We start from the raw sequence: 57,671 nt of genomic DNA, 5'->3' as shown, positions 1-57,671 counted from the left end.
TATTATATGGATAAAAATGATCATGTTACTGCCAATAAATATGCTGGTTTGATTATTAGTAAAATCCCTCGCAAAAACCTATTTGTATGAGGCTCATTTTGTAAAGGATGTTTAACAGCTAGAGAAAAGAATAAAGATGCCCCTTTAAAGGCGGGCATCTTTTCACTTTATCTTAGTCCGTAAGCTTTGATGATTTCTTGTGAGATTTTGTTTCCTTCATCATCCCATGCGCTTGCCTTAAGAGAAACCGATGTAGCGCTCTTCGGGTTTTGGATGTCAGCCTGATAGCTGTCTCCGTTTCTGGAAAGTTTGACTTCACTCCATGTCTTCCCTTCGTCGAACGATACTTCAAGGGTGGCACCTGCGATATCCCCATAGCCGATCGCATTCTTCACCTTGCCAACTGAGAGTTCTAATGCTGTTGGCCCGTCCGCCAATGCATTCCCATTTACATCGGTATCGACTTGATAGTCCAGGGTCAGGAACGGAAGCTGTGTTTGCCATTCCTCTTGTGCTTCTGTCCAGAAGGTCCATTCCGTTTGAGTGCGGACTGAAGTATTCCAGCGCTCTGGGTCTCGTTTCGCTTCCGTGACTGCTCGGTATTGTGTGCGTTCTGCAGGAATACCGTATACATTCAAAGCCTGTCCCTTGCTTTCCTTGATCAAGGTATCTCCCTGGTAAAGCTTCACCGTCTGGTTTTGGTAAGAATCATCCCAATCCGTCCCGCCAGTATTCCCTTTTCCAGCATCTGCCCAAGCTGGTAGATTGATCTGCAAACCTGTTCCCTGTCGCTTTGGAGCCCAATACCCCTCACCCAGACTTGGACGCACAACTGGAGAGAACCAGTTTTCAGTCAGTTTCTCACCGCCGGCATAGGTTTGCAATGGCTGGCGAATTTGCCAGGTTGCATCCAGCACAGTAGCCTGGTGATACCATTTCGTTCCCTCTACGGCAGAAACGTATTCCGTACGTGCTCTTGGAAAGTCCACCTTGTATAAAAAGCCGATTGCACGACTTGCATGAGGGCGAAGGTCATAACGGAATTCTCCACCGGCCGCCTCAACGTGGGAATTATAGCGAGTATCGATGACCGCCAGTTCATTCATACTTGGAGCATAGGACAAATCGTCAGGTATAGATCCTTTATGGACATCCATTAAATCATATACATATGGAGAGTTAGTTTCCCCTTCCGCCTTCAACATAACGTTACCTGATTGAACAGCTTTCACAAGCTTATCCCCTTCGCTTTTGCTGATCGCTGCTACGGCGAGAGGGTTGTCTGTGTACTCTGGAGTCCCTGCATAGACACTGAATTCTTTATCTTCATTGTTTGTGATGATCAATAGCTTTGCTCCAGCAGCAGCGGCTGCAGTAGCCTGTTCGGAAACGCTCACTTCATCGTTTCGATTGACGATGACAGCTTTGCCTTCCACCTTTAGACGATCATAGCCATCTGCATTTCCTTTTCCGGCATAGACGGTGGATAGATTGTATTTTCCGTCCAAAAGCGTACTTCCCGCTAGTGGAATATCATCCAGTTCCTGACCGTTATAGCTCATCGTCAGCATAGGCTTTGTCATACGCCAGCGAGTCAGTTGCTCAAAGTTGCCATTCTTCACTTCAGTTGTTGGGACAGCATACATCTTATCCACCCAGACAGGCAGCAAATAAAGGCTGGACATCGGCGAACCTCCAAATGTCTGGTAATACTCCATGCGCCTGTATGTTGCCTCTGTTTTCTTCGGTACTTTTGCAGTGATTTCTTTTGCTTTTCTCGCATCCAGTTCGACTGTTTTCGGACCATTCAGCTCCACTTCCGGCTCTCCAACTAGGGCTACACCGTAATTGTCAGTTTCCACATCGACATCCATCAAGGACATGGCTGAGTAAGTGCCTGGCGGCAGGCGAAGCTCCAATGTACCGTCAACAGCATATACCCATGGCTGCATTTCTTCGCTGAATAATACCATATAGGCTAATCCGGGTGAGCCGTCACGGTCAGTTGCATTCAATGTGAGAGGATATCTTTCGTCTTCCTTAACCATTGCCATAGTGGTATGGACAACAGGCGTTCCTTCTGCTTTTGCTGTCAGGAATCCTTGATAACGGGATCCTGTTTCTCCCAAGGTAGAATCGAGGGTCACGTTTACGTCTACTGTGCCACCAGCAGGAACATTAATTGTATTTTCGGAAAGAGTCAACATACCAGCTGGCGCTTCCGCACCTTCTGCATTTGTAAATGTCGTTTCCAATTCTAAAGTGATGTCTTCTTGGCTTTCATTTGTATAGGTGACGACTTTTTCGACAGGAGCTGCCTGGTCGTGTGGCCACTTGAAGAAACCAAAGGAGATTGATCCAGTTGCCCTCACCTGCGTTTCGAGTGCATTTACTACATTCACTCGTCCTGTTCCAACCTGGTAAGGCTGGTAAGCATCAAGTTTGGTTGTTGAATTCATCAAGGCGTCTTTTAATGCATTCCCGTCCCAATCGGGGTATTTCTCTGCCAGTATTGCTGCTGCACCGGCAACATGTGGTGTTGCCATGGATGTTCCATTTAAGCTTTTGTATGAACCGCTTCCTGGAGAATACTGGGAGCGAGCTGCCACTATGTCAACACCAGGGGCGGATAGATCAGGCTTCAACCCCATATCTCCATAACGCGGCCCTTTGGAAGAGAAGTAGGCAAGCCTGTCCGATTTGTCCACAGCTCCTACCGTCAAAGCCAAATCTGCCGCACCAGGTGAACCGATTGTTCCTTCACTGCCTCGATTGCCTGCTGCGATGACGAATAAAGTGCCATTTTCTTCTGAGAGTCGATTAACTGCTTGAGCCATTGGGTCTGTACCGTCACTTGGTTCACTGCTTCCAAGACTCATGTTCACGATTTTCGCCTTCTCGGATGCCCATTCCATGCCATCGATGATCCAGGAGTCTTGACCATAACCAGCATCGCTCAATACTTTTCCAACTAAAAGGTTCGCGTCTGGTGCTACACCCTTGTATTTACTATCAGCTGCACCTGTACCGAGTATAGTGGAGGCAACGTGAGTTCCGTGGCCATTCTTATCGGCTGTTCCTTCACCGGGCACAAAGCTGACCGCTTCATCCAGTTGAGGGGTGATGTCAGGATGCTCCGCGTCAATACCGGTATCCAGTACCGCAACCTTGACTCCTTCACCAGTATATCCAGCTTCCCATGCAGTCGGTGCTCCAATCTGAGAAACGCTCTTGTCAAGAGAAGCTTCTACACGGCCATCAAGCCAGATTTTTTCTACCCCATATTCAAACTGGGAGGCTTTTTCAGGCCTATTGCTTTCAGTTTTTACCGTGACATCTTCCCAGAAAACCTTTGCCTCTTTCTTTTCAGCTGCAATTGCTGCTCCATTTATACTCTCCAGGTTCCGCACTTTTTTCGATCCTTTAGGGGTAACCTGGGCAGAGAAGCTTCTTGCCTTCGTTTCTTCATATTCCACAATAACTGGCAATGATTTCATGTTGTTGTCATCATATCCGTATTCGATCAACTTAGAAATGTTGAATAAGTCCTGATCCAGTTTTCCTTGAGCTAAATAAGGCATCGTAGAATTCGGGAATACATAGGTATCTTCCCCGATATTCAATACCCTGACCCCCTCGCCATCCTGGGCTGGCTCTACATTGATAAGGTATTTTCCATTCTCCAGGGTGGAGACTTTCACTACGTCCCCCGTTATCAGGGTAATGGTCCGGTCACCTGTTAAATTTGTGCTCGAAGAAATCGTGGGCTCTTCCGTAGTGCTCCCATTAGCGGATGCACCAAAAACACTGGTTTGAAATATGGAACCTGATAGCATGGATACGGCGAGCGATCCAGCCAAAAACGTCTTAGCGGATAGTTTTTTCATTAACATTCTCCTGTTCCAAAAGGTTATCGTAGATATGCTAAGTTGAGTAAGAATCATGATGAGGAAAAAAGATGATATGTAGTCTTAAAAACTAATTGAAAACTAGACTACGAAATAAGACGTGTCTTCACCTCCTAAAAAAACTATCCCATGCAGTTTTCTCAAACGGTGTAAATCAGGTCATGAAAGGAATTTCTAGTTGAGGGGTAAGGGATTATTTGAATTGTATAGTCGCACCCATCGGATTGACAAATGGTGTTTTCTAAGGGACTGAAGAACTATCTCGGAGTTGTATTATCGCAATAATGAAAATAAAATTAATAGATTCCTATACCAAATCTACTAAATATATAAGAAATGAGTTGGGGTTTTGAAGATAAAGCGACGGATTATGGAGTTTTTTGGATTTAAAAAATTATTTAACGACCATTGAAAGCAAGATAAAAGGTATTTGTGGGAAAAAAAGTGAGGAAACAAAATTAATCTGACCCAATTGCCTAATTTTAGCTGGAATGGACAGTGCTTTTTCACCGCATGCTAAAGTTGTATCAACCAAAAAGGAGTGGTACAGAAATGGCGAAGGATGTATTATGCGAAGTGAATAACTGTCAGTATTGGAAAGACGGCAACCGATGCAGCGCTGAACAAATCTATGTAGTCAGCCATTCCGGCGAGACAGCTGACAACAGCCGGGAAACAGACTGCAAAACGTTTGAAGCATTGAGCTAACGATGTAAGAAGACCGGGATACTCGGTCTTCTTGCTATTTTCCAGTTGCATCACTCTGTAATAAATGAAAGACGTGTTTGAGCTCATAATATTTCCTAAAAAAGCACATCTTATTTATCAGGGGTGATTTTGTGAAGGATAAAACAATTTTACATATAATAACCTTATTCGGAACAGCTGCAAGCATATTTTTTCTATCCCGTAAAAGAAGTGAATATAAAGATTGGTTCCTTATATTTTTATTTAAAACATTAATATCTACCTTACTTGACGGCCCAGTTATCAAGAAAAAATTTGTGCAATATCCATACCGTTATTTCCCAAAATTATTCGACTCAAATATCGTGTTTCTTTATATACTATTTCCTTTATCTTGTGTCATTTATAATCAATTTACTTATAAAATGAGCCCTCTAAAGACATTCTTCAGTGTTTTTCTTTTTAGTGTTCCAATGACAATTTTGGAAAGCTGGCTCGAAAAATACACCAGATTGGTGAGATACCGTAAAGGATGGAATGGCTACTATACCTTTTCTGTTCTCTCATTTACTTTCTTGTTAGTCAAGGTCTTCATCGAATGGATTCGCTCTATTGACCAAAAAAGAAACGATACAAACAGCACCCTTCCATGAAGAGTGCTGTTGTTTTTTATCATGCCTCCAGACTTGCCATTGGTCCGAAGAATTCGAAGTGGATACGATCTTCTGTTACCCCTAAGTCTTTTAAGGATGAGTTAATTGCTTTCATGAATGGCACAGGTCCGCAGAAGTAGAAGTCTGCTTCTGCAAGGTTTACATTTTCCTTAAGCCATTCTTTTGTAATATAACCTTCAACGTCAAAGCTTTTTTTCTGGCGGTCTTCATCTGTTGGCTGATCATAGAATACAACTAAATTCACTTTAGCTTTTGCTGCCGATGCTGCTACTTCATCTCTTAATGCATGGACTTTTCCGTTCTGTGCTGCATGGATGAAGGTAACCTCTTTTTCAGGCTGAAGGTCTGCTACTGTGTTCAGCATGCTGACCATCGGAGTTAGGCCGACACCTCCGCTTAGCAATACAACCGGTGTGTTCTTTTCAGTGTCAAGGAAGAAATCGCCCGCCGGAGCGCTGATACTGAGGATTTCCCCTTCCTCTACGCTGCTGTGAAGGAAATTGGATACCTTGCCATCAGGAGTTTCCATGCCAGCTTCCTTTTTGACGCTGATTCGGTAGTAGTCTTTTCCTGGTGCATCAGACAGGCTATACTGGCGGATATGAGTGAAATCTTCCCCTTCAATCTCAAGCTTGATACTGATGTATTGTCCTGGCTTAAATGAAGCAATTTCTTTTCCATCCACTGGTTTCAGATAGAAAGATGTGATGACTTCACTTTCCTCGATTTTATTGGCAACAATAAATGGACGGAAACCATCCCAGCCGCCTTTTTGGTTCGCTGCTGCATCATACATTTCAGCTTCAACAGAAATGAATGCGTCTGCAATGACGCCATAAGCCTCTGCCCATGCATTGATGATTTCATCTGTAGCAGCATCGCCAAGAACATCTTTGATTGCAATCAGCAAGTGCTTTCCAACGATTGGATAATGTTCAGCTTTGATGCCAAGGCTCCGGTGCTTATGCGCAATCTGATTTACAACCGGCAGGATCGCTTCGAGATTATCGATATATTTCGCCGCAGCATAGACTGTTCCAGCCAAAGCTCTTTGCTGTCTGCCTTGCTTCTGGTTTGCATGATTAAAAATATTCAAAAGTTCAGGATGATTTTCGAACATTGTTTTATAGAAGACTGTCGTGATTTGTTCACCATGGACTTCAAGAACCGGTACTGTAGATTTGATAATATCAATTGTTTTTTGATCTAGCATTTTATACACTCCCCTATGTCTTTAAATACTCTGTCGAGGCGTTTGCCTCATTCCCATAGTGATTATATAAAATAAAACCAGTGGACAAAGTGATACAAATCACACTTTTATAAAATAGTTATTTAGGGCTAATATTTGGGATTTAAACCGCACAATAAAAAGCACTGCCTAAGCAGTGCCTTAGCCGTTAAAAATGAAAGATTTCTTCAAAGACTGCAACTTCCTTCAACCGCTTCCTGTTCAATTCAAAGCCGATGCCCGGTTTGTCTGGAACTTCAATCATTCCGTTTACCACTTTGACCTCGGGCTTAATGATGTCTTCTTCCCAGTATCGGTCTGAACCGGAAATATCACCTGGAATCGTAAATCCTGACAAAGATGCTAGAGCGATGTTATGGGCCCTTGAAACACCGAATTCAATCATTCCGCCAGCCCAGACGGGAATGCCTTTAGAGTTACAATAATCATGGATCCTTTTTGCTTCTCTTATGCCGCCAACCCGGCCAATTTTTATATTGATTACTTTTGAGCTGCCGAGCTCTACAGCTTTCCTGGCATCATCAAATGAGACAATGCTTTCATCCAGGCAAATGGGTGTCTTGATTTGCGACTGAAGTCTGGCATGGTCAACAATGTCATCAAAACCAAGAGGCTGTTCAATCATCAGAAGTCCGAATTCATCAAGTGCTTTTAACCTGTCCACATCTGCTAATGTGTAGGCAGAATTAGCATCTGCCATCAATGGCAAATCGGGGAAATGCCTTCTGATTCCCGAGATATATTGATAATCATCCTCCGGGCTTATTTTAACTTTCACTCGCTTGAAGCCCTGTTCCAAATATACCTCAATCTGTCTAATCGCTTCCTGCAGATTGGGATTGCCAACCACTACACCAGAAGAGATGAATTCCATTGTCCCGCCGATAAGTGTCGAGAGCGGCACTTCCTCCTTCTTCGCCTGAAGATCCCAGAGTGCTGTCTCGATTGAGGACTTTGCCATATGGTTCCTTCTTACCGAACTAAACAAATCGAAGGCTTCATTTGCATGTCCAATGCCCTTTTCCTTCAAAAGCGGGATCAAAAAGTCCTTTAGCACATGATAGGAGGTTTGGACTGTCTCCTCTGTATACCACGGCGAAGAAAAAGCTACGCCCTCACCAAATCCAATCATACCATTGCGGTCCTCTACTTCGAGAATGATTGCTTCTCTCTCAGTCACTGAACCTAAATGGGTTGTAAATGGATGCTTTAATGGCATTTTTATAATCGATAATTTTACAGATTTAATCTTCATTGCTGTCACGCTCCGCCTCAAGGAACTCGCGCAGTTTTCGCCTTAGAAGTTTTTTAGCCGCGTTCCTTGGCAGGCTGTCAACAAAGTAGACTTTTTTCGGCAGCTTGTATTTTGCAAGTTTTTTCTCACACAGCAAAAACATTTCTTTTTCAGTAACACTGTGTTCACTCTTCACAATAAAAGCCACGGGAACCTGCCCCCATTGTTCATCGGCTGCTCCAATAACGCCTGCATCCGAAACTCCTGGATGGGACAGCAGTACACCTTCGATTTCAGCAGGATAAATATTCTCACCGCCTGAAATGATCAAATCTGAACGGCGGTCGAGGACATAGAGGAATCCGTCACTGTCCATATATCCAATGTCACCTGTGTAAAGCCATTTCTCGCGGATTTTATCAGCTGTTTCATCTGGACGGTTCAGATAGCCATTCGTTACATTTGGGCCTTTGACAATGATCTCTCCCTCAGCACCGGTCATTACATCTTTTCCATCTGAATCCACAATCCGAATCTGGTTCGGGAATAATGCTTTACCGGCAGAACCCAGGCGCTTAAGGCTATACTCCGGTGACAATGTAGCAAATTGGGACGATGTTTCTGTCATCCCATAAGTCTGAAAAACAGGAAAATCTTTTTCGATGCAGGCTTCAAGCAATGGCAGAGGTGCTGGTCCCCCGCCAAGCAGCATGCAGCGGAATGCTAATGGCAATTTTCCATCCTTTAGTTCTGAGAGAATCCTCCTCAGCATCGTGCTGACAACAGACATAATCGTAATTTGATGTTTGCGTATATCCTCGATAGCCTTTTTTTCATCGAAGCCAGAATGGAGGATGACTGGCATTCCGTATATCTGGCTCCGCATTAAAATGGAGTAGCCGCTGATATGGAAGATTGGCACAGTACATAGCCATTTATCCTGTTCATGCAGGCCTAGATTAAGCGCTGATGCATTTGCGCTCCACCAATGGTTGCCGTACGTCTGCATGACGCCTTTTGGGTTACCCGTCGTTCCTGATGTATACATGATCGTCGTGACAGCCTGTAAATCATATTCTTCCAGGATTGCCGCTTCGCTATCTTCTAACTGACTAAGTTCATCTGTATTGATGATTCTTATTTCCGAGTTCATTAATGCCACTTTTTCAGTGAAGCGCGCTTCATAAACCAATACCTGAGCGTGGCAATCATTCAACTGCCATCTCAGCTCTTCAGAAGTAAGGCGGTTGTTCAAGATGACAGCCTGTATGCCAGACATCTGCAACGCATATAAAATGAAAACTGATTCAGCCTGGTTGGAAAACAGGACTGCTGCTGTAGAGCCTTGCTTAAGGCCAAGAGTTCCAAGCTTGCCGGCGAATTTTTCCGCCCTTTCAAAAACGTCCTTAAACGTATATGTATCATTATCAAACAGTAATGCTTCACGAACAGGAGACAGATCCGCTCGCTTTTTCAGCCAATTTGGCATGGTTTCAGTCATTGATGTCACCTCTCTTCGTTATACGAAAACAGCCTGATGGATATCCATCAAGCTGTTTTAAATTTCTTTTAAAAAGAGATTTTGATCAAGGGAACCTTGGGAACTGGCCGAAGTCTGGCTTGCGCTTTTCCTTAAAGGAATCGCGGCCTTCTTTGGCTTCATCCGTTGTGTAGTAAAGCAATGTTGCGTCACCTGCGAACTGCTGCAATCCAGCAAGTCCATCAGTGTCAGCATTCATTGCTGCTTTCAGGAAGCGCAGGGCTGTAGGGCTCTTCTCAAGGATCTCTTCACACCACTTGATTGTTTCCTCTTCAACCTGGTCAAGAGGCACAACAGTGTTGACAAGGCCCATATCCAAAGCTTCCTGGGCATTGTATTGGCGGCATAGGAACCAGATTTCGCGAGCCTTCTTGTGGCCAACGATTCTTGCTAAATAGCCTGAACCATAACCAGCGTCGAAGCTGCCTACTTTAGGTCCAGTCTGTCCGAAAATTGCATTGTCAGCTGCGATTGTCAGGTCACATACGACGTGAAGCACATGGCCGCCGCCGATTGCGTAGCCTTTTACCTGAGCGATTACCGGCTTAGGAATTACACGGATCAAGCGCTGAAGGTCAAGGACATTCAAGCGTGGGATCTGGTCATCGCCAACATAACCGCCATGGCCTCGGACTTTTTGGTCTCCACCTGAGCAGAATGCATCATCGCCAGCACCTGTAAGAACAATAACCCCAACACTGGAATCATCGCGTGCATAAGCAAAAGCGTCGATTAGTTCCATAACCGTTTTTGGACGGAATGCGTTGCGCACTTCCGGGCGGTTGATGGTAATTTTCGCGATGCCATTATATGTTTCATACAAAATATCTTCATACTTGCGTTCTGAAACCCATTCAACTGTCATCAAGACAACCTCCTATTATGTATTCGACAAAAACTCACTTACTATTGTACCAAACTTTTCAGGTTCTTCCACATGAATTGCATGTCCGCAATCATTTATCGACAAATGCCTGGCTTTTGGAAGCCTCGAAGACATTTCAGCCGCGATTTCACAAAACTTTTCATCCAGCGTGCCAGTAATCAAAAGAGTCTCGAAATCGAAGTTTCCTAGCTTACTCCACCATGAAGGCTGGGAACCTGTTCCCATCCCACGCAGACTGTTCGCCAGACCAACAGGGTTATTTTGAAGTCTTTGACTCCTTATTTGTGCCCTCACTTCTTCTGGAAGATTCAATTGGGATTGAAATAGTGGTATCGACTCCCAATGATCAATAAACTTTTCCAGTCCTTCTGCTTCTATCCTTGAAGCCAGCTTATGATCCTGCTCGATCCGCGCTTCCCTGTCCGCCTGGTTTTCAAGGCCAGGCGTGGTACTCTCCAGAATCATCTTTCGAATTCTTTCTGGATATAGGCTGGCGAATGTGATCGCTATGCGGCCGCCCATGGAATATCCAAGCAAATCCGTTTTTTCGATCTCGAGCTGATCTAATAATCCTATTAAATCATGAGCGGCTTTATTGATTTCATATCGTCCCATATCGCCTGGCGATTCAGTTTCTCCATGACCAATCAGGTCAATCATCAAGAGCTCTGAATGGTTTCCCCACATAGGACAAAACGGCTTCCATGTAGAAGCCGCCCCTGTAAAACCATGGAGCAACAAAAGGGGAAAACCGTCACCACACTGTTCGACATGATATCGGACGCCGTTGATCAACGGTTTCATTTCGTGTCACCTTTTAGCATAGTCGTTATTTCCCGGGAAACAGATTTCCACAAATCTCGATGTTCCTTCAGGTTTGAATCCCTCGTTGTCTGGATTTCCATCACTTTTAAGCCTCGGTTCGCCTTATTTTCTGCAAAAACATCAGAAAAATGATCCCAGTCTCGGATTAAGTCATATTTCCCATTATACATTTCGACAACATGACTGAAATCCAGGCCTAAAGGTGTCCCGAAAAGCATTTCAAAGTGCTTTGGTTCATTTGCTTGTGGCAGGAAGGAAAAGATCCCACCGCCATTGTTGTTGATCAGCAGGATATTGATATCGATATTGTACAATTTAGAAGCTAATAGTCCATTCATGTCATGGTAGAAGGTAAGGTCCCCAAGCACCAGATAGCAAGGCTGAGACACACTTGCTACTCCGAGGGCCGTCGAGACGATACCGTCAATTCCGTTCGCACCCCTGTTAGCCATTACCTTGATGTTCTTCTTATTGAACAGGAAGAATGAATCAAGGTCCCGGATTGGCATGCTGTTGCCCACAAACAGTGTTGCACCCTCTGGAAGCATTTCAGCCAGCTTATGGAACAGTTTTCCCTCGCTTAATTCGTCTACCTGAGAAATTGCTGATAGTTGCTCTTTTGTTGCTGTGTTTACTTCCAGCCATTTTTCAAAATAGGCTTGCTCACTAGATTCTTCAACTAATCTACTGATTTTTTCACAAAATACGGATTCGTCGCAATAAAGCATATTGGAAGCAGACATCGTAGGCTCACGCCAGCCAGCACCACTGTCGACCACGAATTGAGGTATATCGCGGTTTTCTTTAATAAAGATTGTCAGGGCTTTGGAAATTGGCATGGCTCCAAACCGGATGATTACATCAGGCTTTACTGCTTCTTTTGCATCGTCATTTCGTAAAAATGCATCATAGGCATCTATAATATAAAGTCCATCATGATTTCCACTCCGCAATTGGGAAAGCGGATCAGCAAGGATAGGGAATTTCAATTTTTCAGCAACAGCTATTACTCGATTGGTAAATTCACTGTTGTCGATTTGTCCGCAGACAATGACACCCTTTTTATATGCTGAAAGATCTTTGGCAATTCGTTCAAACATTCCATCCGATAAACTGAGATGACCATTCTCGATTTCCACATACCCGCCTGTACGTTCAGTCTGCTCGAACATGTTTTCATCCATAATCGGAATCAATGGCTCCCTGAACGGGAAATTCAAATGGACTGGGCCCTGTGGATAGCTTGAAGCGGTAGCTGCGGCCCTTCCGCAGACAGTCCGTGCATAACGGATCATATCTTCCGCCTTTTCTGGAGGAGCCATTTCGACAAACCATTTTACATTTTTCCCATATAGATGAATCTGGTCAATTGCCTGCGGTGCGCCGACATCACGTAATTCGTGCGGACGGTCTGCGGTGAGGACAATTAATGGGATCCTGGAAATGCCCGCTTCAATGACAGCAGGATAATAGTTCGCCGCAGCCGTTCCTGATGTGCATAGAAGCGCTACAGGCTTATGAGTCGCTTTCGCTATGCCAAGCGCAAAGAAAGAAGCAGAGCGCTCATCCACCTGGATATGAACGCGCAGTTCCGGATGTTCAGCCATCACCAATGCCATCGGCGTTGATCTCGATCCAGGACTGATTACTACATCCTTCACTCCAGTTTTGGACAATTCGGCAACGAAAGCTGCGATATATGCTGTTAAATCTTCCTGGTGGCTCATTTATTCTCTCCTCCAAGTGCTGCAAGCATCGGCCGGAACTTGATGCTAGTTTCTTTATACTCGCTTTCGGCATTTGAATCTGCCACGATTCCACATCCGGCAAATAGTGAGGCTTCATTGCCCTGAATAAGACCGGATCGGATTGCGACAGCGTATTCCCCGCTTCCTTTTCCATCCATCCAGCCTACAGGCGCGGCATAAAATCCTCTGTCAAGCTGTTCCACTTCCCTGATTTTCTCGACGGCAGCGTGTTTTGGCAGTCCGCCCAGAGCAGGGGTTGGATGCAGCCTTTTAACTAAATCGAGCAAGGAAGTTCCTTCCCGGTTTCTTCCGACTACAGGGGTATATAAATGCTGGATATATTTCATTTTCATTAATGCCGGTTTTTCAGGCAGGGTCACTTCATCACAGGTCTCCTGCATTGCTTCCTTGATCATATCGACCACATATTTATGTTCAATCAGGTTTTTCTGGTCAGTTAAAAGCTCATTGCCCAGCATTTCATCCTCTTCAGGAGTAGCTCCCCTTGCAATTGAACCTGCCAGGCAGGCTGAAAAGAGACTGTCTCCATCCTTCTTGACCAGTCTTTCTGGTGAAGCTCCGATGAAGCAATCCCCATTAGATTCAAAGGCAAATGTAAAGCTTTCCTTCTGGGTCCTGAGAAGGTTCTCAAGGGCACTTTCTGCTAGGACTTTATCCTTGAAATAAAGACGAAGCTCCCGGGCAAGTACAACTTTTTTCAGCTCGCTGCCTTTAAAGCCGTTGACAACATTTGTTACAGTCTGTTTCCATGCCTCTGGCTCAATTTCGACGATTTCCTTCAGTTCAAGCATGGAAGGCTCTGGTTTTTGAACAGCCTGGGCCAGGACATCTTCCCGCTCCTTCAGCACTTTATCAAAAAGTGATTCATCATCATGCTGGGTGCAGACTACATTAGTCGTAAAATACGCCTCACCTTTGTTGATTGTCAGCATATATTTCGGGATATGGAAAAGAGCTTCGGAAAACTTTGACCATAATGCTGTTCTCTTTTTTAATGGATCAAAAGAAAACCCGCCAAACATCGTTGGTCCCGTACCGTTCAGATTAAATTTATTAAAAACAAGGGCAGAATCCATGAAGCGCTTCCACTCTTCTTCAACATGAAAAAAGCGGTCAGCTCCCTGATCCGACTGGATTTGTCCGCATATACCCAAACCTGTTAGATAGAACTTCGATTCAGGATCCTTCCAAAAAAAGCGTTCCCCAAAAAACTTTTCACTTCCTGAGGCAAAAAAATAAAAAGGATCAACTTGATCTATTTTATGGACTTCACTGACCAATACAGACTGAGATCGTCCTTTGGCCCGCTCAATCGCATCAAGGATTCCCTGTCTTAGTTCTGTTTCTTGAATGGCAACCAAAAATATCCCCCCAATAACAGCCTCTCATCTGTTATCACACGTTTTAAAGCTTATTTTAAGATACACCTCATACACTGCGATGTCAATAATGGCGGGCTTTCCATGCCTATTATTATCCTTATTATATATTTCACGATTTCCCACAGGCTCAAGCTGGAAAATACAACCTTTTCATGTGTGAAAATACTAATTGACAGTGTCTATGTGAATATCTACACTAATAATTGTAAGGTAATTTTGCCTATAAGTGAAAGGTCTTTTTGACAATTTCAGCTCTTTTCGATAAAATATTAAGGTTTGATAGATTGATATTAAGGGAGAGAATTAGATATGCAACCACAGATACAGCCTAGTTCTTCACCAGCAGTCAATGGAGCAAACTGGAGGGTCTGGTGGCAGCTTACACGGCCGCACACCCTGACAGCTGCATTTGCACCTGTTCTTCTCGGGACTGCATTAGCTATAGATTTCAATGGAATCCATTGGGGATTATTTCTCGCGATGTTGATAGCGAGTCTGTTGATTCAGGCCGCAACGAATATGTTCAATGAATATTATGATTTCAAACGTGGACTTGATAACGAAAATTCCGTCGGCATCGGCGGTGCAATCGTCCGTCATGGCATCAAGCCAAAAACGGTCTTGAACCTGGCATTCGGCCTCTATGGAATTTCGGTTCTTCTTGGCGTCTATATTTGCATGAGCACCAGCTGGTGGGTCGCTGCAGTCGGAGTCGTTTCCCTGGCAGCAGGCTACCTTTACACAGGCGGTCCATTGCCAATAGCCTATACACCGTTTGGGGAGCTTGTCGCAGGCTTTTTCATGGGTGTTTTGATCATCCTGATTTCTTTTTACATCCAGACTGGCACAGTAACGACAACTAGCGTTCTTGTATCGATTCCAAGCTTTTTGCTTGTCGGTGCGATCCTCCTTGCGAATAATATTCGCGACCTTGATGGCGACAAAGAATTTGGCCGGAAGACATTGGCCATCCTTCTTGGCCGAAAAGGAGCGATCAGGCTGCTTGCCGGAATGTTCATCGTTTCTTATGCCTGGGTCATCGGTTTGATCCTTTCAGGAGTCGTGTCTCCTTGGCTCGCGATCGTTGCACTCAGTATTCCAAAGGCAGTCAAAGCTACAAAAGGTTTCATCGGGAAATCTAACCCGCTGCAAATGATGCCGGCAATGGCAGCAACTGCACAAACCAATACAATCTTTGGATTGCTTTTATCGATCGGTATTTTCATCGGTTTAATCTAATCAGATTTGTGAAGCTTCTGCCACCGGCGGAAGCTTTTTCTATGTTTCTTACCATCATGAGCGGGTATTTAGTACGTATGACACGAATCAAACTTAAGGATGTGTAAATATGCTGACAAATGACCAGCTTAACAGATTAAAACAAATGCTGAATGATGAAAAAGAAACACTCACTTCACAAATAGATAGCAATGAAGAAAATGGCTACCTGGAGGGCAGCCAGCGTGATGCAACCGGTGAATTGTCTTCTTACGACAATCACCCCGCTGACAGTGGGACCGAGCTGTTTGAGCGCACCAAGGATCTTGCAATAGACGAGCATCATCAGGAACAGATTGATAAAATTGACCTTGCACTAAACGCAATTGAAGAAGGCACCTATGGTAAATGTGCGGAGTGCGGAAAAGAAATTATGTTTGAACGCCTGGAAGCAGTACCATATACACTGTACTGCGTTGAACATTCACAAAATCAGGGGCTTTCAGACAGTCGTCCGGCAGAAGAGGATATCCTTGAGCAAACTCACCAGGCTGATTTTGACCGCCGCCAAAACGATGAAATGGCTGACAGCAGGAACAGCTTTAATGATGTTGCAGAATTTGGCACATCAGAAACTCCGTCAGATCTAATTGGCGATCACGCAGACTATAATAAGCTTTATATAGATAATGAGAAAGAAAAAGGCTTCACTGAAGACTACGAGTCCTTCAGCGCTACAGGCATAGAGGGTAATGACCGCCAAGTGTTCCAAAGTGAGAGCGAAGAAGAGTACGAGGACATGCTCGATGAAGCAGGCATGGAATCCCAGCTCGGAGACATCCCTTATAAAGAGGGCGATAGTTATATTGAAGATGAAGATAAAAAAGATACAAAATAACGACAACAGCCTCAGTTCGAAGAATCGGACTGAGGCTTCTTTTTAGATATTATCGCTCGCTAATGCTTATTACGCTTAACAATATTTCTTTCAATCAGTTGTCCACGACAATTCTTTTCTGAATCGGCTGTCCACTATGATACAATGCTCCATGATCGTTGGAGTTGAGTGTGACGATAATCTCATTTTTTCCCTTTTTCAAAGAACCCAGATTATAGAATTCTCCATAAAGCCGATTGAGCTTTTTGCCATTAACGAAGATATGGGCATGTCCTTCATTATAGCTCGGAGCCTTCATTCCTACCCTTTGCGGCGCAAATGAGAAGTGAGTGGTTTCTACTTTTAAAAGCCAGGTGCCCGACAAGTCAGGTGTAACTTTTATGTCCAGGGAAGGTACCTTGTATCCTGCTGGAATTTCAACCACCCCGTGCTGCATATGGCTGGCTGACGAAGTATTATGTTCATTATTGTTTATAAAATAAACAAAGAATAGGATAAACGGGATGAAAAAAGTCAAAAAACTCCTGAATCTTTTCATGCTTGTATTTCCCCCTTACGCATTCGCTTCAAGCCGCTTGATCATAAATCCGATGATCAAAAGCAAGAGTCCAATCGCTAAAAACATCAAATCATACATCATTGGATTTTCAGCCATTGGCTTGACCCGGTGAACCTGCAGAATATGATGGTCCACTATTCCTTCTACAAGATTGAATGAGCCGCCGCCGATGAAAATTCCTCCAAGGAAAATCTTCCAGCTGTCACCCAGCTCATTTTTCCTTGCATCCTGAAAGATCTTCACGGCCCCCCAGACGAGTTTTGCAGAAAATAGGGCAGTGAATAAACCGTCTGTAAAAATCTCTAGTCTGATATTTGGGCTGAGGATCATATGATGCCACTGAAGGAGCTGGTGAAAAACAATCCCATCAATCGCCCCTACTACTCCTAACCCCAAGATAATTCCGGCGATAAATAAGTTCTTATTTTCTTTTTTCAACTAAAACACCCTTTACTAAGTACTATCATGATTAGTGCCCAAACTAGGCGAAATTTATACAAAAACGATGAACTGATCGCCTGTTTCATGTACTTCCAAGCCAATGTCATCTCCCACAACGATGCTCATGACAGTAACATGCAAATTGCTACCTGCCCAGATTGTACGGAACGTTTCATTCAGACGCTTTTTCCAGTCCATCTTCACAGGTATAAAATGGAAATTTATCAATCTCGTTGTACGGCTGAGTTCCTGGATGTTGGTCAAGAATATTTTAATCACAGAATCCCAAACTAAAAGCGTGAACAACAGTACTAAAAAGAAATGGTGATAAACTATGAGTATTATCCTGGCTTTATTGGCCGCGCTTTTTGCTTCCTTCACAGCCATTCTCGCAAAAATAGGAATTGAAGATGTCGATTCGAATTTGGCTACTGCCGTCAGGACTGTCGTTGTTGTGATTATGGCGTATATAATGGTCGTCATTACCGGACAAACCGGAAACATCATGGCAGTATCAACGAAATCCTTCATTTTTCTGATTCTTTCAGGCCTGACTACAGGCTTATCCTGGCTTTGCTTTTTCAAAGCAATTCAAATTGGGGATGTATCAAAAGTTGTCCCGATTGATAAAGCAAGTGTCGTGTTAACGATTGTTTTATCTTTTATTATCCTTAAGGAACCTGCAACAGCACCAGTAGTAGCTGGCGGCATCATCATCTCAATTGGAACCTTTGTTTTAATCGGGAAAGATAAGAAGAAAAATGAGGAGAAAAGGTTTTTTAATACGAAATCGTATATTTTTCTTGCCATTCTGTCAGCAATCTTTGCCGCAGCAACAAATATTTTAGCTAAAATCGGAATTGAGGATGTCGATTCAAATGTTGCCACATTTATCAGGACGGTTGTAATCATCATTTTTGCCTGGGGAATCGTGTTTTTTCAAGGTACTGTGAAGGAAATGAAAAAAATCTCAAGGAGATCCTACATATTCCTGATTCTCTCCGGAGCAGCTACAGGATTCTCATGGCTATGCTACTTTGCAGCCCTTGCCCTTGGAAAAGTCAGTGTCGTCAACCCAATTGATAAATTCAGTGTTGTTCTCACGATGATCTTAAGCTTTATCATTTTAAAAGAAAAGCCAACGAAATCGACGGTTGCAGGGGCCATCCTGATTACGATTGGAACAGCGCTACTTATTCTATAGTGGTGTGGTTCAGCATCCTTGGGAATTGCTGGCAATGCATGTTTCTATGTTACTTATTTGTGTTCTCAAAACCGGTAGGGGCTTATAGAAGTGTTCTATGTTCCCTTTTTCTAATTCTCTATCCTGTTTCGGGCTTATAGAAGTGTTCTATGTTACCTCTTTTGATTTTCAACCTTGTTTCGGGCTTATAGAATCATTCTATGTTCCCTTTTTCTGACTCACAACCCTGTTTTGGGCTTATAGAAATGTTCTATGTTACCTCTTTTGATTTTCAACCTTGTTTCGGGCTTATAGAATCATTCTATGTTCCCTTTTTCTGACTCTCAACCCTGTTTTGGGCTTATAGAATGTTCTATGTTACCTCTTTTGATTTTCAACCCTGTTTTGGGCTAATAGAATCATTCTATGTACCCTTTTCTGATACTCAACCTTGTTTCGGGCTTATAGAATCATTCTATGTTCCCTTTTCTGATACTCAAGCCTGTTTCCGGCTCATAGATGTGTTCTATGTTCCCTTTTTTTGATTCTCTACCCTGTTTCGGGCTTATAGAAGTGTTCTATGTTACCCTTTTCTGACTCCCAAACCTATTTCGGGCTTATAGAAGGCTTCTATGTTCCCTTTATCTGATTCTCGACCCAGTTCGGGCTTAAAGAATCATTTTCTGTTCCTTTTCAAGGGTCTTCTCAACCTTTTTGGTACATAGACCGACACCATGTTCATTTGACCTTTCTATATAGCTAAAAGGCCAAATCACCATTGATTTGGCCTGCCCCCTATACTTTTAACGCGGACTTAACCTTCCAGATCTGATCTGCATATTCCATAATGGTCCTGTCGCTAGAAAAATAGCCGGACTTCGCGATATTGACAAGGCTCTTCCCAAGCCAGGCATTGCGGTCCAGATACTTGCGGCTGATCTCCTGATGGGCTTCGGCATAGGAAGCAAAGTCTTTCAGGACAAAATACTGGTCGTTATGGCCGAGAAGTGAATCATAGATTTCGTTAAAATGGTTCTCTGTATCCGGGAAGAAGCCGTTCACCAGCTGATCGGCCACTTCACGGATCCGCTCGTCATGGTGATAATATTCAAGCGAATGGTAACCACCATTATTCTGGTAGTCCAGCACTTCTTCTGCCGTCAAACCGAACAGGAAGATATTCTCCCTTCCGACCAGATCGTTGATTTCCACATTGGCGCCATCAAGTGTGCCAAGCGTTAAAGCCCCATTCATCATAAACTTCATATTCCCTGTGCCGGACGCTTCCTTGCTGGCCGTTGAGATTTGTTCACTGATATCCGCGGCCGGGAAGATTTCCTCCGCCAATGATACGCGGTAGTTTTCAAGGAAAACCACTTTTAATTTATCCTTCGTTGCCGGATCGTTATTTACTTTCTCAGCAACACTATTGATCAGTTTAATAACCTTTTTTGCAAAATAATAGCCAGGAGAAGCCTTCGCTCCAAAAATAAAAGTCCTCGGATAAAGCAGTGCCTCGGAATCCTCTTTCAGAGCGTTGTAAAGATGCATGATGTGAAGAACATTCAGCAGCTGGCGCTTATAGGCATGAAGCCTCTTCACCTGGACATCAAAAATCGATTCCGCATCGACCTTAATCCCTGTTTTATTAAAAATCCTTACTGCAAGCCGTTCCTTGTTGGCCTGCTTGATGTTATGCATTCTATCCAGAAAGGCGGCATCTTCCTTAAAGCGCATCAATTCTTCCAGCTTTTGCGGCGAAGAAACCCAGTCTGGGCCAATACTGTCCGTAATCAATCCGGACAACCCAGGATTCGCCTTTAGCAGCCAGCGCCGATGGGTGATTCCATTCGTCTTATTATTGAAACGCTCGGGATCATACTGATAAAATAAGTTCATTTCACGATTTTTTAAAATATCTGTATGGAGCTGTGCCACACCATTGATACTGTGGCTGCCGACAATTGCCAGAGGAGCCATTCTGACCTCACCGTGAGCGATGATTGCCATGCTTTCAACCCGGCTCCAGTCACCAGGATACTTCTCCCACACTTGCTTGCAGAATCGCTCGTTGATTTCTTCCACAATCATGAAAATGCGCGGAAGCAGCGGCTGGAAAATCCGGATTGGCCATCGTTCAAGAGCCTCTGCCAGGGTTGTATGATTCGTATAGGAAAGTGTCTGGACAGTAATATGCCAGGCGTCCTCCCATCCCAGTCCTTCCTCATCCATCAAAATCCGCATCAGCTCTGGGACGGCAATCGCTGGATGAGTATCATTGATATGGATGCTCACATAGTCCTGGAACTCTAGCAAACTCTTATTCTTCTTTTTAAATGACTTCACAATTGCTTTCAAGCTTGACGCGACAAGGAAATATTGCTGCTTAAGCCGCAGGATCTTCCCTTCATCATGAGTATCATCAGGATACAGGAACTCTGAAACCGACTCGGTATCCTTCTTATACTTAAAAATATCTGCATTTGCCGGGAACCTTGACGGCTCAGCATTCCACAGCCTCAATGTATTGACGGTCTGCGTCTCGAAGCCAATGACTGGCAAGTCGTAAGGAACCGCCATTATTGTTTCGGCATTCAAATGCCTGAACACAAGCCGGCCGTTCTCCATCCTGCTTTCAATTTCACCCCAGAAAGGTATCTCCTCTGCGTCATCCGCCTTCCGCACTTCCCACACATGGCCGTGCCGCAGCCATTGCTCAGGTAGTTCGACCTGGTAGCCATCAACGATCTTCTGCTCGAATAAACCATGTTTATAGCGAATCCCGCAGCCATGGCCGGGCAAATCAAGAGAAGCGAGGGAATCCAGGAAGCAGGCAGCAAGACGGCCAAGCCCGCCATTGCCAAGCCCGGCATCCGCCTCGATCTCTTCCAGCTGGTCAAGATCGATTCCCAGCTCACTTAGCCCTTCACAGACCACTTTTTCAACACCTAAATTGATAAGATTATGCCTTAAGAGACGGCCGAGCAGAAATTCGATCGACAGATAGTAAACCTGTTTCTTCGCTCCAGCCCGGTAAAGCTCATTCGTTTTGATCCAATCTGAACTCACATGCTCCCTGATCATATGCCCGAGAGTCTGGAATTGCTCCCGGCTTGTGCTTTCTTCGAAGCTGGTTCCAAACATCATCTCGAGTTTTTTCAAGAAAGCCGTTTTGAATTGGGGAACACTAGAAAACATGTGATTCACTCCTTGAGATGAGATCGGAATACAATTCATTGTATTGTTTTGCAGACTGTGCCCAGCTATAGTCAGTTTCCATTACTTTTAAGGCCAGCCCTTCCCATTTTTCTCGCTGACCGTAAAATGACAGCGCGCGTTCAATCGTAAAGAGCATGTCATGGGCATTGAAGTTGGCAAAGGTAAACCCATTGCCCTCTCCATTGAACTCATTGTAAGGATGTACGGTATCGTTCAGTCCTCCCGTTTCCCGGACAACCGGCACCGAACCATAGCGCATGGCGATCATCTGGCTCAGCCCGCACGGTTCAAACATGGAAGGCATCAGGAACAGGTCAGAGCCTGCATAAAGCTGATGGGCCAGATTCTCGTCAAAACCAATATACACACCGCACTGCTGTGGATATTGAGCCGACATCTCCCTGAAGAATTGCTCAAACTCCTGGTCGCCTGTACCAAGGACAACAAGCTGCATTCCAGTCGCCATGATTTCGTGGAAAACTCCTCTGACCAGATCAAGACCTTTTTGCTTCGTCAGCCTCGTGATCATCGCAGCAACAGGCGTTTCCTTGCTTTCCGGCAAATCGAATAATCTTTGGATCTGAAGTTTGTTATCCACCCTTCTTTCAAACGATCCAACGCCAAAATTAGCAGCCAGCCCTGGAAATGTCTCCGGATTATACAATTCATGGTCAATGCCGTTAAGGATTCCCGAAAGGTCCTCGCTTCTTTTTCTCAAAATGCCATCCAGCTTTTCACCATAAAATTCTGTCTTAATTTCTTCTTTGTAAGTCGGGCTTACAGTTGTGATATGATCGGATGAAATCAAAGCTGCTTTCATAAAATTGGCGTTTCCGTAAAACTCAAGCCGATCTTCATTGAAATACCTGCTGTCAATATGGAGCAGCTCACCGAGTACTTCTCGCGGAAATATTCCTTGGAACTGCAGATTATGAATCGTGAACACGGACCGGATCAATCCATAGCCAGGCTTCTTGTAATACTCTGTCCTGAGCATGAAAGGAATCATCCCGGTATGCCAATCGTGGCAATGGATTACGTCCGGGTAGAATTCTGTCTCGGCAATAAAGTCAAGGACAGCTCTGTTAAAATAGGCGAACCGTTCACCATCATCATAATGGCCATAAAGACTTTCACGTTTGAAGTAATACTCATTGTCAACAAAATAAAAAGTCACACCATCGTACTCAAGAGCTTCAATGCCGCAATATTGAGAGCGCCAGCCTAATTGCACCGTAAACTCTTTCACTTTCCGCATTTCAACGCGGAATTTTTTATGAATCATCCCGTACTTTGGTAAAATAACGCGGACATCCACTCCAAGCTTTTTCAGTTCCTTCGGAAGAGATCCCGCAACGTCGGCCAATCCTCCTGATTTTATGAACGGGACACATTCCGAGACAGCAAACAAAACCTTCACGAGCTGCTCCTCACTCCCTGGATCGAACCCTTGCGGATGACAGCAGGTGAGTTTGCTGGCGCTGCGATGACCGTTCCTGCTTCTACTCTTGCATCTTTATCGACAATCACTGATTCCAATATACAATTCTCCTTAATCTGCGTTTTTTGCATGATGATACAATTGCGGATGACGGTACCCTTCCCTATTTTCACACCCCGGGCGATGATGCTGTTCTCGACAGTGCCCTCAATCAACCCGCCGTTCGCCACCATCGCATTGCGGACTGAGGCATCTCTATCATATCGGGTAGGAGGTTCATCCTTTACCTTTGTTAAAATCGGCCGATCCATAGGGAAAAGTTGCTTCCATACGTCAGGCTTCAGCAAATCCATGCTTGCACTGTAATATTTCGCGATGGTATCTACCATTACTGCATATCCAGTAAAATCGTAATAGCAAAGCTTGAACTGGCTGTCGATATCGGTCACCACATCCCTCATGTTCGAGTAGCCTGTTTCATTGCGCGTCAGGATCAGATCCATCAGCAATGTCTTTTTAACGAGGTAGATTCCGAGTGAAGCACCGTCTTTCTGTACTTCGGTAATATCACAGCCCGTTTTGATGTGCCAGTCAAGAAGCGGCTGGAAATCCATATTAAAAACGGTATAGGAATTCGCAATCAGAGCATATTCCTGTGAAGCCCGTTCAAAAAAGTCGATGTTGTCGGCAAAATGGTCAAGTGTACCAATCCCTGGATAATGTTTATCATGATTAGCGGTCGGGAAGAAGAATAATCCATCCCTTTTCCTGTTCAAGTCCCAGTTCTTGCCCGAGCCTAAATGGTCCATCAGAGACCTGTATTGGTACTTAGGAAAAATCGCCACACTCTCAATTCCTGAGTTCACCATATTGGACAGGATGAAATCGATCAGCCTGTAGCGGCCGCCAAAGGGAATCGCAGCCACCGACCGGTGTAGGGCCAGTTCCTGGAGATCTTCGTGAACCGTTGTCGCGTCTATTACTCCCAATAATCTTCTGTTCATTTACCTTTCCTCCCGAAGTCGGTTCAATTGGACTGCAATTCCCCGATTGTTTCTTCTGATACTAGTGTTATGTTATTATTGCCGTCGCAAGGGCGGATAATGGTCCCATCAGGTACGTACACACCTGGAGAAACGATCGCTTTCTCAATATGGCAATTATGTCCGATTACAGCATCTGGCATAATGACCGTTTCCTTTACGACTGCGCCTTTTTTTACAGTGACTCCCTGGAAGACCACCGTCCTGGACACTTCTCCCTCGATCTTGCAGCCTTCGTTGACCAGGGATTCCGATACTTCTCCCTGTGGACAAATATATTGCGGCGGCTGATTCGGATTCACAGAATAAATGCGCCATGATTGATCGAAAAGGTTCAGTTCACATTCCTTATCCAGGAGGTCCATATTGGCCTCCCACAGGCTTTGCACTGTTCCGACATCCTTCCAATAGCCTTTGAACGGATACGCAAAAAGCTTTTTATCTTCCTTGATTAAAAGCGGGATGATGTCCTTGCCAAAATCATGGCTGGACTGAGGATTCTGTTCATCCCTTATCAGATATTCCCTTAAAACGCTCCATTTAAAAATATAAATGCCCATGGAAGCAAGATTATTTTTAGCATCTTTAGGTTTTTCTTCAAATTCAGTTATTCTCAACGCTGAATCCGTATTCATGATGCCAAAGCGGTTCGTTTCCTCCCATGGGACCTCAATGACCGAAATCGTCACATCTGCTTCTTTTTCGATATGGTAATTTAGCATCAACTCATAATTCATCTTATAAATATGGTCGCCTGACAGGATGAGCACGTATTCAGGATCATATTGATAGAGATAATTCAGGTTCTGATAGATGGCACTTGCTGTTCCAGAATACCATTTCACCTCAGAGCTCTCTGCATAAGGTGGGAGCACGGTGACACCGCCATCCTTCCTATCCAGGTCCCAGGCGCTGCCAATGCCAATATACGAGTTCAGAACGAGTGGCTGATACTGTGTAAGCACTCCAACCGTATGAATGCCAGAATTCGTACAATTGCTTAATGGAAAATCAATGATCCGGTATTTGCCCCCAAAAGGGACTGCAGGTTTAGCGAGATTCTTCGTCAATGAGTGCAGCCGGCTTCCTTTTCCTCCTGCCAACAGCATTGCTACGCATTTCTTCTTTTGCATGATTGTTTCTCCCCTTTCTTTTTATAACAGGACGTAAAACTGAGATTCCGAATGGAGAAATACTCATCTCTATAGAATATGGCCTTCCATGAAAGGCTATATCTTTAGCTTTCAACACTTTTTTATTAATCACACCAGAGCCGCCAAATGCCTCGGCGTCACTGTTCAGAATTTCCCGATACTCTCCAAGCTTCGGGACACCAATTCGATAATCGCTGTATACCTTCTCGGTAAAATTGCACACAATAACCAGGAGGTCTTCCGGATTCTTTCCTTTACGGATGAAGGAAAAAATCGACTGGTCGCGATTATCCGCATCGATCCATTCAAACCCTTCATAGCTGTGGTCAACTTCATACAGCGGTTTTGAACGTTTATACAGTTTGATTAATTCCTTATTATATTGATTGATCTTCTCATGCATCTCATAGCCTAACAGATGCCAATCAAGCTGTTCTTTATCCTTCCATTCAGCGAACTGCCCGAATTCGGTACCCATGAACGTCAGCTTCTTACCCGGATGTGCGGTCATGAATCCAAGCAGGAGCCGCAGCTGCGCAAACTTTTGCCAGTAATCGCCGGGCATCTTATCAAGCAGCGATTTCTTTCCATGGACAACCTCATCATGAGAGAAAGGCAGGACAAAATTCTCGGAAAAGGCATACAGAAGCGAAAAGGTAACCTTATCATGTATATGCTTCCTGTTCTCTGAACCTGCCTCCATATACTTCAATGTGTCATTCATCCATCCCATATTCCACTTGTATGTAAAACCGAGCCCACCATACTCTACAGGGGCTGTCACCTGCGGCCAGTCAGTGGAATCCTCGGCAACCATCAAAGCACCTGGCTCATAATCCCGCACAGCTTTATTAAGCTTTTTCAAAAATTCCACACCATGAGGATTCGCAGTCTGGACCGAATTTGGCCAATAAATGATATTCGCTACCGCATCGACCCTGAATCCGTCAATATGGTACTTTTCCAGCCAGAACATCGCACTTGAAATGAGGAAGCTTTGAACCTCCTTTTTTCCCAAGTCGAAGTTGGCTGTTCCCCAAACCAGGTTCTCCCGGTCATTTTCATATTGGTATTCAAAAACATAGCTGCCATCAAATTGATACAGGCCGTGAGCATCCTTGCAAAAATGCCCTGGAATCCAGTCAAGGATTACCCCGATCCCGTGCTGGTGACACATATCCACAAAATACATAAAATCATGAGGTGCCCCATACCTGCTGGTCACCGAAAAATAACCAGTTGATTGATACCCCCATGACATATCGAGCGGATGCTCAGTCAGGGGCAATAATTCAATATGTGTATATCCATGTGAAAGAATATAAGGAATCAACTCATCAGCGAGTTCACGATATGTAAGAAAAGATCCATCCTCATGTTTTTTCCATGACCCCACATGGAGTTCGTAAATGCACATAGGCTCGCCCAGACTGCTTTTTCTTTCCCTCTTTTGCAGCCATTTTTGGTCATTCCATTGATAGCCGTCAAGAGAACAAACAACTGAAGCCGTGTTAGGCCTGACCTCGGAATAAAAAGCATATGGATCAGCTTTGAGCTTACGCTCGCCAGATGCAGTTATGATTTCATACTTATATACTTCTCCAGTCAGGTCACGGTCGACCACCAGCTGCCAGACACCCTCCTGATTGACCTTATAAAATTCAAATCCTTTACCATCCCAGCCGTTTAAGTTTCCCGCGAGCCTCACTTCTGAAGCTTTTGGTGCCCACACACAAAATCGAGTATATGTTTCGGTTTCATTTTTAATGACATGTGCCCCGAATAAATTGAAGCTCTGGAACAAAGTGCCTTCATGAAAGAGATGTAATTCAAACTCTGTTGGATTGGTTACCAAGTTAAGTCCACCTGCCTTTGTAAAACTAAAAAACTCCCTATTTCAGTAGTATTCTAGTTGCATGTGTGAATTCCTTGTAAACATTTTTTTAATGTTTCGACAATAATTAATGTTAAATTTCATTATTCGACATTCCCCCGCAAATGGCAGCGCTTTAATGGGTTAAATTTTCCAATTACGCGAATTATGTAGAACGAAAGTTAAAATAGAATAATGTTTTTTAAAGAAGGATTGTAGTGTTTATTAGGTAGAAAGTCTGAAAGGCTGAAAAAATTATTATTATAATGATAACGTTTTCATTTAATGAAAGATGAAATATAAGAGCATGTGAATTGATAGGATAATGCGGAAAAGATGTTGAAATTGTATAGTTGTGATCAAATGCAGTTTGAGGTAAAAGAAGGAAGCACAAGCTGATTGTAAAATTTGCAAGTTAAAAATGAACACAAAAAAGCTGTCAGCAAAATTGCTGACAGCTTTTTTGTATGACCCCTACGGGATTCGAACCCGTGTTACCGCCGTGAAAGGGCGGTGTCTTAACCGCTTGACCAAGGGGCCTTATGGCGGAGAAGGAGGGATTTGAACCCTCGCGCCGGTTACCCGACCTACACCCTTAGCAGGGGCGCCTCTTCAGCCTCTTGAGTACTTCCCCATAATGGCTCCGCAGGTAGGATTCGAACCTACGACCGCTCGGTTAACAGCCGAGTGCTCTACCACTGAGCTACTGCGGAATAATAAAAAAAATGGGCCTAAATGGACTCGAACCATCGACCTCACGCTTATCAGGCGTGCGCTCTAACCAGCTGAGCTATAGGCCCTTATGGAGCGGGTGAAGAGAATCGAACTCTCATCATCAGCTTGGAAGGCTGAGGTTTTACCACTAAACTACACCCGCAAAAAATGGGGCGACTGATGGGAATCGAACCCACGAATGCCTGAACCACAATCAGGTGCGTTAACCACTTCGCCACAATCGCCATATTTTAAAATGCATATTAAGTTTAAATAAATAAAGGTGGCTCAGGACGGAATCGAACCGCCGACACAAGGATTTTCAGTCCTTTGCTCTACCGACTGAGCTACTGAGCCACAAATGGCGGTCCCGACCGGGATCGAACCGGCGATCTCCTGCGTGACAGGCAGGCATGTTAACCGCTACACCACGGGACCAAAGTATTTTCAAGTAGTATACTTGAAAATAACTCATTGATTGCGGGGGCAGGATTTGAACCTGCGACCTTCGGGTTATGAGCCCGACGAGCTACCGGGCTGCTCCACCCCGCGACGGTAATAAAATGTTTAATGAATTATGGAGGAGGTAGAGGGATTCGAACCCCCGCGCGGTGTTACCCGCCTGTCGGTTTTCAAGACCGATCCCTTCAGCCAGACTTGGGTATACCTCCGTAAAAAACGACAATATAATGGTGGACCTTGTAGGACTCGAACCTACGACCGGACGGTTATGAGCCGTCTGCTCTAACCAGCTGAGCTAAAGGTCCATGTTAGCCTAGATTGAATAGGTTCAACCAGATTTAGAATTGGTAGCGGCGGAGGGGATCGAACCCCCGACCTTACGGGTATGAACCGTACGCTCTAGCCAGCTGAGCTACACCGCCAAATCATTATTAAAGTTATAAATGGTGGAGCCTAGCGGGATCGAACCGCTGACCTCCTGCGTGCAAGGCAGGCGCTCTCCCAGCTGAGCTAAGGCCCCAAATTATTAATAGCATGGTCGGGAAGACAGGATTCGAACCTGCGACCCCTTGGTCCCAAACCAAGTGCTCTACCAAGCTGAGCTACTCCCCGATATAGAGAAAAATAATGGCGCGCCCGAAAGGAGTCGAACCCATAACCTTCTGATCCGTAGTCAGACGCTCTATCCAATTGAGCTACGGGCGCATATTTTTGATTGATTAGCTAACTTGGTGCCGAGGACCGGAATCGAACCGGTACGGTAGTCACCTACCGCAGGATTTTAAGTCCTGTGCGTCTGCCAGTTCCGCCACCCCGGCTTAAGAACTTTGGAGCGGAAGACGGGATTCGAACCCGCGACCCCAACCTTGGCAAGGTTGTATTCTACCACTGAACTACTTCCGCGTATGTTTATTGACTTGTTTGAAAAAATGGTGCGGGTGAAGGGAGTCGAACCCCCACGCCTTGCGGCGCCAGATCCTAAGTCTGGTGCGTCTGCCAATTCCGCCACACCCGCATATTATAGTTAATCCGCTGAAGCAGGATTAAAGGATGATTATTTTCGCTTGCGCGAAAAAATCATGGTGAGCCATGAAGGACTCGAACCTTCGACCCTCTGATTAAAAGTCAGATGCTCTACCGACTGAGCTAATGGCTCGTACAAAGATTAGCTTCGAGAAAATGTTTCTCTGCTCAAAATCCCTCCGGGATTTCTCGCATGCTTACGCTGCTGCTGATCAGAGAAGCAAGAAGCATGGTGCCGGCGAGAGGACTTGAACCCCCAACCTACTGATTACAAGTCAGTTGCTCTACCAATTGAGCTACACCGGCATTTGTGAAAAAATATGGTGGAGGATGACGGGATCGAACCGCCGACCCTCTGCTTGTAAGGCAGATGCTCTCCCAGCTGAGCTAATCCTCCATTTGATACTGCCCGGCGACGTCCTACTCTCACAGGGGGAATCCCCCAACTACCATCGGCGCTGAGAAGCTTAACTTCCGTGTTCGGTATGGGAACGGGTGTGACCTTCTCGCCATCGTCACCAGACAATTTTCAAAGACAATATCTATTATACTGCTTTTTATGCTTTTTGCAAGAGAAATTTTCATTCCCTCAAAACTAGATAATGTGTAAGAAGAATTCAAGAAGAACGAATGATCTATTTGGTTAAGTCCTCGAACGATTAGTATCAGTCAGCTCCACACGTCACCGCGCTTCCACCTCTGACCTATCAACCTGATCATTCTTTCAGGGTTCTTACTAGCTTGCGCTATGGGAAATCTCATCTTGAGGGGGGCTTCATGCTTAGATGCTTTCAGCACTTATCCCGTCCGCACATAGCTACCCAGCGATGCCTTTGGCAAGACAACTGGTACACCAGCGGTGCGTCCATCCCGGTCCTCTCGTACTAAGGACAGCTCCTCTCAAATTTCCTGCGCCCACGACGGATAGGGACCGAACTGTCTCACGACGTTCTGAACCCAGCTCGCGTACCGCTTTAATGGGCGAACAGCCCAACCCTTGGGACCGACTACAGCCCCAGGATGCGATGAGCCGACATCGAGGTGCCAAACCTCCCCGTCGATGTGGACTCTTGGGGGAGATAAGCCTGTTATCCCCGGGGTAGCTTTTATCCGTTGAGCGATGGCCCTTCCATGCGGAACCACCGGATCACTAAGCCCGACTTTCGTCCCTGCTCGACTTGTAGGTCTCGCAGTCAAGCTCCCTTGTGCCTTTACACTCTGCGAATGATTTCCAACCATTCTGAGGGAACCTTTGGGCGCCTCCGTTACTCTTTAGGAGGCGACCGCCCCAGTCAAACTGCCCACCTGACACTGTCTCCCGCCCCGATCAGGGGCGCGGGTTAGAATTTCAATACAGCCAGGGTAGTATCCCACCGACGCCTCCACCGAAGCTGGCGCTCCGGTTTCTCAGGCTCCTACCTATCCTGTACAAGCTGTACCAAAATTCAATATCAGGCTACAGTAAAGCTCCACGGGGTCTTTCCGTCCTGTCGCGGGTAACCTGCATCTTCACAGGTACTATAATTTCACCGAGTCTCTCGTTGAGACAGTGCCCAGATCGTTACGCCTTTCGTGCGGGTCGGAACTTACCCGACAAGGAATTTCGCTACCTTAGGACCGTTATAGTTACGGCCGCCGTTTACTGGGGCTTCGATTCAGAGCTTCGCGTGAGCTAACCCCTCCTCTTAACCTTCCAGCACCGGGCAGGCGTCAGCCCCTATACTTCGCCTTGCGGCTTCGCAGAGACCTGTGTTTTTGCTAAACAGTCGCCTGGGCCTATTCACTGCGGCTCATCCGGGCTATTCACCCAAATGAGCACCCCTTCTCCCGAAGTTACGGGGTCATTTTGCCGAGTTCCTTAACGAGAGTTCTCTCGCTCACCTTAGGATTCTCTCCTCGCCTACCTGTGTCGGTTTGCGGTACGGGCACCATTTATCTCGCTAGAGGCTTTTCTTGGCAGTGTGGAATCAGGAACTTCGGTACTAAATTTCCCTCGCTGTCACAGCTCAGCCTTCACGCAAGCGGGATTTGCCTCACTTGCAGCCTAACTGCTTAGACGCGCATATCCAACAGCGCGCTTACCCTATCCTCCTGCGTCCCCCCGTCGCTCAAACGATAAAGAGGTGGTACAGGAATATCAACCTGTTGTCCATCGCCTACGCCTTTCGGCCTCGGCTTAGGTCCCGACTAACCCTGAGAGGACGAGCCTTCCTCAGGAAACCTTAGGCATTCGGTGGATGGGATTCTCACCCATCTTTCGCTACTCATACCGGCATTCTCACTTCTAAGCGCTCCACCAGTCCTTACGGTCTAGCTTCAACGCCCTTAGAACGCTCTCCTACCACTGACATCTAAGATGTCAATCCACAGCTTCGGTGATACGTTTAGCCCCGGTACATTTTCGGCGCAGAGTCACTCGACCAGTGAGCTATTACGCACTCTTTAAATGGTGGCTGCTTCTAAGCCAACATCCTGGTTGTCTAAGCAACTCCACATCCTTTTCCACTTAACGTATACTTTGGGACCTTAGCTGGTGGTCTGGGCTGTTTCCCTTTTGACTACGGATCTTATCACTCGCAGTCTGACTCCCACGGATAAGTCTTTGGCATTCGGAGTTTGTCTGAATTCGGTAACCCGATGAGGGCCCCTAGTCCAAACAGTGCTCTACCTCCAAGACTCTTACAACGTGAGGCTAGCCCTAAAGCTATTTCGGAGAGAACCAGCTATCTCCAAGTTCGATTGGAATTTCTCCGCTACCCACACCTCATCCCCGCACTTTTCAACGTGCGTGGGTTCGGGCCTCCAGTTGGTGTTACCCAACCTTCACCCTGGACATGGGTAGATCACCTGGTTTCGGGTCTACGACCACATACTCATTCGCCCTATTCAGACTCGCTTTCGCTGCGGCTCCGTCTCTTCAACTTAACCTTGCATGTAATCGTAACTCGCCGGTTCATTCTACAAAAGGCACGCCATCACCCATGAACGGGCTCTGACTACTTGTAGGCACACGGTTTCAGGATCTCTTTCACTCCCCTTCCGGGGTGCTTTTCACCTTTCCCTCACGGTACTGGTTCACTATCGGTCACTAGGGAGTATTTAGCCTTGGGAGATGGTCCTCCCAGCTTCCGACGGGATTTCTCGTGTCCCGCCGTACTCAGGATCCACTCAGGAGGGAACGAAGTTTCAACTACAGGGTTTTTACCTTCTCTGACGGGCCTTTCCAGACCACTTCATCTACCCCGTTCCTTTGTAACTCCATGTAGAGTGTCCTACAACCCCAAGAGGCAAGCCTCTTGGTTTGGGCTATGTCCCGTTTCGCTCGCCGCTACTCAGGGAATCGCGTTTGCTTTCTCTTCCTCCGGGTACTTAGATGTTTCAGTTCCCCGGGTCTGCCTTCAATACCCTATGTATTCAGGTAAAGATACTGTTCCATTACGAACAGTGGGTTTCCCCATTCGGAAATCTCCGGATCAAAGCTTACTTACAGCTCCCCGAAGCATATCGGTGTTAGTCCCGTCCTTCATCGGCTCCTAGTGCCAAGGCATCCACCGTGCGCCCTTTCTAACTTAACCTAAAAGGTCATTTCTCTAATTGAATAGAGAGAAAACTAAAATGGCGATCACTCGGTTTTTTCTTGGTTCTTCTTACTTACGATTATCTAGTTTTCAAGGAACAAAAAAGTCTTGAGGCACTTGCTCCCTCAAAACTAAACAAACAAGCTGGTCAACAGTACGAACCATAGGTTCGCATTCCGATTGCCCTTAGGCAATATCCTTAGAAAGGAGGTGATCCAGCCGCACCTTCCGATACGGCTACCTTGTTACGACTTCACCCCAATCATCTGTCCCACCTTAGGCGGCTGGCTCCAAAAGGTTACCCCACCGACTTCGGGTGTTACAAACTCTCGTGGTGTGACGGGCGGTGTGTACAAGGCCCGGGAACGTATTCACCGCGGCATGCTGATCCGCGATTACTAGCGATTCCGGCTTCATGCAGGCGAGTTGCAGCCTGCAATCCGAACTGAGAATGGTTTTATGGGATTGGCTCGACCTCGCGGCTTCGCGACCCTTTGTTCCATCCATTGTAGCACGTGTGTAGCCCAGGTCATAAGGGGCATGATGATTTGACGTCATCCCCACCTTCCTCCGGTTTGTCACCGGCAGTCACCTTAGAGTGCCCAACTGAATGCTGGCAACTAAGATCAAGGGTTGCGCTCGTTGCGGGACTTAACCCAACATCTCACGACACGAGCTGACGACAACCATGCACCACCTGTCACTCTGTCCCCCGAAGGGGAACGCCCTATCTCTAGGGTTGTCAGAGGATGTCAAGACCTGGTAAGGTTCTTCGCGTTGCTTCGAATTAAACCACATGCTCCACCGCTTGTGCGGGCCCCCGTCAATTCCTTTGAGTTTCAGCCTTGCGGCCGTACTCCCCAGGCGGAGTGCTTAATGCGTTTGCTGCAGCACTAAAGGGCGGAAACCCTCTAACACTTAGCACTCATCGTTTACGGCGTGGACTACCAGGGTATCTAATCCTGTTCGCTCCCCACGCTTTCGCGCCTCAGCGTCAGTTACAGACCAGAGAGCCGCCTTCGCCACTGGTGTTCCTCCACATCTCTACGCATTTCACCGCTACACGTGGAATTCCGCTCTCCTCTTCTGCACTCAAGTCCCCCAGTTTCCAATGACCCTCCACGGTTGAGCCGTGGGCTTTCACATCAGACTTAAAGGACCGCCTGCGCGCGCTTTACGCCCAATAATTCCGGACAACGCTTGCCACCTACGTATTACCGCGGCTGCTGGCACGTAGTTAGCCGTGGCTTTCTGGTCAGGTACCGTCAAGGTACCGGCAGTTACTCCGATACTTGTTCTTCCCTGACAACAGAGCTTTACGACCCGAAGGCCTTCATCGCTCACGCGGCGTTGCTCCGTCAGACTTTCGTCCATTGCGGAAGATTCCCTACTGCTGCCTCCCGTAGGAGTCTGGGCCGTGTCTCAGTCCCAGTGTGGCCGATCACCCTCTCAGGTCGGCTACGCATCGTTGCCTTGGTGAGCCGTTACCTCACCAACTAGCTAATGCGCCGCGGGCCCATCTGTAAGTGACAGCCGAAACCGTCTTTCAGCTTTCCCTCATGTGAGGGAAAGGATTATCCGGTATTAGCTCCGGTTTCCCGAAGTTATCCCAGTCTTACAGGCAGGTTGCCCACGTGTTACTCACCCGTCCGCCGCTGATCTTCAAAAGCAAGCTAATGAAGATCCGCTCGACTTGCATGTATTAGGCACGCCGCCAGCGTTCGTCCTGAGCCAGGATCAAACTCTCCAAGAAAGAGTTATGAGTTAGCTCATAAAATAAAACGTTGGCTCTTGTCTTCTATAATAGAAGCAAGAATATTATTGTTTGTTGACGCTTGTTTGTTTAGTTTTCAAGGAACAATTTGTTCAGTTCGTCGCTCAGAGGCGACTTTATTAATTTAACACGTTGAGTTTTTATTGTCAACAACTTTTTCGTTTTTCTTTTTCAACAAAATCGATGTCGTTTTTCTTTTTCAACGTTGTTTTTCTGAAGCGAGATTAAATATACCACGCCTAAAAAATGTTTGCAATATAATTTTTAAAGTTTTTTTCCGAAGAATTGTTTTCTGCTATACTACTCTACTTTTCTTCTTATAGAATAAATCTTTCTGCCAACTCATAACATGTATTGGACAAACTACATTACCGGGGTGATCACTTTTGCTTCAATCAATTGCACTATATCTATCACTAATCATGGCCGTATTCTTATTTAGCATCGCTTATATTGAAGCGATAAAAATCGCCAACACTGAAGGCAAAGTACACGGTGGAACATTAATCTTCTCAACAATCTGCGGATTTTTATTTTCAAGATTCACATACCTATTCATTTAAAAATCCCCTTGGAAGGGGATTTTTTCAAAAGATCTTTTATTATCATCTTTTTTCCTTGTTTAATTTTTCGAGAAGCATTTGCTGAAGAGATATTAAATTCTTCCATTCGTATGCTATTTCCTCATAGTCCTGTCCAGCTATCTTTACGACCTCTTCGCCAGCTTTATCAGGGTTGAGACTTTCATAAAATTTACGGCTATTGTTTTCTGCCAGTACCCACACAAGCATGGAAGTATATTGTTGCTCCAATAATTCTTTAAGTCCTGCATGTACTAGCTTCAAACCTATTTTTCTTCCTTGATACTTTTGGAGAATATATATTGCGTAAAGTTCACCATCAACGTTAAAGTTTCCAGTTCTTTCTTTTCCAAAGGAAGCGAATCCTACTACTTCTCCTTCTGGACTGACAGCAACAAAAACTGGAGAGGTATTTGCTGCTTCTGACAAGCTTTTTTCCCATAAAGGCTTACGATTTTCAACCTTTAAAGAATCTAAGTAATCTTCGCTAATGATTCCTTCATAAGTTTCTTTCCAGCTTTTTATGTGAACCTCAGCAATAGCAGCTGCATCCTCTTTCATCGCCCGACGGATTTCCACCATAACCCACCTACCCTGAAATCGAATTAATTTCTGCTTTATTTTTCAGCTTCATTTTTCTTTCGTCTACTAAGAATAAAGTTATTCCTGCAATAACAACTAATCCGCCTGCGACTTGTGTCCAAATAACATTTTCGCCAAGGAGGTAGTATGCAAGGAGGGTTGCCCCGACAGGTTCGAATAAAATCGCCATCGAAATGACAGAAGCGCTGATCCATTTAATCGACCAGTTAAATAATGTATGGCCGAGCAATGTAGGAATCAGTGCAAGGAGGATGAAATATACCCAATCACTGGATGCATACGGATAGAAAGAATCCCCAACTGCCAGTACGTAAAAAAACAATGTGATTGAACTAATGCTGTAAACAATGAATGTATAAGTGATTAATGACATTCTCTTCCTTACTGTTTGGCCAAATAATAGATATACGGTTACTAATGCACAGGCTGCAATGGCCAGGAAATCTCCAAATAACGCACTGCCGCTGATTTTAAAATCACCCCAGCTGATGATGACACTTCCGGCAATAGCAATCATCCCGCTTAGAATGGCTTTAAAAGAAACCCGTTCCTTAAAGAAGAAGTACGCTCCTACAAATGCAAATAGTGGCTGAAGGGTAACCAGCACAGTTGAGCTTGCCACAGAGGTGTAGTTAAGGGATTCGAACCATAGGATAAAATGAAAAGCAAGAAAAACACCGGCGATCCCGCTGAATACCCAATCCCGTTTCGTAATAAGACGAAGTTCCGAGACATATTTTATAAGAAACACCGGCAGCATAAGCAATACTGAAAAAAACAAACGATAAAATGCAATAACTCCCGACGGAGCAGAAGATACTTTAACTAAAATTGCAGATGTTGATACAGCTACTACACCAATTGCAACGGCGAGATAAGGGTTTACTCTAGGTGACTCCATTTCTATTCTCCTTCTCTTTTAATCAGGCTTTTAAATCAAAGTCGGAACATCTCCTATCCGGAAAAGTTCGAGCTAAGAGCCAAAATAATAAATTATGAATTAAATGTATTTTACAATGAAACGATATTTTTATCTTGAATTTATTTAAAATATTCTTTGGTCTAAGTTTATCTGATCTTTTTTAGGGAAAGTAAATACATCTTATCAGGGGCAGGAGATCTATATGTTGTATTCAATGGATATGCAAATTTTAGTTAAACTTGGCATCTCTGCTTTCTTAGGTCTTGTAATCGGACTGGAAAGAGAAATCAAAAGAAAACCGGTTGGCTTAAAAACAAGTTTAGTTATATCAATCGTGAGCTGTCTTTTAACGATTGTCTCAAGTGAATCCGCCTACATGTTTCCTGGAGACAAGGATGTTAATATCACGATGGACCCTCTTCGTTTGGCAGCACAAATCGTTTCAGGGATTGGCTTCCTTGGTGCTGGTGTCATTTTGCGGAGAGGGAATGACACCATTTCCGGCCTTACTACCGCTGCGATGATTTGGGGAGCAGCCGGAATCGGAATCACAGTGGGAGCAGGCTTTTACTTAGAGGCTATTGCGGGGGTTACCTTGCTTATCGTCAGTGTCGAGTTCATCCCGTTCCTAATGACATTCATCGGGCCAAGGCAATTAAGGGAAAAAGAAATACGTCTGCAATTCAATGTAAACGGCAGGCAAAGCATCGCAGAAATTATCACCCAGATTAAAGCGGAAAAGATCTCATTAAAGAATGTACGCATTAAAGACCTCGCAGAAGGAAATCAACTTGTTCAGTTAATTGTGACAGTGGACTTCAAACGAAAGACGACCGATGTATATGAAACCGTTTCAGAGATCGAAGGTATCAACAGGGTAGAAATCGAAGGATTATAGGAAAAGCCGCTTCACGGCGGCTTTTTTTAGTTTATTTATAAAATTTTGTCTTGCATGTCCTTCAAGATGGTTATATAATCTTTCTTGTACCTTATCTATTTAGATACGGGGGATTAGCTCAGCTGGGAGAGCGCAACGCTGGCAGCGTTGAGGTCAGGGGTTCGAGCCCCCTATTCTCCACTAATTAAAAAGCTGTAAAACCAAATTGGTTTTACAGCTTTTTTCGTTATTAATTCTCTTTTTAATAAATGACTAAAATTTCTTACACCCTTAACTTGACTGGTACCACTTCTTTATTATTCTGTACAAACAATTCTACTTTAGCAATTTTAATTAATAAGACAGCTCCCTCAAATAAAATTCCCTCACTACTAAAGTTACACATTATGAAAAGTTTCTCATTTTCTATTTTCATTTATAAGCAAATTACTGAGGATGATCTTAAAATATCCATTTTGTATATGCTGTATTACGCCTTTTGCTCCTGGCTCACCATTTGTCTCATTTATTACTTTGAAGTTACAAATTATTAACAACCTGCAGGAAAAGACTCTCTAAAACGAATTTTATTATATGTCCAATGCTAGAGAAGAACGGGAAAGATTCAATATGGATAATTAGAAAAGTGATTGGGAGGAATATGGATGTTAGAATTGGATCCACAAATAGATAAATTTGCAACGATAAAAGTGATTGGGGTAGGTGGCGGTGGAAATAATGCCGTTAACCGGATGATTGATGATGGGGTACAAGGTGTAGAATTTATTGCTGTAAATACAGATGCACAAGCTCTTAATATGTCAAAAGCGGAAATCAAGATGCAAATCGGTAATACGCTGACAAGAGGATTGGGTGCAGGTGCAAATCCCGAAATTGGCAGGAAGGCAGCCGAGGAAAGCAGACAACAACTTCAGGAAGTTTTAAAAGGCGCTGATATGGTTTTCGTGACAGCTGGAATGGGCGGAGGAACTGGCACTGGAGCTGCACCTGCTATTGCTCAAATCGCGCGTGAGGTTGGTGCTCTAACTATTGGCGTGGTTACGCGTCCATTCAAATTCGAAGGCAGTAAGCGTGCTAAAAATGCGGCAGCCGGAATCGAAGAGATGAAGAAAGCTGTTAACACCTTAATCATTATTCCAAACGAACGATTATTGGAAATTGTCGACAAAAGAACGCCAATGCTTGAAGCATTCCGGGAAGCGGACAATGTCCTCAGGCAGGGTGTTCAGGGCATTTCGGATCTAATTGCTGTACCAGGTTTGATTAACCTTGATTTTGCTGACGTAAAAACAATCATGTCCTTTCAAGGAACAGCTTTAATGGGTATCGGTGTTGCCTCAGGGGATGGCCGCGCAGTCGAAGCAGCAAAGAAAGCCATTTCCAGTCCGTTGCTTGAGACCTCCATTGATGGTGCCCAAGGTGTATTGATGAATATAACTGGCGGGAGTAATTTAAGCTTGTATGAAGTACAAGAAGCAGCAGATATTGTAGCCGCTGCAACCGGTCAGGAATTAAATATGATATTTGGTTCTGTCATTAACGAAGATCTTAATAACAATATCATGATTACGGTGATTGCTACTGGATTTAATCATGAAGATGAACTATCACCAAAAACTTCCCATCGCCCTTCAACAGAAGAAATGGGACAGTTCCAAACTCCACAACAAGTTCGCGCAACACAGCGAGGGTATGCAACTAACAAAGAACCTTATCATTACGAAACCCCTGGAAATTACAAGGAACCTCTAGAATATGAGGAATATGGTATATATGAAGAACAAGGAAGATATAAAGAACCCTTACAGTACGACCGACAACCGAAAAAACCAGAAGACTCTCTCGAAATTCCAGCCTTCCTTCGAAAAAGGAGTAGAAGGAAATGAACAAGGTATCTAGATGATTTACAGCTTCTATTGCTCGTTACATATTAGTTCCTCTCCCGGGGACTGATTAGTTGAAGTTCGGGGTTCGTGCACCATTACTCCATCAAGTAAAACCCTTGCACCGCAAGGGTTTTTTGTTTTTCAAGCTAATCTTTTTTAAGTACGAGGAAGACTGTGTTACATAATCACTATGCAGGCGAATGTTCTCCAAAAAACCAAGAATTTGCAAGGCCAGATTATCGGGATGATTGAATAGGAGCAGGTCTGCCAAACAAATACCCCTGGAAAAGCTGATATCCCTTTTCCTTAAGCCATCCGAAATCCTCGTGCGTTTCAATTCCTTCAGCCAGTGGAACAGCCCCAAGCTTCATAGCTTGGTCCAAAAAGGCCAATGCTGTCTTCTGTTTTTGCTCATCCCGGGATACACCCTGCACATATTTCATATCCAATTTCATATAATGCGGCTGCAGGTCGGTCAGCAATTCCAACGTGCTATAGCCTTCGCCTACATCATCAAGTGCATAACGAAAGCCTTTTTCCTTATAGAATGCCAGGATCCTTTTTAAATGGTCCGTGTCTTCTACTTGATCCGTTTCAACGACTTCAAATACAAGTCGATCCGGGTCCACTCCTAGGTGATTCGCCAACTGAATGGTCGACTTCAAACAATGTTCCGGAGAATAAATCGAAGTTGGAATAAAATTAATAAAGACTTTCTGGTCTATGAGTGCCGCATGTTTTACTGCCGCCATCCTGCAAACCCGGTCCAGCGCATATAAACGTTCGCGTTTTCTCGCTGCCCCAAAGATTTCACCTGGAAAAATCAATGACCCATCTTCTCTGTAAAACCTCGCCAGCATTTCGTAAGCATACACTTCTTCATCAGCAGTCAGTATCGGCTGCGCGTGACAGGTAACCAGCTCTTTTCTAATCACATCATCGATCCACTGACTATCCAGCACATCTTTTGCTTCCGAAACTGGTCTCCAGCTTTGCTCTCCCAGCCGAAAATGCACATGATCCCAATCCATGTGGTCAGAGCAAAAATCGAGAAAATCTCTCATCCCTGCTTCTTTCACAACAAACGAATTTTCTTCTGCCTTTACCCATTGACCATTCCGCTCCAAATGGTGAACCACATCCAAAAATATTCGATGGTTCACCTCTCCTTCCACTTTCACCTCATATTCCAGAACCCCGACAGTACACGCCTTGCAACTCATATTATGCCTCCCTATCAAACTAGCTACTTATTACTATATCACCGTGTTAAATATAGGTAAAATGAATCAACCATTAAAAAGAAGCCATAGGATATCCTGTGGCTTTTCATAATACAAGTGATTATTTATCGTTAATTTGCTGATATTCATCTTTTATTTCTTTCAAAGTTTGATCGAATTGTTCGCCCCAGTAGTCATTTACTGTATGAAACACTGCATTCCCTTTTTCATCAAGAAGACCATATCCTCTATAAGGTGCATCTCCATTCTTCATTTCGAACAGCTCTGTCATTTTAAGATCAGGGTCGGAGATGAATGGGACACTTTTACCGAATTCATCTTTAAAGGCATTATATAATTCTTTTTGCTGATCAGGGGTATCTCCGCTGATAATATACATATTTACATCTAAATCTTTTAAATCCTCTAGGTTGTTATACAACTGGACCAGTTGCTGCTGGCAATGTGTTCAGGTGTAGGTAGTCATGAAAAAGAACAGGGTTGGCTTGGCCTGGGGAAAGGTGATTTCTTCCTTGTCCTGATTTAGCAATACCATTTTTCCGTCTATGCTTTTTTCGCCGCAAGCTGATAATAAAAATACTATAGCTACTAACGCAAGAATTATTTTTGGTTTCATCGTATCTCCCGAATCATATTCTTGAAATTTTTTATATCAATTATTGAATCATTCTCAAAAATTGTTTTGTCCGTTCTTCTTTTGGAGTCTTAAAGATGCTATCAGGCTTTCCGCGTTCTATTATGACCCCGCCGTCCATGAAGATTACTTCATCTGCTGCTTCCTGGGCGAATCGCATTTCATGGGTAACGACGACCATGGTCATGCCCTCATTGGCCAGATCCTTCATAACCTTCAAAACTTCTCCAACTAATTCAGGATCGAGGGCAGAGGTTGGTTCGTCGAACAGCATGACCTCAGGTTCCATGGCGAGTGCCCTGGCGATTCCCACCCTTTGCTGCTGGCCGCCTGATAACTGAAATGGGTAAAATTCCATTTTGTCTGAGAGGCCAACTTTTTCAAGGAAGTGCTCTGCTTTGTTCCTCGCAATATTCTTTGCCTCTTTTTTGACTGTGATCGGGCCTTCCATTACATTCTCAAGCGCAGTCATGTGCGGGAAAAGATTATAACCCTGGAATACCATCCCGGTCAGTCGGCGGAAAGAAGAAATGGCTTTCTGTGGAACCTTAGCTGAGAAATCCATTTTCTGCCCACCAATAGTGATGATGCCTTCAGTGGGCGTTTCAAGTATATTCAGGCAGCGCAGAAAAGTAGTTTTACCAGATCCGGATGGTCCGATAATAACAACAACTTTTCCTTTATCGATTTCTAGATCGATTCCTTTTAAAACTTCCAGTTGATCAAATGATTTTTTCAACCCTTTTATTGAGATCATGAAATACCTCCTTTCCTCTTGATTTTAACGAGACACATAACGGTCAAGCCTGTTTTCGATTCTTCCCTGAGCGATTGAAAGGATGAAACAGATCACCCAGTAAATAAGGGCAGCCTCCGTGTAGAGAAGAAGGAATTCATAATTTGTCGTCGCGATTTCCTGTGCCCTTCTGAACATCTCTGTTAAAAGGATCATCGATGCAAGGGATGTATCTTTTACCAAACTAATAAAAGTATTCGATAAAGGCGGGATGGAAACCCTTGTTGCCTGCGGAAATATAATTCTCCTAAGGACCTGCCTGCTGCTCATGCCGATTGAATACCCTGCTTCCCATTGCCCCTTGGGGATGGAAAGGACAGCTGCCCTGATTATTTCAGAAGCGTATGCTCCCACATTCAGGCTGAATCCAATGATTGCAGAAGGCCAGGGGTCGAGGATAATACCAATGGTCGGCAATCCATAAAACAGAATGAATAATTGCACAAGTAAAGGCGTTCCTCTAATGGCAGACACATAAACTCTTGCGATAAACTGTAGAAATTTAACATCGGAAATCCTGGCGAGAGCCGTCAAGATCGCCAAACCCAATCCACATACAAATGAAATTAACGTTAATGGGATTGTGTAAAAAATAGCCCCCTGTAAAAGGGGGATAAATGAATTTTGGGCAATTTCGGCCAGCCGGTCCATTCTTTCAGGGTCGGCAAATATGTTATTCAAGTACATTTTCACCAAACCACTTCAAGGAAATTTTGTCATAAGTACCATCAGCAATCATATCCGCAAGCGCTCCGTTAACAGCCTCAACTAGAGTTTCGCTGTCTTTTCTGAACATCAAACCACTTTGTGATGCATCTTCGCTCTCTGCTACAATTTTTACTTTTGCATCAGGCTTTGCCTTTTTAAAATCAAGGAAGGAAAGATTTTCGTTAATTGTAACATCCGCACGCTTTGACAAAATCAGCTCAATCGCCTGGTTAAACCCTTCTACTCCAACGATTTCTGCACCATTAGTTCTGGCTATGTCTGCATAGTTGCTTGTCATGGACTGAGCTGCCTTTTTCCCATTTAAATCTTCAAAACCTTTCACTTCATCATTCTCTTCATGTGCAATCAATACAGCCGTTGATGTGATATATGGTTTTGAGAAGGCATACTTCTCTTCTCTTTCAGGTTTGATTCCTACTTGGTTCGCGATCATGTCAAAACGCTTTGCATCAAGGCCAGCAAACATGGCGTCCCACTGAGTCTCTTTAAACTCAGCCTTGACTCCAAGTCTTTTAGCGACTTCAGTTGCAATTTCAACATCAAATCCTGTGAGTTTTCCGCTCTCGTCATGGAAAGTGAAAGGTGGATATGTACCCTCTGTTCCAACAAGAAGGACCCCTTCCTTTTCAACCTTCTCAAGAACTGCATTCTCTTTGTCGGTAGCATCGTTCCCCTGTGGCACTTCATCGGACTCATTCTTTCCACCGCAGCCTGCCATCATCAGGACTGCAGTTAGGATCAAAACAAAAAGTAAAGATAATTTCCTCATTTTAATTCCTCCTATTTAGGTTGGTTTTATCGGATTAGTAAATCATAAATCAATTTTCTTTTTCCGTCAAAAGATAATTCTTATTTAATTTCCCTCAAAATTTTTTTGTTTATTACTCAGATAAAAATTAGACAAAAGAAAATGACGTATGTCATTTCATACGTCATTTTTCGTGTGCATTTTTAATGAATTTCACTACTAAACTTTTACAGCCAGATCGCTAAATAAACTGTGTCAGCAGCTGGTTGAACTTGTCCCGTTCTTCCCAGAAAGCACCATGTCCACTATACTGAAAAGGAACAAGCTGTGAATTCCTTATTTTTCGATTTTGTTCTTGCGCTTGTGCAAAAGGTATCACTTTGTCATGAATGCCGTGAATAATTAATGTTGGTACTTCTATTTTTGGAAGGTCAGCATGCAGGTTTTCACCTCTTAATAAAACGATGACTGACGCTGTGGACCAACCTGCGGCCTGTAGTCCCATTTGAAAGAACCAGTCGGAAAACTGAGGAGAAATATATTGAAAGAAAAAAGTATCAATTATTCCCTGCATCATCTTCGGGCGGTCGTTTAATGCTTCTTTAAGCAATTTGCCTGCATTTTCGGCTGTAAATCCTGTTGGGGCTGCAGCATCAACAAGGACCAGCCTTGATACTCCGTAACCATTGTACCGGGACATATATCTGATTGCGATCGCACCTCCAGTAGAGTGGCCAACCAGGGCAAAATTATTTAATTGAAGTGTCTCAACTACCGCGCGGATATCATCGGCCAATCGGTCAAAAGTGTATCCAGACATTGGTTTATCCGAATTCCCGAAGCCCCTCCAGTCTATCCCGATGCAACGGTACCCCATGGATGGAAGAACATTAAATTGATATTCAAACTGTTTATGGCTCAACGGCCAGCCATGCAAGAAAACAATGGTCTTGCTTCCTCCAGGATTAATGTCTTCAACATACAAATTCACACCTTGTTCTACAGTAACAAAGTAACCCATGCCCAAGCCTCCTCGATGAAAGTGGTATCGAGCATAAGATATTCATTTTTTTAACATAGGTGATTACCTAGAACTAAGGAAGGTTGAGGAAGCTAACTTGAAAAAAGGTAAAACCTAAAGCAAACTAATTTCCATCAACGAAAGATGGTGTAGCAAAAGATATAAAACTTTTGGGCACCTTCTTTTAATTTTTTCAACGGCTGGATCTCACCTCATCCTTATAATCCGAATTTCCCATTTTCCAAATTTCGAGAAAAATTCCAAATAAAATGATTGACACTTTCTCTATGCCACAGTAAAGTAATAAACAAGATTTAAAACCGAATATTCGTTACCTTCTTATCAAGAGAGGTTGAGGGACTGGCCCTATGACACCTCGGCAGCGGACTCCTTTTGGAATCTGTGCCAAATCCAGCAAGCGCAGCTTGACAGATAAGAAGAGGCCAACTTTTTAATTTGATGTCCTCTTCTTTCTGAAGGGGATTTTTATTTTTCCGGAATTCCCTACCTACAACTATATATCAATACTTTCTTATCAAGAGAGGCGGAGGGACTGGCCCTATGAAGCCTCGGCAGCGGACCCCTTATGGGGGACTGTGCCAAATCCAGCAAGCAAAAGGCTTGGGAGATAAGAAGAGAAGTTTGTCCTGTATTTTTTCAGGCGTGCCCTCTTCCTATTTCCGGGAAGAGGGCTTTTTTGTTAATTGAAAAAGCATGGATGAACCATCTACAAAGGAGGCAGAAAGGTGATTACTTTTCAGAAAGTAGAAAAAGTATACGAAAGCCGCGGGCAAAAGGTAGCCGCGCTAAATGGAATTGATTTAGAAATTAACGAAGGCGAAATATTTGGAGTCATTGGTTTTAGCGGCGCAGGAAAAAGTTCATTGATCCGCTGCGTGAATTTATTGGAACGTCCGACTTCAGGACAGGTGATTGTTGATGGCTGCGACCTGACTTCCCTTTCTGTAAAAGAGGTCAGGGAGATTAAAAGGAATATCGGGATGGTATTCCAGCATTTCAATCTCTTAAATTCGAAAACCGTTTTTGATAATGTGGCCATGCCGCTGGTCCTCGCAAAAATTCCAAAGGCACAAATAAAAGAGCGGGTTCATCAGCTTCTTGAATTTGTCGGCCTTGCTGATAAAGCAGACAGTTATCCGGATCAGCTATCCGGCGGCCAAAAGCAGCGGATTGGAATAGCACGGGCACTGGCAACCCAGCCGAAAATCCTGCTGTGTGACGAAGCGACTTCTGCACTTGATCCGCAGACAACAAGCTCCATTCTTCAGCTTTTGAAAAAAATCAACAAGGAGTACAACATCACCATTTTAATCATTACCCATGAGATGTCAGTCATCCGTGAAATTTGTGATCGCGTGGCTGTCATTGAAGAAGGAAGAATTATTGAGGAAGGCACTGTCTTTGATGTCTTTTCTGCTCCGAAAACGAAAACGGCAAGGAACTTTGTCAGCTCCATCATGAATGACACTATCCCAGATTCAGTTCGAACGATTATTGATGGGCACTCCGGGCTTCAAAAGGTATTCCGAATCAATTTTGTCGGTGATTCAGCCGGCCAGCCGCTTTTATCACAGCTTGCAAAGAAATTTGATGTAAATATCAATGTTCTTTTTGGAAATATTACCGAGCTTCAGGGCACCCCATTCGGAAACCTGATCGTCGAGTTTCAGGGCAGTGATAAAGAAATTTTACGGGCTCTAAATTTTATCGGCCAGCAAAAAGTAAGCATAAAGGAAGTGAAAGCACATGCTAGTTAATTCAGAACAAATCATTCAGGCATTAGTAGAGACTCTCCAGATGGTTGCGTTCTCGCTGCTGTTCTCGGCAGTCCTTGGAGTGCCTCTTGGAATTGCTCTCGTCGTGACACGGAAAGGACATTTGCTTGAAAACGCTCCGGTCTTCAATGTCCTGAATGGCATCATCAACGTGTTCCGCTCGGTGCCATTCATCATCTTACTGGTAGCGATAATCCCAATTACCAGATTTCTTGTTGGTACATCCATTGGCACCGCTGCGGCAGTCGTCCCGCTTGTCTTTTATGCAGGGCCGTATATTGCAAGATTAGTAGAGAATTCTCTTTTGGAAGTGGACCCGGGTGTCATCGAAGCTGCAGAATCAATGGGCGCTACTCCCTGGCAGATCGTTTTTAAATTCATTATCCCTGAAGCGCTGAGCTCTCTTATCCTCGCCTTCACGATTGCAACAGTCGGATTGATTGGCGCTTCGGCCATGGCAGGAGCAATCGGCGGCGGCGGCCTGGGGGATCTGGCTATTACTTATGGCTATCAGCGTTTTGATACAACAACGATGCTCATTACAGTAGGAATTTTGATTGTGTTGGTCCAGGGCCTTCAATCGCTTGGAAATATTACAGCTAAAAAAATCAGAAGAAGATAATCAGGAGGAAACCAAAATGAAAAAATTACTTTTAACCCTTATCGTACTTACATTGGCAGCATTCAGCACGGCATGCTCAAGCTCATCAACATCCGCAAAAAGCGGAGAAACAGTTAAAGTCAAACTTGGCGTCAGCGGTATGGATCACCGTGTATGGGATTTCGTCGCTAAAAAAGCTGAAAAAGAAGGGATTGACGTGGAAATCGTCACCTTCTCAGACTACGTGCAGCCGAACCTTGCTCTTGCCGAAGGCGAATTGGATGCCAACTCATTCCAGACTGTTTCTTATTTTGACGCTTTTATCAAGGAACATAATATTAACCTTGTACCTATTGCTACTACGTTGATTGCACCAATGGGAATTTATTCAGATAAATTCAAGGATGTAAATGACATCCCTAAAGGCGGCAAAATAGCCCTCGCCAATGAAGCGACTAACATGGGCAGAGGCCTTCTTCTGCTGCAGGAAGCTGGTTTGATCAAGCTAGAGGATGGATTCGATGGTATTGGGTCCCTGGATAAAATCGTTGAAAACCCCAAGAATCTTGAGTTTGTTACAATTGTTGCCGGCCAGACTCCAAGGGTATTGCCAGATGTTGCGGCTTCAATCATCAACAACGGAATTGCAGTTGACGCAGGATTCACACCCAAGAAGGATGCCATCTTCCTCGAAAGTGCAACCGCAACTCCATATATCAACATCATTGCTGTTCGGGAAGAGGACAAAAACAACAAAATATTGAAGAGGTTAGCTGAACTTTACCAGCAGGACGACACAAAAGAATTCATCGAGAAGGAATACAAAGGAAATACGATTCCTACCTTCGTTCCGCTTAGTGAGATTGGCTGGTAATCTACATCGATTGCCGCGAAGTTCATCAGGATTATCAGGAAGCTTCCCTGCATTATTAACATCATGGTAAAAAAGGATTTCTGTAACCTTGACTGCGAAAAAGCCCCCTAAGCTGGGGTAAAAGACAGCTGCTTAAATGGGCGGACACATCCCTTCCGCCCCTAAAATAACAAAATCAAGGAGGAATTAGGATGTCAACACCTGTAAAATCACTAAAGGAATTAAAGGATGTTATTGTTGAAAATGTAGAACTAAACAAAGATCTTTATCTATCAACCAGCCACGCAATCCATGAACGTCCGGAAATCGGCAATGAAGAGTTTTTCGCTTCTGCCCAGCTGATCAAGATTTTGGAGGATGAAGGCTTTGAAGTTAACAAGGCTGTAGCGGGGCATGAGACATCCTTTGTGGCGCGCAAAAAGTCTGATAAACCTGGTCCCTCCATCGCTTTTCTTGCAGAATATGATGCTCTTCCAGGAATAGGCCATGCTTGCGGACATAATATCATAGGAACTACAAGTGTTGCAGCAGCAATTGCTCTAAGCAAAGTGCTTGATGAAACCGGCGGTGAAGCAGTCGTTTTTGGAACGCCTGCCGAAGAGGGTGGTCCCAACGGCAGTGCCAAAGGCAGTTTTGTAAAACATGGACTAGTGGAAGGTATCGATGCCGCATTGATGCTCCACCCGTCTGGACAAACAAGATTGACAACCGGCTCCCTTGCTGTTGACCCGCTTGACTTTGAATATATCGGAAAGCCGGCGCACGCAGCTGCATCCCCTCATGAAGGAATAAATGCATTGGATGCGGTGATACAGCTTTTCAATGGAATAAACGCACTAAGACAGCAGCTTCATGATGATGTAAGAATTCATGGGATCATCACCCATGGTGGTGATGCACCGAATATCATTCCTGAATATGCAAAAGCCAGGTTCTTCATCCGTGCTGCAACAAGAAGCAGATTGAATGAAGTAACACGTCGCGTAAAAGCAGTAGCTGAAGGAGCAGCTCTTGCAACCGGAGCAAAGCTAAACGTCATTGCTTTCCAAAACGAAGTCGATAACATTCTATTGAATGATCGATATAATGAAGTGTTTAAAAGTGTTATTGAGGAACTAGGTGAAACGGTAGCAACTGAAGAAAGGAGCGGCATTGGCTCGACGGATGCCGGGAACATCAGCCAGGTGGTACCAACCATCCACCCTTACATCAAAATCGGTCCGGATGAACTCGTTGCGCACACCGTTCCATTCCGTGAAGCTGCTGCTTCTCCACAAGGAGACGAAGCCCTTCTTAAAGGAGCAAAGGCACTGGCCTTGACAGCCTTTCAGCTGATTACAGACGAAGTATTATTGAAGGAGATCAAGGCTGAATTTCAGCTGAGAAAAGCAACTGAGATTAAATAGTATAGATAAGAATATGAACAGGGGTGTTCCTGTCATCTATTTACTTATAACATACTCTTCTATTAATGTAAGACTCTTGCAGACGAAACCTCGCCCTGTATAGTAGACACTTATTAAATAGTCTACTGCAGGGTCTTTATTTATTTCCATAGGTAAAAACCCAATAGGATGGTTAAGACTTCTCGCCAATTCATACCACTAAAATCACACAAAAAAAACAGAAGCAAACTACTTCTGTTCTTTGGGTTCAGCCATGCTGATTAAAAAATCTATTGCTTCCATTTCTTCCTTCGTCAAATAACGGCCAGTTTCCGGATTTTTTAAAATTGCTTTTGCTTGTTCGATCGTCATTAAATTCTCTCCTGATATTAATTTCTTACCTCTTAACTATCGGAACAAACTAGCAAATTTTAAACAGCATCTTTTGAACAATTTAAAACATGGATCAAGACTCTCCCTGCTAGAGTGGCAATGATAGCCCTTCCATGCATTTTAAAAATAAGAACTGCTTTCTTTTAATTCTAAAAATACTAAAAACTTAATTGACTTGTGAAGAGTAAGTATATATAGTATTGAGTATTATTCTTCTTTGGGTAGTCGCGGACAGAAGATCGTTTTTAATTTCCTTTTGTGAGATACTGAACATTTTTTACCTTTGCATTATCTTTAAACTGGTTAGAAGATGTCCTACTAAAATTATTAAAGCATTCTCCCAACACAACTAAAAAAGAAGAAACTACGACATAATTAACTACATCTAGAAGAGGAGAGAATTTTTAATGCAGCAAAAAATACCGTTTTCAACCTATGCACTTATTGGAACCATGCTATTCGGAATGTACTTTGGCGCAGGGAATCTGATATTCCCTATCCAATTAGGACAGCTGGCAGGCACAAACTTTTGGCCAGCTTTAATTGGCTTTTTGGTAACAGCCATCGGCCTGCCATTTTTGGGTATTTTGGCGATTGGTCTTTCCGGAAGTACTGGCCTGCGCGATCTAGCCAGCAGAGTACATCCTATATTTGGTGTTGCCTTTGCAGCGGTTCTTTACTTAACGATTGGGCCGTTTTTTGCAATACCGCGCACCGCTACTGTGCCTTTTGTTGTTGGGTTTGAGCCCTATATAAATTCAGGGCATGCTGGCATATGGCTCGGGCTCTTCAGCTTCGCCTTCTTTGCCATCGTTTACTTTTTCTCCCTTCATCCTGCAAAAGTCATGGACTACATTGGAAAATATTTAACACCAGCCTTTCTCTTTTTCTTATCAGTTTTGATTGGAATCTCTATCATTAAGCCGATGGGGAATTTCGGGGAACCGACCGGCGCTTATGCCAATCTGGCATTTATTACAGGATTCAAAGAAGGCTATAATACAATGGATGCCCTTGCTTCGCTAGCATTCGGGATTGTTGTGATCAATGCCATTAAGGGACTTGGCATCACGAATACAAAGGATATCGCCAAAGCAACATGGAAATCAGGTATTTTCGCAATGACATTAATGATGCTGATTTACGGACTTATTACGTATATGGGGGCATCAAGTGTATTGACAATAGATACCTTCGAGAATGGCGGCCAGATTTTTGCTGCAGTCGCTCAGCACTATTTCGGATCTTTCGGTGCCATCTTGCTGGCGATCATCATAGTGTTAGCCTGTTTAAAAACAAGCATTGGCCTCATTACAGCATGCAGCGAGTTTTTCCATAATCTATTTCCTAAGGTTAACTATCGAAGTTTTGTGCTGATTCTATGCATGATTTCCTTTGCAATTGCAAACTTCGGTTTAAACAATATCATTCAATTCGCAATACCCGTTTTAATGTTCCTGTATCCATTAGCAATCATTCTGATCCTATTGACGTTATTATCGCCATTATTCGGCAATAATCATAACGTTTACGCTGCTTCTATGGCGATGACATTCTTTGTGAGTTTTTTCGATGGATATAGCACATTAGTGGCTAATGTACCATCCATGAGTGTTTCCATATTCAATTCAGTAAAATCCGTATACATGGAAATCCTCCCTCTCTACGATATTGGTCTTGGCTGGATCCTTCCCGCCTTCTTCGGAGCGGTCATAGGCTATATTTTGCCTAAAGGTGTATTACCGGTTAGAAAATACCAAAAAGAACTGTAGATTTCTCTGCAGTTCTTTTTTCTTTTGATCTATTCTAACAATCCCCTATTAGTCATTCATCGCTGTCTTTCAAGCCGGAGTTCAACTTTCTTGATTCTTTTATTCTAATAATCCCGCTTTGATTAAATACTCCCTTGCTGTTTCTTCGGCAGATTTCCCTTCAACATTCACCTGGTAATTCATTTTTCGCATTTCGTCGTCGTTAATTTTACCGGCCAGTTTGTTTAGGGCATCGACAATTTCAGGATATTTTTCAGCTGTTTCTGCTCTTAGAAGCGGTGCTCCCTGATAAGGAGGGAATAAATTTTTATCATCTTCTAGTACAACTAAATTATATCGCTGCAGCTCACTGTCAGTTGAATAGGCATCCACAAGATTTATTTCACCATTTTTCATTGCACCGTACCTTAGCTTCGGCTCCATTGTAATTAGGCTGGGAAGATTCAAGCCATAGAGCTTTTGGATTCCCTTGTAGCCATCTTCCCGATCGGAAAATTCAAGCGTGAAACCTGCTTTTAACTCGGGTTCAATGGTTTTCAAGTCTGAAATAGATTTCAGGTTATTTTCTTTAGCAAGCTGTTCAGGTACAGCCAGGGCATATGTGTTGTTATAGTCCATCGGCTGGAGCATTTCCATATCGAACTTTTTTCTCATCCCGTCTTTTGCCTGTTGGTATACTTCTTCCCGGTTTGTGCTGCCAGCCGTTTCTTTTAGGAATTCAGATATGGCGGTTCCAGTAAATTCAGGATAGATGTCAATATTGCCGTTTTCCAATGCTGAAAAAACAAAGGATGTCTTTCCGAGTCCAGGTTTTAACTGAACAGTATGGTCAGTTTCTTCTTCAATTAAAAGTTTGTACATATTGATTAAGATCTCCGGCTCGGATCCGAGTTTCCCGGCAATGACAATCTCTTCTTCATTTTTTCCTCCTAAGAACGGCATGACCATCATTAGAAGTACGGCCAATGAAATCGTGCCTATCGTGATGAGAGACTTTTTAAAGGAAACACGCTCGAACCTTCTAAGCACAAGGTCAAATAAAATGGCAAGCAAAGCCGCGGGTATTGCACCAAGAACGATTAACGCAGTATTATTCCTGTCGATCCCGAGGAGGATAAGATCACCCAATCCTCCTGCTCCAATCAGTGCGGCAATCGTCGCTGTTCCGACAATCAATACCATGGCCGTACGGATTCCAGCCATAATGACAGGCATAGCCAGAGGCAGTTCAACTTTCATTAAACGGCGTGTATTGTTCATTCCCATAGCTCGAGCAGCCTCGATTAACGAAGGATCTACCTCATTGATTCCTGTATATGTATTTCGTAAAATCGGCAGCAACGCATAGATGACAAGCGCAATGATAGCAGGCACCTTACCGATTCCGAAAAGAGGTATCAGTAAACCTAGTAAGGCAAGTGAAGGAATCGTTTGCAGAACTGCAGTGATTCCAATGATCCCTTCTGAAATTTGCTTTCTTCTTGTCAGAAAGATTCCCAGGGGAATCGCGATCAGGACAGCAAAGAACAGCGCAATAAAAGAAATTTGTATATGCTCCAGAAGGGCACTCAAAAGCTCATCTTTTCTCTCTGCCAGAGTAGAAGTCCAGGTATTCATTTATTTCCCCTCCATCTGACTCGATAAAATCCGAATCATTCCCTGCCGGTCAATGGTGCCGATTATTTCAGCCATTTCTTCGACCGCCAACTTTTCATGCTCACTTAATAACGCAAGAATTTCATTGATTGATGCATCAGAAGAAACTACAGGCATATTGTTCAGGTCGTCAGAAGTTGCCGGGATGATCCCTTTCCGAATATCTACCTTTGTAACCTGCGCCTCGTCGATGCCCACAAACTCGCGGACAAAATCATTTGCAGGCTGATGGATCAGCTCTTCCGGAGTTCCTGTCTGGACAATTTCCCCATTCCTCATCAGGCAGATCCGATCACCGAGCTTCAGCGCTTCGTTCATATCATGGGTAACAAATACGATGGTCTTTTTTATGTTGCTTTGCAGTTCGATTAAATCATCCTGGAGTTTTTCCCTGCTAATCGGATCCAGTGCGCTGAACGGCTCATCCATTAAAATAATCGGAGGGTTAGCGGCAAGTGCTCTGGCCACGCCAATTCTTTGCTGCTGCCCCCCGGATAATTCATGCGGCTTCCGTTTCCGGTAAGTTTTTGGGTCCAGACCAACCATATTCAATAACTCATCAATTCGTTCATTGATCTTTTGAGATTCCCATTTTTTCAATTCTGGGACGACTGCAATATTCTCTTCAATCGTCATGTGCGGAAAAAGCGCAATTTGCTGAAGGACATACCCAATATCCCAGCGCAGCTCATGAATATCATAGTCACTGATTTTCATATCCCTGATTTTAATTGTGCCTTCCGTAAGAGGAATCAGCCGATTGATCATTTTCAAAGTTGTCGTTTTACCGGAGCCGCTTGGACCGATCAGAACGAGCAGCTCCCCTTCTTTGATATGTAGACTACAGTCTTTAACCGCATATGCTCCATCGTCATATTTCTTCGATACATTTTCAAAGCTGATCATCGCTTCACTCCTGAATTTTCTTGTATTTTCTTTTATGATATTGTTAGCACTTTGAGGATTTCTTATTTTTGGTTGCGGGTTGATCCGAAATAGTTCTAATTAAATTCTACCAAAGCAGGACCCTTTTGTTAAAAAAGACGTGTCTCAGTCCTTTTTAGAAAAGCAAAGTATCTATACCCTAAAGTCATGAAAATCATTCCTGTAGAAATAGAAAACTATAAAACAAAATGGTTTTACAGCTTTTTTTCAAAGGTATTTACTCTTTGATTTTATGTCTCTAACACCAGTTCACTTATCTCCGATGAACTTTCAATTCTTACATCACCTGAGAAACCAATAACCTTCACCTTTTCAATTTGGCTTTCCCATGTCAGATCACCGGTTATTCCAACCTTAAGAGTCATGCAATCGGCTTTCAGATCTGCTTGTATATTGGTAATAGTATATTGGCCTTTTTTATAACCTAATGAACTGCCATCATCTTCATACAAATTGAACTCGCCTTCTTTACCAGCATAAACTTCCAATTCTATCTTTTGTTGTTCAGTTGTATTTTGTATATCTGACCCAATTGGGAGAATAGTGCCTTCTTTTATAAAAATCGGGAGCACATCCAGGGCAGCTTCCACTAAAATAGGCTTTCCGCCTTCAAACGCTTCCTTAGTCCAATAATCGTACCAGGTTCCTTTTGGGAGATAGACAGCACGATGTGTTGCACCTGGCCTTAAGATAGGAGCGACCAACACATTGCTTCCCAATAAAAACTGGTCGCTGATGTTAAAGGTATTATTATCATCCGGGTATTCCATTACCAGAGGCCGAACTATAGGTAGGCCAGTCATTGACGCTTCATGAAATAAGGAATACAGATACGGCAGCCATTTATATCTAAGCTTGATAAATTTCTTTACGATTTGGGTTGTTTCTTCTCCAAATACCCATGGTTCCTGGCGTATGCTGTCCTGGACGCTGTGATTCCTGAAATAAGGCATGAAAGCCCCAACCTGCGTCCATCTAATCAGTAATTCCGGTGTGCAGTCTGACGAGAAACCGCCAACGTCCGCACCTGAGAAAGCAACACCCGAAATGCCCAGGTTCATCATCATTGGCAGCGACATTTCAAGGTGCTCCCAGTGACTTCGATTATCACCCGTCCAGACTGCTGCGTATCTTTGAATCCCTGCAAACCCTGCTCTTGTCAGCACAAAATGGCGCTTGTCCGGGAGCAGCTCTTCAAGTCCTTCAGATGTAGCTTTACTCATATAAAGTCCATAGGTGTTATGCATTTCCAGATGCGACTTTAGCTCCCCATCCACATCATGCATGACATCTAAATCCATCGTCTTGCTTTCATTGAAGACGGATGGCTCGTTCATGTCATTCCAAATGCCTTCGATCCCAAGGTCTGTATAGAACTTATGTAAGCTTCCCCACCATTTCCTTGCATCCGAATTCGTAAAATCAGGAAACGCACTCGATCCTGGCCATACATCACCATAATAAATCTGTCCATCTAGGTACTTGCAAAACAAACCTTTCCTAACGCCATCTTGATAAACAGGATACTGAACATCTTTTTTCACTCCCGGATCCACAATAGGAACAACTTTTATTCCTTCATTCAATAGCGTAGAGACTAACTTTCCTGGCTGCGGAAAATGGTCGTGGTCAAAAGTAAATACACGATAATCCCTCATATAGTGGATATCTAAAAAAATACAATCAAGAGGAATGCCTTCCTGTTTAAAACGGTCCGCCACCTCAAGTACTTCTTCCTCTGATCGGTAGCTATATCGGGACTGATGATAACCAATCGCCCATTTTGGCGGAAGATTCATTTTCCCGGTCAGCGTGCTATACAGCAATGTGATCTCTTTTACATCTTCCCCAGCGATCAGATAGAAATCAATTTGACCGCCTGTGGCACTCATCCTGTACTTACTGGCATAGGTCTGTGTATCAAACTCCGTTTTAAACGTGTTATCAAAGAAAAGGCCATAGGATCTGTGAATGCTATGAACGGTAAAATACGGAATGGACTGATACAGCTCAACAGTATCCTTGTTGTGGGGAGCATAAACATCCGTATTCCACATCGATAATTTCGAGCCTCTCTTATTCAGGAAACCGGTCTTCTCACCAAATCCATAAAAAGCATCCTCCTTCTCCATCAGCACATCAAAGTACACTTCACCGCTATTTTTGTAGTATGCAGAAGGATTTGCGGATTGGAAAATAGTTTTTTTGCCATCCATAATCTTTATTGAAAAAGAATCTTTTGCAACTTCAACAGCGATTGACCCGCAGCTTATGATTAACTTTTCAGCCGATTCATGAAAAGTGGCCTCCTGAGGTTTCTTCTTTAGTGAGACTGCAATGCTGGATGCTGAATTCACTTCACCGAAAGGATTTATTATGATTCTCGGGATTTTCTTTTCTGCGAAATAGATTAAAAACTCTCCATGATCATTGGTGCCTGAAAGCCTATGGTCCTTCCAGGTAAAAGAAATAACTGAACCAATATGCAATTTAGGTTGCTCATCGATTTTTTCCTGTGATGGAAGAATCGCAAAACTCGTTGTATCTAACACCTTCATTCCCCCTGCTTCTTTCCATTTATTTTACATTCATTCCTAATTCATTAGAATCTTTAAAAGTCTTACTATTAGATTAAACTTATTTTTAAGGAAATTACATGCATTTTGAATACAAATCCAACGCCTGGGGGTGGATTTTCACTCTTAAAAAGGATACCCTAATAAAATCACAGCTATTTTTAAATTGAATGATATTGGAAGGGAATTTAACATGATTGCAAAAACAGAAGAAGATTTTAACGGATTAAAAGAAATAGGAAGAATCGTTGCCTTGATTCGCGAGGAACTAGTCCAAAAAACCGTACCAGGAATTACAACGAAGGAACTCGATGAAATTGCTGGGCAGATGTTTGAACAGCATGGAGCGATTTCTGCACCGAAGGGAGAATATAATTTTCCTGGATATACATGTATAAGTGTCAACGAAGAAGTGGCGCACGGCATACCGGGCAGCCGAGTAATCAAAGAAGGCGATATTGTGAATATCGATGTTTCCGGCTCCAAAAATGGCTATTTTGCGGATACTGGAATTTCCTTTGTCGTTGGCGAGGGAGATCCCATTTTAACAAAGATATGCGAAACAGCTGTCGAGGCCTTTGAAGCAGGCTTAAAAAAAGCGAAACCGGGTTCAAAGAAAAGCGGGCTTGGCAAGGCTGTTATGGCGACTGCGCGAAAGAACGGACTGACTGTAATCAAGAATCTGACTGGACACGGGATCGGACGTACGATTCACGAGGCGCCTGATCATATTTATAATTATAATGAACCATGGGATGACGAGCTTTTAAAAGATGGAATGGTTATCGCTTTTGAACCCTTCATCTCGACTCGCGAGGAAGAAGTTTTTCAAAACGATAACGATGAATGGACATATGTAACTGAAAACAGCTTT

Annotated in this window: 42 protein-coding genes, 22 tRNA genes, 3 rRNA genes, 2 pseudogenes and 2 riboswitches (2 of these 71 cut by a window edge); of the genes and pseudogenes, 16 read left to right on the top strand and 53 right to left on the bottom strand. The window is 43.9% G+C overall.

The features are described from left to right. Positions 1 to 90: the 3' end of a helix-turn-helix domain-containing protein gene (locus ACXAEA_RS05925; RefSeq protein WP_475094990.1), read on the top strand. The gene continues 1,155 nt to the left of window position 1, outside the view; the window shows 90 of its 1,245 coding nt (coding positions 1,156-1,245); the start codon falls outside the window, past its left edge; it ends in the stop codon at positions 88 to 90. Between the two features lie 77 nt (positions 91 to 167). Here the strand turns inward: ACXAEA_RS05925 and ACXAEA_RS05920 are convergent, their stop codons facing one another. Further along, entirely contained in the window at positions 168 to 3,887 is a 3,720-nt protein-coding gene (locus ACXAEA_RS05920; protein ID WP_475094989.1) for a S8 family peptidase, read from the bottom strand. Positions 3,888 to 4,460: 573 nt separating this feature from the next. Here ACXAEA_RS05920 and ACXAEA_RS05915 point away from each other — a divergent pair. After that, the gene (locus tag ACXAEA_RS05915) at positions 4,461 to 4,616 is read left to right on the top strand and encodes a DUF1540 domain-containing protein (protein ID WP_475094988.1); all 156 of its coding nucleotides are present in this window, start codon (positions 4,461 to 4,463) and stop codon (positions 4,614 to 4,616) included. A gap of 131 nt (positions 4,617 to 4,747) precedes the next feature. Beyond that, complete coding sequence (locus tag ACXAEA_RS05910; RefSeq protein ID WP_475094987.1) at positions 4,748 to 5,248, top strand: CBO0543 family protein; 501 nt, start codon at positions 4,748 to 4,750, stop codon at positions 5,246 to 5,248. A 19-nt stretch (positions 5,249 to 5,267) separates the two neighbouring features. On the opposite strand, the gene hmpA is transcribed toward ACXAEA_RS05910, so the two are convergent. The 7 genes from hmpA to ACXAEA_RS05875 form a co-directional block, all read right to left on the bottom strand. Then, on the bottom strand, positions 5,268 to 6,482 hold the full coding sequence (gene hmpA, locus ACXAEA_RS05905; protein WP_475094986.1) for an NO-inducible flavohemoprotein: 1,215 nt from the start codon (positions 6,480 to 6,482) through the stop codon (positions 5,268 to 5,270). A 187-nt stretch (positions 6,483 to 6,669) separates the two neighbouring features. Further along, positions 6,670 to 7,776 carry an o-succinylbenzoate synthase gene (gene menC / locus ACXAEA_RS05900; RefSeq protein ID WP_475094985.1) on the bottom strand — a complete coding sequence of 369 codons (1,107 nt, stop codon included), beginning with the start codon at positions 7,774 to 7,776 and terminating at the stop codon, positions 6,670 to 6,672. After that, positions 7,766 to 9,256 (bottom strand): o-succinylbenzoate--CoA ligase, encoded by a 1,491-nt coding sequence (locus ACXAEA_RS05895; protein WP_475094984.1) that lies wholly within the window; start codon positions 9,254 to 9,256, stop codon positions 7,766 to 7,768. Before ACXAEA_RS05895 ends, menC begins: the two co-directional genes overlap by 11 nt. Before the next feature lie 85 nt (positions 9,257 to 9,341). Continuing rightward, positions 9,342 to 10,160, bottom strand: a complete 819-nt coding sequence (gene menB, locus ACXAEA_RS05890; protein WP_475094983.1) for a 1,4-dihydroxy-2-naphthoyl-CoA synthase — start codon at positions 10,158 to 10,160, stop codon at positions 9,342 to 9,344. A 15-nt stretch (positions 10,161 to 10,175) separates the two neighbouring features. Further along, on the bottom strand, positions 10,176 to 10,985 hold the full coding sequence (gene menH / locus ACXAEA_RS05885; protein ID WP_475094982.1) for a 2-succinyl-6-hydroxy-2,4-cyclohexadiene-1-carboxylate synthase: 810 nt from the start codon (positions 10,983 to 10,985) through the stop codon (positions 10,176 to 10,178). After that, positions 10,982 to 12,733, bottom strand: coding sequence for a 2-succinyl-5-enolpyruvyl-6-hydroxy-3-cyclohexene-1-carboxylic-acid synthase (gene menD, locus ACXAEA_RS05880; RefSeq protein ID WP_475094981.1), 1,752 nt, complete (start codon positions 12,731 to 12,733; stop codon positions 10,982 to 10,984). Before menD ends, menH begins: the two co-directional genes overlap by 4 nt. Further along, positions 12,730 to 14,136, bottom strand: a complete 1,407-nt coding sequence (locus ACXAEA_RS05875) for an isochorismate synthase (protein ID WP_475094980.1) — start codon at positions 14,134 to 14,136, stop codon at positions 12,730 to 12,732. The genes menD and ACXAEA_RS05875 overlap by 4 nt, the downstream gene beginning before the upstream one ends. A 330-nt stretch (positions 14,137 to 14,466) precedes the next feature. On the opposite strand from ACXAEA_RS05875, the gene ACXAEA_RS05870 reads away from it, so the two are divergent. Further along, positions 14,467 to 15,396 (top strand): 1,4-dihydroxy-2-naphthoate polyprenyltransferase, encoded by a 930-nt coding sequence (locus ACXAEA_RS05870; RefSeq protein WP_475094979.1) that lies wholly within the window; start codon positions 14,467 to 14,469, stop codon positions 15,394 to 15,396. 109 nt (positions 15,397 to 15,505) lie between these two features. Beyond that, on the top strand, positions 15,506 to 16,273 hold the full coding sequence (locus ACXAEA_RS05865) for a TraR/DksA C4-type zinc finger protein (protein WP_475094978.1): 768 nt from the start codon (positions 15,506 to 15,508) through the stop codon (positions 16,271 to 16,273). Between the two features lie 94 nt (positions 16,274 to 16,367). On the opposite strand, the gene ACXAEA_RS05860 is transcribed toward ACXAEA_RS05865, so the two are convergent. The 3 genes and pseudogenes from ACXAEA_RS05860 to ACXAEA_RS05850 all read right to left on the bottom strand — a co-directional run. Then, positions 16,368 to 16,811 carry a hypothetical protein gene (locus ACXAEA_RS05860; RefSeq protein ID WP_475094977.1) on the bottom strand — a complete coding sequence of 148 codons (444 nt, stop codon included), beginning with the start codon at positions 16,809 to 16,811 and terminating at the stop codon, positions 16,368 to 16,370. A 15-nt stretch (positions 16,812 to 16,826) separates the two neighbouring features. Continuing rightward, the gene (locus ACXAEA_RS05855) at positions 16,827 to 17,270 is read right to left on the bottom strand and encodes a DUF2243 domain-containing protein (RefSeq protein WP_475094976.1); all 444 of its coding nucleotides are present in this window, start codon (positions 17,268 to 17,270) and stop codon (positions 16,827 to 16,829) included. A 66-nt stretch (positions 17,271 to 17,336) separates the two neighbouring features. Then, positions 17,337 to 17,450: pseudogene (locus ACXAEA_RS05850) on the bottom strand (cupin domain-containing protein); the annotation flags it as partial. A 157-nt stretch (positions 17,451 to 17,607) separates the two neighbouring features. Here ACXAEA_RS05850 and ACXAEA_RS05845 point away from each other — a divergent pair. After that, positions 17,608 to 18,477, top strand: a complete 870-nt coding sequence (locus ACXAEA_RS05845; protein WP_475094975.1) for an EamA family transporter — start codon at positions 17,608 to 17,610, stop codon at positions 18,475 to 18,477. A gap of 774 nt (positions 18,478 to 19,251) precedes the next feature. Here the strand turns inward: ACXAEA_RS05845 and ACXAEA_RS05840 are convergent. From ACXAEA_RS05840 to ACXAEA_RS05700, 29 genes are all read right to left on the bottom strand, one after another. Then, positions 19,252 to 21,654, bottom strand: coding sequence for a glycogen/starch/alpha-glucan phosphorylase (locus ACXAEA_RS05840; RefSeq protein WP_475094974.1), 2,403 nt, complete (start codon positions 21,652 to 21,654; stop codon positions 19,252 to 19,254). Continuing rightward, positions 21,644 to 23,095 carry a glycogen synthase GlgA gene (gene glgA, locus ACXAEA_RS05835; protein WP_475094973.1) on the bottom strand — a complete coding sequence of 484 codons (1,452 nt, stop codon included), beginning with the start codon at positions 23,093 to 23,095 and terminating at the stop codon, positions 21,644 to 21,646. The genes ACXAEA_RS05840 and glgA overlap by 11 nt, the downstream gene beginning before the upstream one ends. Continuing rightward, positions 23,092 to 24,120, bottom strand: coding sequence for a GlgC family sugar phosphate nucleotidyltransferase (locus ACXAEA_RS05830; protein WP_475094972.1), 1,029 nt, complete (start codon positions 24,118 to 24,120; stop codon positions 23,092 to 23,094). The genes glgA and ACXAEA_RS05830 overlap by 4 nt, the downstream gene beginning before the upstream one ends. A gap of 23 nt (positions 24,121 to 24,143) precedes the next feature. Further along, positions 24,144 to 25,292, bottom strand: coding sequence for a glucose-1-phosphate adenylyltransferase (locus ACXAEA_RS05825; protein WP_475094971.1), 1,149 nt, complete (start codon positions 25,290 to 25,292; stop codon positions 24,144 to 24,146). After that, positions 25,210 to 27,168 carry a 1,4-alpha-glucan branching protein GlgB gene (glgB, locus tag ACXAEA_RS05820; protein WP_475094970.1) on the bottom strand — a complete coding sequence of 653 codons (1,959 nt, stop codon included), beginning with the start codon at positions 27,166 to 27,168 and terminating at the stop codon, positions 25,210 to 25,212. Before glgB ends, ACXAEA_RS05825 begins: the two co-directional genes overlap by 83 nt. A gap of 486 nt (positions 27,169 to 27,654) precedes the next feature. Continuing rightward, positions 27,655 to 27,726 (bottom strand) — tRNA-Glu (locus ACXAEA_RS05815). A 3-nt stretch (positions 27,727 to 27,729) separates the two neighbouring features. Beyond that, positions 27,730 to 27,820, bottom strand: a tRNA-Ser gene (locus ACXAEA_RS05810). 4 nt (positions 27,821 to 27,824) lie between these two features. Next, positions 27,825 to 27,899: transfer RNA gene (locus ACXAEA_RS05805), tRNA-Asn, on the bottom strand. Positions 27,900 to 27,912: 13 nt separating this feature from the next. After that, positions 27,913 to 27,986: transfer RNA gene (locus ACXAEA_RS05800), tRNA-Ile, on the bottom strand. 3 nt (positions 27,987 to 27,989) lie between these two features. Further along, positions 27,990 to 28,063, bottom strand: a tRNA-Gly gene (locus ACXAEA_RS05795). 6 nt (positions 28,064 to 28,069) lie between these two features. Then, positions 28,070 to 28,145, bottom strand: a tRNA-His gene (locus tag ACXAEA_RS05790). A gap of 39 nt (positions 28,146 to 28,184) precedes the next feature. Further along, positions 28,185 to 28,257, bottom strand: a tRNA-Phe gene (locus tag ACXAEA_RS05785). A 5-nt stretch (positions 28,258 to 28,262) separates the two neighbouring features. Then, positions 28,263 to 28,338 (bottom strand) — tRNA-Asp (locus ACXAEA_RS05780). A 40-nt stretch (positions 28,339 to 28,378) separates the two neighbouring features. Beyond that, positions 28,379 to 28,452, bottom strand: a tRNA-Met gene (locus tag ACXAEA_RS05775). 26 nt (positions 28,453 to 28,478) lie between these two features. After that, positions 28,479 to 28,571: transfer RNA gene (locus tag ACXAEA_RS05770), tRNA-Ser, on the bottom strand. A gap of 19 nt (positions 28,572 to 28,590) precedes the next feature. Next, positions 28,591 to 28,667 (bottom strand) — tRNA-Ile (locus ACXAEA_RS05765). Between the two features lie 40 nt (positions 28,668 to 28,707). Further along, a tRNA-Met gene (locus ACXAEA_RS05760) sits at positions 28,708 to 28,784 on the bottom strand. 22 nt (positions 28,785 to 28,806) lie between these two features. Next, positions 28,807 to 28,882 (bottom strand) — tRNA-Ala (locus ACXAEA_RS05755). A 15-nt stretch (positions 28,883 to 28,897) separates the two neighbouring features. After that, a tRNA-Pro gene (locus tag ACXAEA_RS05750) sits at positions 28,898 to 28,974 on the bottom strand. Positions 28,975 to 28,990: 16 nt separating this feature from the next. Further along, positions 28,991 to 29,067, bottom strand: a tRNA-Arg gene (locus tag ACXAEA_RS05745). A gap of 24 nt (positions 29,068 to 29,091) precedes the next feature. Further along, positions 29,092 to 29,180: transfer RNA gene (locus ACXAEA_RS05740), tRNA-Leu, on the bottom strand. Positions 29,181 to 29,190: 10 nt separating this feature from the next. Next, a tRNA-Gly gene (locus ACXAEA_RS05735) sits at positions 29,191 to 29,265 on the bottom strand. Positions 29,266 to 29,292: 27 nt separating this feature from the next. After that, positions 29,293 to 29,377 (bottom strand) — tRNA-Leu (locus ACXAEA_RS05730). 65 nt (positions 29,378 to 29,442) lie between these two features. After that, positions 29,443 to 29,518: transfer RNA gene (locus tag ACXAEA_RS05725), tRNA-Lys, on the bottom strand. Positions 29,519 to 29,615: 97 nt separating this feature from the next. After that, a tRNA-Thr gene (locus ACXAEA_RS05720) sits at positions 29,616 to 29,691 on the bottom strand. Positions 29,692 to 29,706: 15 nt separating this feature from the next. Further along, positions 29,707 to 29,782: transfer RNA gene (locus ACXAEA_RS05715), tRNA-Val, on the bottom strand. A 10-nt stretch (positions 29,783 to 29,792) separates the two neighbouring features. Continuing rightward, positions 29,793 to 29,908: ribosomal RNA gene (rrf, locus tag ACXAEA_RS05710) — 5S ribosomal RNA — on the bottom strand. Between the two features lie 116 nt (positions 29,909 to 30,024). Next, a 23S ribosomal RNA gene (locus tag ACXAEA_RS05705) occupies positions 30,025 to 32,960 on the bottom strand. A gap of 206 nt (positions 32,961 to 33,166) precedes the next feature. Continuing rightward, a 16S ribosomal RNA gene (locus ACXAEA_RS05700) occupies positions 33,167 to 34,716 on the bottom strand. Together the 16S, 23S and 5S rRNA genes with 21 tRNA genes alongside form the textbook arrangement of a ribosomal RNA operon. A gap of 407 nt (positions 34,717 to 35,123) precedes the next feature. Between ACXAEA_RS05700 and ACXAEA_RS05695 the strand changes: the two genes are divergently transcribed. Further along, complete coding sequence (locus ACXAEA_RS05695) at positions 35,124 to 35,300, top strand: hypothetical protein (protein ID WP_475094969.1); 177 nt, start codon at positions 35,124 to 35,126, stop codon at positions 35,298 to 35,300. Between the two features lie 42 nt (positions 35,301 to 35,342). Here ACXAEA_RS05695 and ACXAEA_RS05690 read toward each other — a convergent pair whose 3' ends face one another. Together ACXAEA_RS05690 and ACXAEA_RS05685 are read right to left on the bottom strand one after the other, a co-directional pair. Further along, on the bottom strand, positions 35,343 to 35,897 hold the full coding sequence (locus tag ACXAEA_RS05690) for an N-acetyltransferase family protein (RefSeq protein ID WP_475094968.1): 555 nt from the start codon (positions 35,895 to 35,897) through the stop codon (positions 35,343 to 35,345). A gap of 10 nt (positions 35,898 to 35,907) precedes the next feature. Then, positions 35,908 to 36,822, bottom strand: coding sequence for a DMT family transporter (locus tag ACXAEA_RS05685; protein WP_475094967.1), 915 nt, complete (start codon positions 36,820 to 36,822; stop codon positions 35,908 to 35,910). 235 nt (positions 36,823 to 37,057) lie between these two features. Here ACXAEA_RS05685 and ACXAEA_RS05680 point away from each other — a divergent pair, with 235 nt between their 5' ends. The 3 genes from ACXAEA_RS05680 (at position 37,058) to ftsZ (ending at position 39,627) form a co-directional block, all read left to right on the top strand. Then, on the top strand, positions 37,058 to 37,741 hold the full coding sequence (locus ACXAEA_RS05680; protein WP_475098061.1) for an MgtC/SapB family protein: 684 nt from the start codon (positions 37,058 to 37,060) through the stop codon (positions 37,739 to 37,741). Between the two features lie 107 nt (positions 37,742 to 37,848). Further along, positions 37,849 to 37,921: transfer RNA gene (locus ACXAEA_RS05675), tRNA-Ala, on the top strand. Positions 37,922 to 38,385: 464 nt separating this feature from the next. Next, positions 38,386 to 39,627 carry a cell division protein FtsZ gene (gene ftsZ / locus ACXAEA_RS05670; RefSeq protein WP_475094966.1) on the top strand — a complete coding sequence of 414 codons (1,242 nt, stop codon included), beginning with the start codon at positions 38,386 to 38,388 and terminating at the stop codon, positions 39,625 to 39,627. A 236-nt stretch (positions 39,628 to 39,863) separates the two neighbouring features. Here ftsZ and ACXAEA_RS05665 read toward each other — a convergent pair whose 3' ends face one another. The 7 genes and pseudogenes from ACXAEA_RS05665 to ACXAEA_RS05635 form a co-directional block, all read right to left on the bottom strand. Continuing rightward, on the bottom strand, positions 39,864 to 40,850 hold the full coding sequence (locus tag ACXAEA_RS05665) for an EAL domain-containing protein (RefSeq protein ID WP_475094965.1): 987 nt from the start codon (positions 40,848 to 40,850) through the stop codon (positions 39,864 to 39,866). 121 nt (positions 40,851 to 40,971) lie between these two features. Beyond that, positions 40,972 to 41,304 (bottom strand): annotated as a pseudogene (locus ACXAEA_RS05660) (hypothetical protein); the annotation flags it as partial. A gap of 15 nt (positions 41,305 to 41,319) precedes the next feature. Then, positions 41,320 to 41,487 carry a hypothetical protein gene (locus tag ACXAEA_RS05655; RefSeq protein ID WP_475094964.1) on the bottom strand — a complete coding sequence of 56 codons (168 nt, stop codon included), beginning with the start codon at positions 41,485 to 41,487 and terminating at the stop codon, positions 41,320 to 41,322. Positions 41,488 to 41,527: 40 nt separating this feature from the next. After that, entirely contained in the window at positions 41,528 to 42,262 is a 735-nt protein-coding gene (locus ACXAEA_RS05650; protein WP_475094963.1) for an amino acid ABC transporter ATP-binding protein, read from the bottom strand. A gap of 24 nt (positions 42,263 to 42,286) precedes the next feature. Beyond that, positions 42,287 to 42,988 carry an amino acid ABC transporter permease gene (locus tag ACXAEA_RS05645; protein ID WP_475094962.1) on the bottom strand — a complete coding sequence of 234 codons (702 nt, stop codon included), beginning with the start codon at positions 42,986 to 42,988 and terminating at the stop codon, positions 42,287 to 42,289. Next, positions 42,975 to 43,799 carry an amino acid ABC transporter substrate-binding protein gene (locus tag ACXAEA_RS05640; protein ID WP_475094961.1) on the bottom strand — a complete coding sequence of 275 codons (825 nt, stop codon included), beginning with the start codon at positions 43,797 to 43,799 and terminating at the stop codon, positions 42,975 to 42,977. Before ACXAEA_RS05640 ends, ACXAEA_RS05645 begins: the two co-directional genes overlap by 14 nt. A 220-nt stretch (positions 43,800 to 44,019) precedes the next feature. Continuing rightward, the gene (locus ACXAEA_RS05635; RefSeq protein WP_475094960.1) at positions 44,020 to 44,799 is read right to left on the bottom strand and encodes an alpha/beta fold hydrolase; all 780 of its coding nucleotides are present in this window, start codon (positions 44,797 to 44,799) and stop codon (positions 44,020 to 44,022) included. 336 nt (positions 44,800 to 45,135) lie between these two features. After that, positions 45,136 to 45,238, top strand: a riboswitch (SAM riboswitch). A 90-nt stretch (positions 45,239 to 45,328) separates the two neighbouring features. Continuing rightward, positions 45,329 to 45,434: riboswitch (SAM riboswitch) on the top strand. 111 nt (positions 45,435 to 45,545) lie between these two features. Between ACXAEA_RS05635 and ACXAEA_RS05630 the strand changes: the two genes are divergently transcribed. The 4 genes from ACXAEA_RS05630 (at position 45,546) to ACXAEA_RS05615 (ending at position 49,476) form a co-directional block, all read left to right on the top strand. Beyond that, positions 45,546 to 46,577 carry a methionine ABC transporter ATP-binding protein gene (locus tag ACXAEA_RS05630; protein ID WP_475094959.1) on the top strand — a complete coding sequence of 344 codons (1,032 nt, stop codon included), beginning with the start codon at positions 45,546 to 45,548 and terminating at the stop codon, positions 46,575 to 46,577. After that, complete coding sequence (locus tag ACXAEA_RS05625) at positions 46,567 to 47,217, top strand: methionine ABC transporter permease (RefSeq protein ID WP_475094958.1); 651 nt, start codon at positions 46,567 to 46,569, stop codon at positions 47,215 to 47,217. Before ACXAEA_RS05630 ends, ACXAEA_RS05625 begins: the two co-directional genes overlap by 11 nt. Positions 47,218 to 47,233: 16 nt before the next feature. Further along, positions 47,234 to 48,070, top strand: coding sequence for a MetQ/NlpA family ABC transporter substrate-binding protein (locus tag ACXAEA_RS05620; RefSeq protein WP_475094957.1), 837 nt, complete (start codon positions 47,234 to 47,236; stop codon positions 48,068 to 48,070). 191 nt (positions 48,071 to 48,261) lie between these two features. Continuing rightward, positions 48,262 to 49,476 (top strand): M20 family metallopeptidase, encoded by a 1,215-nt coding sequence (locus tag ACXAEA_RS05615; protein ID WP_475094956.1) that lies wholly within the window; start codon positions 48,262 to 48,264, stop codon positions 49,474 to 49,476. A gap of 228 nt (positions 49,477 to 49,704) precedes the next feature. On the opposite strand, the gene ACXAEA_RS05610 is transcribed toward ACXAEA_RS05615, so the two are convergent. Beyond that, a complete protein-coding gene (locus ACXAEA_RS05610) occupies positions 49,705 to 49,827 on the bottom strand; it encodes a hypothetical protein (RefSeq protein ID WP_475094955.1) in 123 nt (40 codons plus the stop codon). A gap of 428 nt (positions 49,828 to 50,255) precedes the next feature. On the opposite strand from ACXAEA_RS05610, the gene brnQ reads away from it, so the two are divergent. Next, positions 50,256 to 51,620, top strand: coding sequence for a branched-chain amino acid transport system II carrier protein (brnQ, locus tag ACXAEA_RS05605; RefSeq protein WP_475094954.1), 1,365 nt, complete (start codon positions 50,256 to 50,258; stop codon positions 51,618 to 51,620). A gap of 99 nt (positions 51,621 to 51,719) precedes the next feature. On the opposite strand, the gene opuFB is transcribed toward brnQ, so the two are convergent. The 3 genes from opuFB to ACXAEA_RS05590 form a co-directional block, all read right to left on the bottom strand. Further along, complete coding sequence (gene opuFB / locus ACXAEA_RS05600) at positions 51,720 to 53,237, bottom strand: osmoprotectant update ABC transporter permease/substrate-binding subunit OpuFB (RefSeq protein WP_475094953.1); 1,518 nt, start codon at positions 53,235 to 53,237, stop codon at positions 51,720 to 51,722. Next, entirely contained in the window at positions 53,238 to 54,182 is a 945-nt protein-coding gene (locus tag ACXAEA_RS05595) for an ABC transporter ATP-binding protein (RefSeq protein WP_475094952.1), read from the bottom strand. Positions 54,183 to 54,451: 269 nt separating this feature from the next. After that, positions 54,452 to 56,773 (bottom strand): glycoside hydrolase family 31 protein, encoded by a 2,322-nt coding sequence (locus ACXAEA_RS05590; protein ID WP_475094951.1) that lies wholly within the window; start codon positions 56,771 to 56,773, stop codon positions 54,452 to 54,454. Positions 56,774 to 56,990: 217 nt separating this feature from the next. Here ACXAEA_RS05590 and map point away from each other — a divergent pair, with 217 nt between their 5' ends. Beyond that, on the top strand, positions 56,991 to 57,671 hold the 5' portion of the coding sequence (gene map, locus ACXAEA_RS05585) for a type I methionyl aminopeptidase (RefSeq protein WP_475094950.1). Its footprint extends 63 nt past the window's final position; 681 of the gene's 744 nt are visible here — the first part of the coding sequence; it begins with the start codon at positions 56,991 to 56,993; the stop codon falls past the right edge of the window.

It is taken from the genome of Mesobacillus sp. ABV4_180, assembly GCF_056158485.1.
Note: the sequence above shows the minus strand (reverse complement) of the source record. Positions and strands in the feature narration are given on the sequence as shown.

Excerpts from the sequence above, each read along its gene's own strand:
- brnQ (WP_475094954.1), top strand. The coding sequence starts at position 50,256 with ATGCAGCAAAAAATACCGTTTTCAACCTATGCACTTATTGGAACCATG.
- ACXAEA_RS05915 (WP_475094988.1), top strand. The coding sequence starts at position 4,461 with ATGGCGAAGGATGTATTATGCGAAGTGAATAACTGTCAGTATTGGAAA.
- menH (WP_475094982.1), bottom strand. The coding sequence starts at position 10,985 with ATGAAACCGTTGATCAACGGCGTCCGATATCATGTCGAACAGTGTGGT.
- ACXAEA_RS05870 (WP_475094979.1), top strand. The coding sequence starts at position 14,467 with ATGCAACCACAGATACAGCCTAGTTCTTCACCAGCAGTCAATGGAGCA.
- ACXAEA_RS05895 (WP_475094984.1), bottom strand. The coding sequence starts at position 9,256 with ATGACTGAAACCATGCCAAATTGGCTGAAAAAGCGAGCGGATCTGTCT.
- opuFB (WP_475094953.1), bottom strand. The coding sequence starts at position 53,237 with ATGAATACCTGGACTTCTACTCTGGCAGAGAGAAAAGATGAGCTTTTG.
- ACXAEA_RS05595 (WP_475094952.1), bottom strand. The coding sequence starts at position 54,182 with ATGATCAGCTTTGAAAATGTATCGAAGAAATATGACGATGGAGCATAT.
- menD (WP_475094981.1), bottom strand. The coding sequence starts at position 12,733 with ATGAGCCACCAGGAAGATTTAACAGCATATATCGCAGCTTTCGTTGCC.
- ACXAEA_RS05865 (WP_475094978.1), top strand. The coding sequence starts at position 15,506 with ATGCTGACAAATGACCAGCTTAACAGATTAAAACAAATGCTGAATGAT.
- ftsZ (WP_475094966.1), top strand. The coding sequence starts at position 38,386 with ATGTTAGAATTGGATCCACAAATAGATAAATTTGCAACGATAAAAGTG.
- ACXAEA_RS05610 (WP_475094955.1), bottom strand. The coding sequence starts at position 49,827 with ATGACGATCGAACAAGCAAAAGCAATTTTAAAAAATCCGGAAACTGGC.
- ACXAEA_RS05655 (WP_475094964.1), bottom strand. The coding sequence starts at position 41,487 with ATGAAACCAAAAATAATTCTTGCGTTAGTAGCTATAGTATTTTTATTA.
- ACXAEA_RS05620 (WP_475094957.1), top strand. The coding sequence starts at position 47,234 with ATGAAAAAATTACTTTTAACCCTTATCGTACTTACATTGGCAGCATTC.
- ACXAEA_RS05615 (WP_475094956.1), top strand. The coding sequence starts at position 48,262 with ATGTCAACACCTGTAAAATCACTAAAGGAATTAAAGGATGTTATTGTT.
- hmpA (WP_475094986.1), bottom strand. The coding sequence starts at position 6,482 with ATGCTAGATCAAAAAACAATTGATATTATCAAATCTACAGTACCGGTT.
- ACXAEA_RS05635 (WP_475094960.1), bottom strand. The coding sequence starts at position 44,799 with ATGGGTTACTTTGTTACTGTAGAACAAGGTGTGAATTTGTATGTTGAA.
- ACXAEA_RS05650 (WP_475094963.1), bottom strand. The coding sequence starts at position 42,262 with ATGATCTCAATAAAAGGGTTGAAAAAATCATTTGATCAACTGGAAGTT.
- menC (WP_475094985.1), bottom strand. The coding sequence starts at position 7,776 with ATGAAGATTAAATCTGTAAAATTATCGATTATAAAAATGCCATTAAAG.
- ACXAEA_RS05840 (WP_475094974.1), bottom strand. The coding sequence starts at position 21,654 with ATGTTTTCTAGTGTTCCCCAATTCAAAACGGCTTTCTTGAAAAAACTC.
- ACXAEA_RS05645 (WP_475094962.1), bottom strand. The coding sequence starts at position 42,988 with ATGTACTTGAATAACATATTTGCCGACCCTGAAAGAATGGACCGGCTG.
- ACXAEA_RS05860 (WP_475094977.1), bottom strand. The coding sequence starts at position 16,811 with ATGAAAAGATTCAGGAGTTTTTTGACTTTTTTCATCCCGTTTATCCTA.
- ACXAEA_RS05920 (WP_475094989.1), bottom strand. The coding sequence starts at position 3,887 with ATGAAAAAACTATCCGCTAAGACGTTTTTGGCTGGATCGCTCGCCGTA.
- ACXAEA_RS05825 (WP_475094971.1), bottom strand. The coding sequence starts at position 25,292 with ATGCAAAAGAAGAAATGCGTAGCAATGCTGTTGGCAGGAGGAAAAGGA.
- ACXAEA_RS05665 (WP_475094965.1), bottom strand. The coding sequence starts at position 40,850 with ATGAGTTGCAAGGCGTGTACTGTCGGGGTTCTGGAATATGAGGTGAAA.
- ACXAEA_RS05685 (WP_475094967.1), bottom strand. The coding sequence starts at position 36,822 with ATGGAGTCACCTAGAGTAAACCCTTATCTCGCCGTTGCAATTGGTGTA.
- ACXAEA_RS05640 (WP_475094961.1), bottom strand. The coding sequence starts at position 43,799 with ATGAGGAAATTATCTTTACTTTTTGTTTTGATCCTAACTGCAGTCCTG.
- ACXAEA_RS05680 (WP_475098061.1), top strand. The coding sequence starts at position 37,058 with ATGGATATGCAAATTTTAGTTAAACTTGGCATCTCTGCTTTCTTAGGT.
- ACXAEA_RS05845 (WP_475094975.1), top strand. The coding sequence starts at position 17,608 with ATGAGTATTATCCTGGCTTTATTGGCCGCGCTTTTTGCTTCCTTCACA.
- ACXAEA_RS05830 (WP_475094972.1), bottom strand. The coding sequence starts at position 24,120 with ATGAACAGAAGATTATTGGGAGTAATAGACGCGACAACGGTTCACGAA.
- menB (WP_475094983.1), bottom strand. The coding sequence starts at position 10,160 with ATGACAGTTGAATGGGTTTCAGAACGCAAGTATGAAGATATTTTGTAT.
- ACXAEA_RS05625 (WP_475094958.1), top strand. The coding sequence starts at position 46,567 with ATGCTAGTTAATTCAGAACAAATCATTCAGGCATTAGTAGAGACTCTC.